Annotated in this window: 54 protein-coding genes (1 of these 54 cut by a window edge); 29 read left to right on the top strand and 25 right to left on the bottom strand. The window is 61.0% G+C overall.

Features of this window, described 5'->3' with window-relative positions; translation table 11 throughout:
• Positions 1-326: the end of a PAS domain S-box protein gene (locus EOB36_RS10310; protein WP_245329922.1), read on the top strand. 1081 nt of this gene lie to the left of the window's left edge; only the last 326 of its 1407 coding nucleotides appear in the window; its start codon lies beyond the left edge, outside the window; it ends in the stop codon at positions 324-326.
• Between the two features lie 60 nt (positions 327-386).
• Here the strand turns inward: EOB36_RS10310 and EOB36_RS34625 are convergent, their stop codons facing one another.
• Positions 387-728: a hypothetical protein gene (locus EOB36_RS34625; RefSeq protein WP_206072970.1), complete on the bottom strand. Its 342-nt coding sequence runs from the start codon at positions 726-728 to the stop codon at positions 387-389.
• A 249-nt stretch (positions 729-977) separates the two neighbouring features.
• Between EOB36_RS34625 and EOB36_RS10300 the strand changes: the two genes are divergently transcribed.
• Positions 978-1214, top strand: a complete 237-nt coding sequence (locus tag EOB36_RS10300) for a hypothetical protein (RefSeq protein WP_127204006.1) — start codon at positions 978-980, stop codon at positions 1212-1214.
• Between the two features lie 277 nt (positions 1215-1491).
• On the top strand, positions 1492-1908 hold the full coding sequence (locus tag EOB36_RS10295; RefSeq protein ID WP_126103074.1) for an HD domain-containing protein: 417 nt from the start codon (positions 1492-1494) through the stop codon (positions 1906-1908).
• Positions 1909-1962: 54 nt separating this feature from the next.
• On the opposite strand, the gene EOB36_RS10290 is transcribed toward EOB36_RS10295, so the two are convergent.
• Complete coding sequence (locus tag EOB36_RS10290) at positions 1963-2373, bottom strand: DUF427 domain-containing protein (protein WP_128284803.1); 411 nt, start codon at positions 2371-2373, stop codon at positions 1963-1965.
• A 240-nt stretch (positions 2374-2613) separates the two neighbouring features.
• Between EOB36_RS10290 and EOB36_RS10285 the strand changes: the two genes are divergently transcribed.
• Positions 2614-3051: a CBS domain-containing protein gene (locus EOB36_RS10285; RefSeq protein WP_128284802.1), complete on the top strand. Its 438-nt coding sequence runs from the start codon at positions 2614-2616 to the stop codon at positions 3049-3051.
• A gap of 105 nt (positions 3052-3156) precedes the next feature.
• On the top strand, positions 3157-4287 hold the full coding sequence (locus tag EOB36_RS10280) for a site-2 protease family protein (RefSeq protein WP_128284801.1): 1131 nt from the start codon (positions 3157-3159) through the stop codon (positions 4285-4287).
• A 91-nt stretch (positions 4288-4378) separates the two neighbouring features.
• Here the strand turns inward: EOB36_RS10280 and EOB36_RS10275 are convergent, their stop codons facing one another.
• On the bottom strand, positions 4379-5035 hold the full coding sequence (locus EOB36_RS10275) for a TerC family protein (protein WP_128284800.1): 657 nt from the start codon (positions 5033-5035) through the stop codon (positions 4379-4381).
• A gap of 397 nt (positions 5036-5432) precedes the next feature.
• Between EOB36_RS10275 and EOB36_RS10270 the strand changes: the two genes are divergently transcribed.
• Positions 5433-6542, top strand: a complete 1110-nt coding sequence (locus tag EOB36_RS10270; RefSeq protein ID WP_245467716.1) for an ionic transporter — start codon at positions 5433-5435, stop codon at positions 6540-6542.
• Positions 6543-6818: 276 nt separating this feature from the next.
• Here the strand turns inward: EOB36_RS10270 and EOB36_RS10265 are convergent, their stop codons facing one another.
• The 4 genes from EOB36_RS10265 to EOB36_RS10250 are packed head-to-tail and all read right to left on the bottom strand — an operon-like array spanning position 6819 to position 10235.
• Positions 6819-7457 (bottom strand): phosphoribosyltransferase family protein, encoded by a 639-nt coding sequence (locus EOB36_RS10265; RefSeq protein ID WP_126103079.1) that lies wholly within the window; start codon positions 7455-7457, stop codon positions 6819-6821.
• 5 nt (positions 7458-7462) lie between these two features.
• Positions 7463-8128 (bottom strand): energy-coupling factor transporter transmembrane component T, encoded by a 666-nt coding sequence (locus tag EOB36_RS10260; RefSeq protein WP_128284799.1) that lies wholly within the window; start codon positions 8126-8128, stop codon positions 7463-7465.
• Positions 8125-9642 (bottom strand): ATP-binding cassette domain-containing protein, encoded by a 1518-nt coding sequence (locus EOB36_RS10255; protein WP_128284798.1) that lies wholly within the window; start codon positions 9640-9642, stop codon positions 8125-8127. The genes EOB36_RS10260 and EOB36_RS10255 overlap by 4 nt, the downstream gene beginning before the upstream one ends.
• 20 nt (positions 9643-9662) lie before the next feature.
• Positions 9663-10235, bottom strand: a complete 573-nt coding sequence (locus EOB36_RS10250; protein WP_095486336.1) for an aminotriazole resistance protein — start codon at positions 10233-10235, stop codon at positions 9663-9665.
• 385 nt (positions 10236-10620) lie between these two features.
• Here EOB36_RS10250 and cyoA point away from each other — a divergent pair, with 385 nt between their 5' ends.
• From cyoA to cyoD, 4 genes are read left to right on the top strand one after another with little or no spacing between them, the layout of a single operon-like run.
• Complete coding sequence (gene cyoA, locus EOB36_RS10245; RefSeq protein WP_128284797.1) at positions 10621-11571, top strand: ubiquinol oxidase subunit II; 951 nt, start codon at positions 10621-10623, stop codon at positions 11569-11571.
• Positions 11572-11574: 3 nt separating this feature from the next.
• On the top strand, positions 11575-13569 hold the full coding sequence (gene cyoB / locus EOB36_RS10240; protein ID WP_128284796.1) for a cytochrome o ubiquinol oxidase subunit I: 1995 nt from the start codon (positions 11575-11577) through the stop codon (positions 13567-13569).
• Complete coding sequence (gene cyoC, locus EOB36_RS10235; protein ID WP_128284795.1) at positions 13566-14249, top strand: cytochrome o ubiquinol oxidase subunit III; 684 nt, start codon at positions 13566-13568, stop codon at positions 14247-14249. Before cyoB ends, cyoC begins: the two co-directional genes overlap by 4 nt.
• Positions 14246-14647 (top strand): cytochrome o ubiquinol oxidase subunit IV, encoded by a 402-nt coding sequence (gene cyoD / locus EOB36_RS10230; RefSeq protein ID WP_095486332.1) that lies wholly within the window; start codon positions 14246-14248, stop codon positions 14645-14647. The genes cyoC and cyoD overlap by 4 nt, the downstream gene beginning before the upstream one ends.
• Positions 14648-14804: 157 nt before the next feature.
• On the opposite strand, the gene EOB36_RS10225 is transcribed toward cyoD, so the two are convergent.
• Complete coding sequence (locus EOB36_RS10225) at positions 14805-16874, bottom strand: NAD(P)-binding protein (RefSeq protein ID WP_127204013.1); 2070 nt, start codon at positions 16872-16874, stop codon at positions 14805-14807.
• 242 nt (positions 16875-17116) lie between these two features.
• Between EOB36_RS10225 and argE the strand changes: the two genes are divergently transcribed.
• Positions 17117-18280: an acetylornithine deacetylase gene (gene argE / locus EOB36_RS10220; protein ID WP_127204014.1), complete on the top strand. Its 1164-nt coding sequence runs from the start codon at positions 17117-17119 to the stop codon at positions 18278-18280.
• 35 nt (positions 18281-18315) lie between these two features.
• On the opposite strand, the gene EOB36_RS10215 is transcribed toward argE, so the two are convergent.
• The 9 genes from EOB36_RS10215 to EOB36_RS10175 form a co-directional block, all read right to left on the bottom strand.
• Positions 18316-19266, bottom strand: a complete 951-nt coding sequence (locus EOB36_RS10215) for a LysR family transcriptional regulator (protein ID WP_095486329.1) — start codon at positions 19264-19266, stop codon at positions 18316-18318.
• A gap of 50 nt (positions 19267-19316) precedes the next feature.
• A complete protein-coding gene (locus EOB36_RS10210) occupies positions 19317-20807 on the bottom strand; it encodes an aldehyde dehydrogenase (RefSeq protein ID WP_095486328.1) in 1491 nt (496 codons plus the stop codon).
• A gap of 27 nt (positions 20808-20834) precedes the next feature.
• Positions 20835-21509, bottom strand: coding sequence for a DUF1028 domain-containing protein (locus EOB36_RS10205; RefSeq protein WP_128284794.1), 675 nt, complete (start codon positions 21507-21509; stop codon positions 20835-20837).
• A gap of 5 nt (positions 21510-21514) precedes the next feature.
• Positions 21515-21955: a RidA family protein gene (locus EOB36_RS10200; protein ID WP_095486326.1), complete on the bottom strand. Its 441-nt coding sequence runs from the start codon at positions 21953-21955 to the stop codon at positions 21515-21517.
• A 56-nt stretch (positions 21956-22011) separates the two neighbouring features.
• Positions 22012-23286, bottom strand: a complete 1275-nt coding sequence (locus EOB36_RS10195) for an NAD(P)/FAD-dependent oxidoreductase (RefSeq protein WP_095486325.1) — start codon at positions 23284-23286, stop codon at positions 22012-22014.
• Between the two features lie 207 nt (positions 23287-23493).
• Entirely contained in the window at positions 23494-24195 is a 702-nt protein-coding gene (locus EOB36_RS10190) for an ABC transporter ATP-binding protein (protein ID WP_095486324.1), read from the bottom strand.
• Entirely contained in the window at positions 24188-24973 is a 786-nt protein-coding gene (locus EOB36_RS10185) for an ABC transporter ATP-binding protein (protein ID WP_245461365.1), read from the bottom strand. The genes EOB36_RS10190 and EOB36_RS10185 overlap by 8 nt, the downstream gene beginning before the upstream one ends.
• The gene (locus EOB36_RS10180) at positions 24970-26145 is read right to left on the bottom strand and encodes a branched-chain amino acid ABC transporter permease (protein ID WP_128284793.1); all 1176 of its coding nucleotides are present in this window, start codon (positions 26143-26145) and stop codon (positions 24970-24972) included. Before EOB36_RS10180 ends, EOB36_RS10185 begins: the two co-directional genes overlap by 4 nt.
• A gap of 1 nt (position 26146) precedes the next feature.
• A complete protein-coding gene (locus tag EOB36_RS10175) occupies positions 26147-27064 on the bottom strand; it encodes a branched-chain amino acid ABC transporter permease (protein WP_095486589.1) in 918 nt (305 codons plus the stop codon).
• Between the two features lie 191 nt (positions 27065-27255).
• Between EOB36_RS10175 and EOB36_RS10170 the strand changes: the two genes are divergently transcribed.
• The 6 genes from EOB36_RS10170 (at position 27256) to EOB36_RS10145 (ending at position 34057) form a co-directional block, all read left to right on the top strand.
• A complete protein-coding gene (locus EOB36_RS10170) occupies positions 27256-28386 on the top strand; it encodes a branched-chain amino acid ABC transporter substrate-binding protein (RefSeq protein WP_095486322.1) in 1131 nt (376 codons plus the stop codon).
• Positions 28387-28478: 92 nt separating this feature from the next.
• Positions 28479-29573, top strand: a complete 1095-nt coding sequence (locus tag EOB36_RS10165; RefSeq protein ID WP_127204015.1) for an ABC transporter ATP-binding protein — start codon at positions 28479-28481, stop codon at positions 29571-29573.
• Positions 29570-30469: an ABC transporter permease gene (locus tag EOB36_RS10160; protein WP_095486320.1), complete on the top strand. Its 900-nt coding sequence runs from the start codon at positions 29570-29572 to the stop codon at positions 30467-30469. The genes EOB36_RS10165 and EOB36_RS10160 overlap by 4 nt, the downstream gene beginning before the upstream one ends.
• Entirely contained in the window at positions 30466-31254 is a 789-nt protein-coding gene (locus tag EOB36_RS10155) for an ABC transporter permease (protein WP_095486319.1), read from the top strand. The genes EOB36_RS10160 and EOB36_RS10155 overlap by 4 nt, the downstream gene beginning before the upstream one ends.
• Before the next feature lie 103 nt (positions 31255-31357).
• The gene (locus tag EOB36_RS10150; RefSeq protein ID WP_095486318.1) at positions 31358-32395 is read left to right on the top strand and encodes an extracellular solute-binding protein; all 1038 of its coding nucleotides are present in this window, start codon (positions 31358-31360) and stop codon (positions 32393-32395) included.
• A gap of 60 nt (positions 32396-32455) precedes the next feature.
• On the top strand, positions 32456-34057 hold the full coding sequence (locus EOB36_RS10145; RefSeq protein WP_128284792.1) for a GMC family oxidoreductase N-terminal domain-containing protein: 1602 nt from the start codon (positions 32456-32458) through the stop codon (positions 34055-34057).
• Between the two features lie 711 nt (positions 34058-34768).
• Here EOB36_RS10145 and EOB36_RS10135 read toward each other — a convergent pair.
• From EOB36_RS10135 to EOB36_RS10110, 6 genes are all read right to left on the bottom strand, one after another.
• Positions 34769-37144, bottom strand: coding sequence for a glycoside hydrolase family 3 C-terminal domain-containing protein (locus EOB36_RS10135; protein ID WP_245329920.1), 2376 nt, complete (start codon positions 37142-37144; stop codon positions 34769-34771).
• A 63-nt stretch (positions 37145-37207) separates the two neighbouring features.
• On the bottom strand, positions 37208-38278 hold the full coding sequence (locus tag EOB36_RS10130; RefSeq protein ID WP_095486315.1) for an ABC transporter ATP-binding protein: 1071 nt from the start codon (positions 38276-38278) through the stop codon (positions 37208-37210).
• Positions 38279-38280: 2 nt separating this feature from the next.
• Positions 38281-39165, bottom strand: a complete 885-nt coding sequence (locus tag EOB36_RS10125) for a carbohydrate ABC transporter permease (protein WP_095486314.1) — start codon at positions 39163-39165, stop codon at positions 38281-38283.
• Positions 39162-40037 (bottom strand): sugar ABC transporter permease, encoded by an 876-nt coding sequence (locus EOB36_RS10120; RefSeq protein ID WP_245465492.1) that lies wholly within the window; start codon positions 40035-40037, stop codon positions 39162-39164. Before EOB36_RS10120 ends, EOB36_RS10125 begins: the two co-directional genes overlap by 4 nt.
• Positions 40038-40135: 98 nt before the next feature.
• Positions 40136-41371: an ABC transporter substrate-binding protein gene (locus EOB36_RS10115; RefSeq protein ID WP_127204017.1), complete on the bottom strand. Its 1236-nt coding sequence runs from the start codon at positions 41369-41371 to the stop codon at positions 40136-40138.
• Positions 41372-41456: 85 nt separating this feature from the next.
• Positions 41457-43823 (bottom strand): glycoside hydrolase family 3 C-terminal domain-containing protein, encoded by a 2367-nt coding sequence (locus tag EOB36_RS10110; RefSeq protein ID WP_128284791.1) that lies wholly within the window; start codon positions 43821-43823, stop codon positions 41457-41459.
• Positions 43824-44012: 189 nt separating this feature from the next.
• Here EOB36_RS10110 and EOB36_RS10105 point away from each other — a divergent pair, with 189 nt between their 5' ends.
• A complete protein-coding gene (locus tag EOB36_RS10105; RefSeq protein WP_206637148.1) occupies positions 44013-45059 on the top strand; it encodes a helix-turn-helix domain-containing protein in 1047 nt (348 codons plus the stop codon).
• A gap of 208 nt (positions 45060-45267) precedes the next feature.
• On the opposite strand, the gene EOB36_RS10100 is transcribed toward EOB36_RS10105, so the two are convergent.
• Positions 45268-45786 carry a transglutaminase-like cysteine peptidase gene (locus EOB36_RS10100; protein WP_245465506.1) on the bottom strand — a complete coding sequence of 173 codons (519 nt, stop codon included), beginning with the start codon at positions 45784-45786 and terminating at the stop codon, positions 45268-45270.
• Here EOB36_RS10100 and EOB36_RS34335 point away from each other — a divergent pair.
• From EOB36_RS34335 to hutC, 9 genes are all read left to right on the top strand, one after another.
• Positions 45779-46150 (top strand): hypothetical protein, encoded by a 372-nt coding sequence (locus tag EOB36_RS34335; RefSeq protein ID WP_164897491.1) that lies wholly within the window; start codon positions 45779-45781, stop codon positions 46148-46150. The genes EOB36_RS10100 and EOB36_RS34335 overlap by 8 nt on opposite strands.
• Positions 46151-46972: 822 nt before the next feature.
• A complete protein-coding gene (locus EOB36_RS10095) occupies positions 46973-47746 on the top strand; it encodes a glucose 1-dehydrogenase (protein ID WP_128284790.1) in 774 nt (257 codons plus the stop codon).
• Between the two features lie 116 nt (positions 47747-47862).
• On the top strand, positions 47863-49008 hold the full coding sequence (locus tag EOB36_RS10090; protein WP_245458085.1) for an ABC transporter ATP-binding protein: 1146 nt from the start codon (positions 47863-47865) through the stop codon (positions 49006-49008).
• Positions 49009-49043: 35 nt separating this feature from the next.
• Positions 49044-50150, top strand: a complete 1107-nt coding sequence (locus tag EOB36_RS10085) for a PotD/PotF family extracellular solute-binding protein (RefSeq protein WP_128284789.1) — start codon at positions 49044-49046, stop codon at positions 50148-50150.
• A gap of 65 nt (positions 50151-50215) precedes the next feature.
• Positions 50216-51160, top strand: a complete 945-nt coding sequence (locus EOB36_RS10080) for an ABC transporter permease (RefSeq protein WP_128284788.1) — start codon at positions 50216-50218, stop codon at positions 51158-51160.
• The gene (locus tag EOB36_RS10075; protein WP_128284787.1) at positions 51157-51957 is read left to right on the top strand and encodes an ABC transporter permease; all 801 of its coding nucleotides are present in this window, start codon (positions 51157-51159) and stop codon (positions 51955-51957) included. Before EOB36_RS10080 ends, EOB36_RS10075 begins: the two co-directional genes overlap by 4 nt.
• A 36-nt stretch (positions 51958-51993) precedes the next feature.
• A complete protein-coding gene (hisD, locus tag EOB36_RS10070) occupies positions 51994-53316 on the top strand; it encodes a histidinol dehydrogenase (RefSeq protein ID WP_128284786.1) in 1323 nt (440 codons plus the stop codon).
• 6 nt (positions 53317-53322) lie between these two features.
• Positions 53323-54327, top strand: a complete 1005-nt coding sequence (locus EOB36_RS10065) for an alcohol dehydrogenase catalytic domain-containing protein (RefSeq protein WP_127204025.1) — start codon at positions 53323-53325, stop codon at positions 54325-54327.
• The gene (gene hutC / locus EOB36_RS10060) at positions 54324-55058 is read left to right on the top strand and encodes a histidine utilization repressor (RefSeq protein WP_127204026.1); all 735 of its coding nucleotides are present in this window, start codon (positions 54324-54326) and stop codon (positions 55056-55058) included. The genes EOB36_RS10065 and hutC overlap by 4 nt, the downstream gene beginning before the upstream one ends.
• Before the next feature lie 80 nt (positions 55059-55138).
• Here hutC and EOB36_RS10055 read toward each other — a convergent pair whose 3' ends face one another.
• Positions 55139-55333 (bottom strand): hypothetical protein, encoded by a 195-nt coding sequence (locus EOB36_RS10055; protein ID WP_127204027.1) that lies wholly within the window; start codon positions 55331-55333, stop codon positions 55139-55141.
• Positions 55334-55662: 329 nt separating this feature from the next.
• Between EOB36_RS10055 and EOB36_RS10050 the strand changes: the two genes are divergently transcribed.
• Both EOB36_RS10050 and EOB36_RS10045 read left to right on the top strand, forming a co-directional pair.
• Positions 55663-56136 carry a hypothetical protein gene (locus EOB36_RS10050; RefSeq protein WP_128284785.1) on the top strand — a complete coding sequence of 158 codons (474 nt, stop codon included), beginning with the start codon at positions 55663-55665 and terminating at the stop codon, positions 56134-56136.
• A gap of 83 nt (positions 56137-56219) precedes the next feature.
• Positions 56220-57223, top strand: a 1004-nt coding sequence (locus tag EOB36_RS10045) for a GAF domain-containing protein (RefSeq protein ID WP_206637147.1), incomplete at its 3' end; no start/stop codon positions are given.

Genomic DNA, 57223 nt, shown 5'->3' with positions numbered 1-57223 from the left:
TCGGCATCGCCTTTCACGAACTCGCCACCAATTCGGCAAAACATGGAGCGCTGTCCTGCAGCGACGGACGTGTCGAAATCGATTGGAATCTGATCCCTGCCGGCGACGGTGCCGAAACCTTTCGACTAGTCTGGCGTGAGTTGGGCGGGCCGATCCTGGACGCTGTCAGGGGTCGCGGTTTCGGATCCGTCGTCCTCGAGCGGGTGGCGCCGCAGGCTTTCAGCGGCAGCGGCCGGCTGGAGTTCCATGAGCAAGGCGTCACCTGGACACTCGAGGCACCGCTGCACTTCGTCCAGGCGTCAGTGGCGGATAACGCGGCCGTTTGAAAGCGCCCGTGAAGCTAAACCCTTCCCCTCCGACTCGACTGTGCTGACGCTCGGCCGGACCTATTGCATTCGATCCGGCTCGCGATGATGGAGCGAAACAGTTCTGCCCTCCAGAACATCGAGGTTGCCCCTCTCGGGCAAAGCATCGCGATTAACTGAAAGCCGATGGACGTTATCTAATTCAAAGACGCTCAGGCTGTCGAATTCCATGGCTGCCCCGTAGAACTGGGCCGCTTGCAGCACCAGGCATTCGATGTCTTCAAGCGCGACGTTTTCTGCGAGGTTTCGCAGCCGCGCGGCCTCAGCCACCGCGGTGACATTGACGATCCCCTTGCACCGGGCGGCTGCCCAAACTTGGCGGTTAACATCGTGACACAAACGAGCCGAATAACCGTCTCTCATGGAGAACCCTCCTTTCAGGAGCGGTTTGTCCCTTGAGATTAGCATCTGCCACATCGGCTCCAAAAACAAGCGAAATCCATAAAATAATTCGTTAATTCAATAAGTTAGCATAGAACGCAGGCTGCACAATCGACTTCTCACAGTAACTGCAAGCCTTTCACGCCGACGGCCCATAAACCGATCTTGACGTTCGGCGAGGCTTTTCCTAATTCTTAGGTAAATACTAACTTTGAGCGGCTGGAGGCAAAAGTGGCCGAACTCGAACGACCCGAACGACTGCAGATCATGCTAACTGCTGACGAATTGGCTGCGTTGGAAAACTGGCGCTTCGAAAGGCGCATGCCAAGCCGGTCGGCGGCCGTGAGAGAGTTGCTGCGGCGCGGTCTCCATGCAGACGGGTTTCTGACGGCAGCACAGGGTGCCAAGTCACAGGATTTTGGAATTCTGCCCAATTCCGGGATTGTCGATGGGCCGTCCGGCGACTAACTGCCCTCAAACACCGCACATCTGCGCCTGCCGCTCAAGTCCAGCAACTATCCCGGTGTTTCCCAAAGATCGGCGACGGCAAGCTACACGGCAGTTTCGGTAACGCGAAGCTGGAAATCCTTCGGCAGTGTGCCGGAGCCCTCCCGCGCTCTGGAACCTCAGGCAATCGTCGCGCGTTCGGTGACACGGCTACGGTGCAACACGCTCGTTTTGAACCACGTCGTGCATCGCAGCAAGGTCGGTTTGCATCATCACATATCCAGCAAGGATCGAAGCAGTGAGCGTGCTTTACCGCGCGGCAAAAATCGCCGAACAGGCTCATGCCGGGCAGACAGACAAGACCGGCCGGCCCTATATCGAACATTGTCGCCGGGTCGTTGACGCCGTCGAAACGCTCGACCAGAAGGCCGTTGCCTATCTTCACGACGTCCTTGAGAAAAGCGACAGTTGGGACCGCGATCGGCTCGAGGCGGCCGGTTTCGGAACCTCCATCGTATCGGCTGTCGATGCCATGACACGCAGGCCGGACGAGGACGAGCTTGCTTTCGTGCGCAGAGCCGCAGCCAACCCTTTGGCACTGCGGGTGAAGCGCGCGGATCTCGTCGACAATTTATGGCAGGCACGGCAGATTGGCGCCTCGACATCGAAGTATGAAGACGGCCTGGGGATCCTCGATCAAGAATTCTCCGAATGACGGAAAGATTGGCGCCTGCGGTGTGACTGACCGATTGGAAATTCAAGCGCCGCTCTACTCGGGGATGTGAGGCGTATGCCGCTTATCCTCGGCAGGGTCGGCATCGATCCGCGCCTTATCGGGATCGAAGGCGCCGTGGCGGGCGATGACCAATGCCGGGGTGTCGGGCGTTTCATAGGCCCACATGAAGTCATCAGCCGCTCCGCCGACCGCGTGAACCCGCCAGTAACTCGCGGTGCCCTTCAACGGGCTGCTCGTTGTGGTGTTCGTCTTCTCCAGAAGGTCGAAATAGATATCGTCGAAAGGGACATAGAAGACAGGATCGTGTCCTTCTTCGTAAAGCACTTTTGCCCGCTCGGTCGACGCAATGATCGCATCGGAGAACCTGACCGTCACGGTTCCATCGAACGGGGTAATCGTAAGCGCGCCGGGATGGCGGGCGGAATTTGCGGCTAAGGGCTGCATTCGACTTCTCCGTTGGCTGCGCTGTCTCTCTGGAACGTCGTATCGCCCATCAGGGTTCCAGTTGGGCCAGTCATTGGCATTTGTCGCCGCCGCGGCAGGGCTTTCCCAGTCCTTCCGGCTGCAGGTGAAAAGCCTGCAGCGGGCCATTCAGATTCAAGGGAACGTTACCGCCGAAGAGTTCGTTTCCTAGAGCAACACCAGAGCCGGCGGCGGGGCTTCGCAAGTAGAAGGGAGATTGCCATGAAAATCGGCAACTGCATGACGAGGAATGTCCAGGTCGCGAACCCCGAACAGTCTATTCGCGAGGTAGCGCAGATTATGGAAAGGCTCGACGCTGGAGTGATGCCCGTGGGCGACCACGACCGGCTGGTCGGGATGATCACCGATCGTGATATCGCGATCCGAGGCGTAGCATTGGGTAAGGGAGCTGACGCCAAGGTGCGTGATGTCATGAGCCCGGAGGTCAAATATTGCTTCGATGACGAAGACGTCGAGCATGTGCTTGAGAACATGGGCGACCTGCAGGTGCGTCGGCTTCCGGTTCTGAACCGCGACAAGAGGCTCGTCGGGATCATCTCTCTTGGCGATCTCGCGACGAACGGCGAAGCGGCAGAAGCGGGAGAGGCTTTAAGCGGCATCTCGAAGCCGGGCGGCGAGCACTCGCAAACTACTCACTGACTGACGCCGCGACACGTCAGTGCCAGCGCCTGATGTTCTGGTACGATTGCAAGCGCGCCCTGCCAAAGCCTATGGGTGAAGGTGGGCCTCTCGGAGTGGATAGATTTGGGTTGGTCTCTGAACCTCGGGACGATCGCCGGCACCACCGTGCGCGTTCACTTTACCTTCCTGCTTCTGCTCGTCTGGATTTGGCTAACGCACTATCGGATCGGCGGCACGCCAGCGGCCTGGGAAGGCGTAGCCTTCATCATTGCCGTCTTTGCCTGCGTGGTCCTGCATGAGTTCGGCCACATCGCCGCCGCACGGTATTTCGGCATCAGCACGCCGGACATCACGCTTTTCCCGATCGGCGGCGTGGCCAGGCTCGAACGCATGCCCGAAGAGCCGGGGCAGGAGTTCGTGATCGCGGTCGCGGGGCCGCTGGTCAATGTCGCTATCGCCGCGCTGATCTTCGCCTTGCTCGGCGGGTCGGCAGGTGTCGAACAGATGGCCGGGATCGAGGATCCGCGTATGAATTTTCTCGCCAGGCTTGCAGGGGTCAATGTCTTCCTGGTCCTTTTCAACATGATTCCAGCCTTCCCGATGGATGGCGGCCGTATCCTGCGCGCCGCCCTCGCCGCCCGCCTTTCCTGGTCGCGCGCGACCCAGATCGCCGCCACGATCGGGCAAGGATTGGCCTTCGTCTTCGGTTTCCTTGGGCTGTTCTACAACCCGTTGCTGATTTTCATCGGCATCTTCGTCTATCTCGCCGCGGCTGCGGAAGCCCAGAACGCACAGATCCGGGAGGTCGCCACAAGCGTCCTTGTCGGGGACGTGATGATCACCGAGTTCGCCCGGCTGGACCGGTCGGCGACGCTCGACGAGGCAATCGAGATGCTGCTCGCGACCACGCAGCACGACTTCCCTGTCATCGACTCCGCCGGTCATCTTGAAGGACTGGTGACACGCAACGACATGATCCGGACATTGAAGGAAAAGGGCCCCGCTGAACCGGTCGCGAGCGCAATGCGCAACGATATCCCGAAAATACATTACCGCAAAAGTCTCGAGGAAAGCCTGCGCCTCATGCAGCAGGCAGATGTGCCTGCCGTTGCCGTCGTGGACAATTCCGACCGACTGGTCGGGCTCATGACACACGAAACCATAGGCGAGATGCTTATGGTCCGCTCAGCCGTTTCAGATGCCTTCCGATTTGGTCGTTTGCGTGGGGGCAAGCCGCGACTTACGCAAATCTGAGCACGAGGGAATTCTTTCTACCGCCGGATCGAGCAAATGCGCCCCAAATCGGCCGGAACAACGTTGTTCCGGCCGGTCCACTTTTTGCGTCTTAAGAGCCCGCGACGTGAGGCAGAAGCTCGAGCGTACCGCGGTAGATCATGTCGCCAGCTACGTAGAGGATGACTACAAGGCCGACATAGGCAATCCAGCGATGCTTCTGAAGCAGATTGGCAATGAAATTTGCTGCAATGCCCATCAGCGCGACGGAGAGGACAAGGCCGAAGATCAGTACGTTCGGATGTTCGCGCGCAGCACCCGCTACCGCCAGAACATTGTCGAGCGACATAGAGACGTCGGCAATGATGATCTGCCAGGTTGCCTGCGCCAGCGTCTTGCGAGAAGCTTTGCCAGCTACGATGCCGTCGTAGTCGACATCACTTTCCGAAAGCGCTTCGATCGCCTGTGTTTCCTGCGCATGGTTTTGCCGGAGTTCGCGCCACATCTTCCAGCAGACCCACAACAGCAATATCCCGCCGGCCAACAGTAAGCCGACGATCTGCAGGAGCTGGGTTGTGGCGGCCGCAAAGCCGATGCGCAGAACGGCCGCTGCGACTATACCGATGACGATCGCGTTTCTGCGCTGCTCTTTGGGTAGCCCGGCCGCGGCAAGGCCGATAACGATGGCATTGTCGCCGGCCAGCACCAGGTCGATCATGATGACCTGCAAGAGAGCGGTCATTGCTTCAGGACTGAAAAATTCTGTCATACGGCACCCTTGCGTTCAGCTAGGGGTGACGAGGCTTGCGAGCATAGCCGTAGAGCAACGCGGACACCGCGTATGACAGGAGAAATGCCGCTACAGCTGAAGAAATCTCAAAGCCAGGCCACCCGGATTGGAATTCCAGTCCGACATCACAGTCCTGATGGACTGCCAGAGGGGCCCGGCCTGGTAGCACCTAGCTATTGCCGGAAGCGTGAAAACTCAAGGCTTAATTGTGATCCGGCCTATGCGGCATCGAGTTCGGCCAATTTCGTTACGCCAAGTCGGTCGAGCACGCGGCCATTGAACGGGCCGGCAGCCGCAAGTAGACTGACACCATGGGCTTCGGTCAGTCTCTGTAATACCCAGTCTGCGACCGTCGATGCGATGAAGGAAATCCGTCTTGGCTGTTCATCGACGACCGATCGGCCAATATCTGTTCCCAATCGGCTCCTTGGGCCTGGCCGCATTAATTCATTTCGGCGGCGCGTCGATCGAGCATTCGCTGCTTTCGATCAAGATCCTGGCGTTGATCGTGGTCGCCATCTTCATCTTCGCGACCGTGTTTGTGGTTTTGCATCATGCAGAAGCCGTCGCACGGCGGCTCGGTGAACCTTACGGCACGCTGCTGTTGACATTTTCGGTCACGGCCATCGAAGCTTCGGTCATCGTTTCGATGATGCTGCACGGCGCGAACAATCCGACGCTGGCACGCGAGTCCGTGTTTTCGACGGTCATGATCGTGTGCACTGGTGTGGTCGGGGTCTGCCTCACCCTGGGTGGGCTGAAGCATCGATATCAGGACATCAAACGACAGGGCACCAACGCTTCCCTTGCCGTTATTATGGCGCTGACGGTTCTTACACTGATCCTTCCAAACTACACCCTTGCAACAAGCCCCGGTGTGTTCTCCGCATCGCAACTCGCATTCGTGAGCGTCCTTTCAGTTCTCCTCTATGGTGCGTTCGTCTTTGCACAGATGGTGCGCCAACGGGGCGATTTTATCGAGGATCTGACGTCCAGAGCCGAACATGAGGAGCATGTATCTGAGGGTGGGAAAGTGACTACCAACGTGCTCCTTTTATTTGTCGGGCTGGCAGGGATCGTTCTTCTGACCGAGCAGGTGGCCGGCAGCATCGAGGATGGGCTCGCGTTTCTTCAAATTACCCAGGCGGACGCAATCGTGGGCTTCTTCGTCGCTGCGCTTGTGCTTATGCCGGAGGCGGCATCGGCCGTTCGGGCTGCGCTTAACAACGAACTTCAGCGAGGGCTGAATGTCGCCCTCGGCTCCGCTTGCGCGACGATCGGCCTAACAATCCCGGCAATCGGGGCAGCGAGCCTGCTCACAGGACGAAGCCTGATGCTTGGTCTGGGTCCGGGGGATACTGTGCTTCTCCTGCTCGCGCTCGCCATCAGCATCGTGAGCTTTGGGACGGGCCGAACAACGATGCTGACGGGGCTCGTTCATCTCGTCGTGTTTGTCGCCTATCTGTTCCTTATCTTCGTGCCTTAGGATGCGGGGCCGTGTCGTGTCGATTTGCACGCACATGGCCTGCAGTTACTGGATCTTCGAGCGCAAGCGATCCGTCGCGAACTCCGTCAACACCACGACGACGGAGATCACGAGAATGACGGTCGAGGCGTTCTTGTATTGGAGAAGATCGAACGGTCTTTCCCGCTCATCTCTTTTCCCGACTTCGAGCAGAGATACGATGTGTGTCAGTCGGTGACTGATGTTTTCCGCACGTATGGCGCTACCGGCAACCGGCTAGTGTACGGGACCGGTTCGCTAGAGAAAGGTTTCTGGAATGGGTCTCCAGCCGTCCTTGCCTAATGCGAATTGCGGGATATGCGCAAGGCTGTGGATCAGTGCCTGGTCCGGCCCAAGCGTTTCTTGCCAATCCCGCGCCTCGGTGAGGATCACACCGATGCCGACCACTTCCGCGCCCGCGCTGCGCGCCAACTCGACCGAGCCCTTCAGGCTTGAGCCGGACGCCACGACATCGTCAACCACCACGACGCGTTTGCCTGCTAGGAACGGTATCGCGCGGCGGTCGAGAAGCAGGCGCTGCTCGCCCTTCGAGGTGATGGAGGAGATGTGCTGGACGAGCGCGTCGCCCAGATGGATCTTTGGCGATTTCTGCAAGATCACGTAGTTATCGAGGCTCAAGGCGCGGCTCACTTCGATGGCGACGGGAATGCCAAGCGTAGCCGCGCCCACGATCACGTCGGGTTTGAGCGGTCGCAGTTTCTCGGCCAACTTGCGGCCGACATGCTCGCCGAACCTTACTCCGAGATCGATGACCATCATCAGCGAGATGGCGAAATCCGGCCTGATCGCGACGATCGGCAAGTCGACCTGCAAGCCGGCGACGTCGACCGGCCAGTTTTGCCCGGTTATCGGCGAAAAGGCGGTTTCCTGGGTCATTTTGTTTATCCTTGATGAGCGAGTCGGGGTTCGACCAGCAGGCCCACATTGCGCCACGTTGTGCGCTTTCGGTTCATGTCGAACCCGTAGATGGAAAGCGAAAGCGAGATGGCGTGCGCCAAGCGGATGGCCTGCACTAGAAGCGGCACACCGCGTGCCAGCGCAAAGCGCAATCGAGTGGGTAGCGAGACGTCGTCGATCTCCATGCCGCGTGCGCGCTGCGCGTCGGCGATGCGCTCGAAATCCTCGCGCAGCATCGGGATGATGCCGAAGGTGAGCGACAGGATCAGAGTGACAATGGGCGGGAGACGAGCTGCACTGGCCGCTGCCAGGATAGAGCCTGGAGTGCTTGTCTCCATGACGAAATAGAATGCCGCGGTCGTCGTGATGAGGCGTGCAGCCATCCCGGCGGCGATCGGCAGGGCATCGGCAGGCGAAAGCCCCTGCAGCAGGAGATTGCCGATCCAACTCACCATGACCAGAAGCACGAGAAGCGCCGCACCCTTGAGATAGCCGCGCAAGCCGGGCACCTGCATCACGCTCAGGAAAACGAGAGAAAGCAGGGCCAGGGGCACGCCAAAGCGCCAGTCCGGCGCAAGCCAAGCCACCAGCATGATCGTGAATGCACCCGTCAATTTCACGAAAAAGTTGAACTCATAGATCCGTTTCATGCCGCTGCTCCGGTCGATAGAGCCGTCGGTGCGGGCCAACCGAGCTGGGAGAACGCGCTCGACGCCCAGGCTTGCTGCGGCGCGCCGTCGAAGACGATCTGCCCTTCGTCCAGTATCAGCGTGCGCGAGGCGACATCTTGGACGAGGTCGAGATCATGCGAGATGAGCATGATCGCGCGCCCCGACGACAGCATGGACCCGATGAACAGGTCCAGCATGCGTCTGCCGTGCAGGTCGCGCGCAAGCAGCGGCTCGTCCAGGATCGCTATCGATGCCTGCGCCGCATCGGCGCAGGCAAGCCCCAGCAATGCCTGCTGCCTCGTCGAAAGCGCGAAGGGGTTGGCTTCGGCCAACCCTTTAATTTCGTATTTCTCTAGCGCGGCATGCGCCTCCCTCCTTACTAAATCGTCGGCTGCCGCGCCTGCGGTCATGGAGAAAATGACTTCCTCGAGCACAGTCATGTTGAACAGGATGCGGCGCATGTTCTGCGGAAGATACGCGATCGCGCGGGCGCGGCGCGCAACGGTCCAGCCGTCGGCCGGTTCGCCGCCAATACGGATCGATCCTGCGGCGAGCTTCGCCAAGCCGAGGATCGACTGGAACAGCGTCGTCTTGCCTGCGCCGTTGCGCCCTATCAGCGCCACGTGCTCCCCGGCGCGAATCTGGAGCGAGACATCACGCAATACCGGGACGCCGTCGGGGCGCGCAAGCCGGGTGCGGATGCCGGAAACCGAAAGCAGCACGTCGCCGGCAGGAAAGGACGGAGTGCAGGTCGTCCGATGATTGGGCGGCAGGATGCCCGCCTCCAGCCATGGCTCTTGCTGTGTCATTATCGTGCGCGCGGCGACGGCCTCCGAAAGCCTGCCCGACACGAGCAGGCGCACATTTTCAGCGACAGATTTGAATGCACCCGGATCCTGCTCGGCGACAAGCAACGAGGGCACCTCGTCGGCAAGCTTCGCGAGAATTCGAACCAGCCGTGCACGGGCAGCTGGATCGAGCCCTGTCGTGGGCTCGTCGAGCACAAGCAGCACAGGCGTAGCCGCAAGGGCAGCTGCGATTGCCACCATCCGCCGTTCCCCGCCGGAGAGAGTGAGTACTCGCCTCCCCCGCAGCGGATTGAGTTCAAGCTCATCGAGCAGAATCTGCAGCCTGCGGCGGATAAGTTTCTTTTCCACGCCCCGGTTTTCCAGCGGGAACGCGATCAGGTCCTCGACACCGAGGTCCCAAAGCTGGTCCTCGACATTCTGAGTGACGATGCCGATCTTGGTAAAAAGGGCATCCTTCGACAAGGTCAACAGCGGCTGGCCATCGAATGAAACCGAGCCGGAGAAGTGGCGAGGGGCAACGAGGCGGGGGATGATCCCTCCCGCCACGTTGAGCAACGTGGTCTTGGCCCCGCCTGCCGCCCCGCACACGAGCAGGCGCTCGCCACGTGCAATGGTCATCGTGGCTTCGGTGACTGCCATCGGCGCATCGCCGAAGCCCACCGTCACATCGTTCAGTTCAAGCACTTTTCAAATCTTACCTGCGCTCAAAAGCGCGTGAAACCGGCCGGATGCGCGCTCTTGAGTATCTTCAGCGCTGGGACAACAAGAAGCGGCGTGCCTATGATCATCGGCACGATGTCCGACAGGCCCAGATACATCACCGCCCACCAGAAGGGGAAAATGCCGAGATAAGCGAGACTGGCCGAGACCGCGACGACCATCACAAGGCCAACGATGAGGCACACTGCCGCAATTTTGATCAGCGTGTTGCGATCGAATTTCGTCCTTGCTGGGTCGAATATCAGCCCGGGCAAGAGGCCGGTGAGGCCTACCATGATGCCGTCGACGATGAGCGAATGAGCGGGGATGAAGGTACCGGCCAGCAGCGACCAGACTATGGTGCCGAGATAGCCGCAGATGAAACCGCTCTTCCAGCCGAGCAGAATGCCCACCAGCGGGGGCAGAAAGGCGAAGATGCGCCACTGGATGACGCCGGGAACGAGTTGGATCGGGTTCGCATAGGCCCAGAGCACTCCGGTCGCCGCTGCAGCGACGATCGAAAGCACGATCGGGAAGAGGGTATTGCCCTCAGGATGAGTTGCAGTTGCTTCTTGCATGACGAAATTCCCCTGATGTGTCTCCCGTAATTGATAAGCAAGTTATATGCCGACCTTGGCGGGCACATCGGACTGGGCCGCGGTTGCCGCTTCTCACGGACTGCACACCAACTCCGCCAAACGTTGCCTTTGCCTCGCGTAAATGCCCGGGAACAAATTCGGTCCCTGAATGTTCGGCTTTCCGCGGACCGGCGGCTTATCCGTTCCGCACCTAAAACCAGAGAGACAGGAAATTCTTCGACGTATACGGTCTTTCTCACTGCAAGTTGAAGCCGTTGCTGAGGGAGCTGATTTCGCGTCGATGCGCATAGTTTCGGCCCGTGGCCGGTGGCCACGAACGAACCGGAGCCGGGTGACTATGTGATCACCTACCATAGGGACGAACATGAAGCGGGCTGGCTCGTCAGGCCTTACCATTCTCTTGTTGGGCACGGCCGAGCTCGCCGGCTGCGCAGGCGGCGTGCTCGACCCACAAGGGCCGGTCGGCGCCGGCAATCGGACAATCCTGCTCAACTCGCTGGCCGTCATGTTGGTGATCGTCGTCCCGACCATCGTCGCCGCGCTATGGTTTGCATGGTGGTTTCGCGCTTCCAACATCCGCGCCAAATACCATCCAGGATTCACCTATTCAGGCCGGATAGAGCTCATCGTCTGGTCAATTCCGACGCTGACGATCCTTTTTCTTGGGGGTCTGATTTATTACGGATCCCATCAGCTCGACCCTCGCAAGCCTCTATCGTCGACCAATTCGCCGCTTGAGGTGCAAGTCGTCGCGCTCGACTGGAAATGGCTGTTCATCTACCCCGACCAGCAAATCGCGAGCGTCAACGAACTGGTCATGCCTGCAGGGACGCCGGTGCGGTTCCGCCTGACCTCGGCGAGCGTAATGAACACATTTTTCGTTCCGCAGCTCGGGAGCATGATTTACGCGATGAACGGCATGGAAAGCGAGCTCAACCTCCTGGCCGACAAGCCTGGCGTCCTTTATGGCCAGTCGGCCCACTACAGCGGCGACGGTTTCTCGGACATGAATTTTCGGGTGCGGATCGTGCCGCCCGAAGCGTTCGCCCAGTGGACGGCGGGCCTCCGTGGCGGCGGCCAGACCCTGAATGCGGGGGCGTACCGCGAACTCGCCCGACAAAGCCAGGACGTGGCGCCGTTTGCGTTCTCGCATGTTCAGCCAGGGCTGTTTGATGCCGTGGTGCGTCAATACCTGCCGCCAGCACCCGGCCCAAACGAAGGCCGCGGCGGCAATCCACGGGTCCACCCCGATCCTTTGGGTCCGGCCACTCCGGCGGACCCGAATGCCAGACATGAACGACACGGAGGCGGTTGAACCATGCTGGGAAAGCTCGACTGGTCCGCGATTCCCTTAGATGAGCCGATCCCCCTCATCGCCGCTCTCGTCGTCTTCCTTGCGGCTATCGGCGTGTTGGCCTGGATCACCGTCAAAGGCTTCTGGCCCTACCTGTGGCGCGAGTGGATCACCTCGGTGGACCACAAGCGGATCGGCGTCATGTACGTACTTTTGGCGGTGCTTATGCTGCTGCGCGGTTTCATCGACGCGATCATGATGCGCACCCAGCAGATCGCCGCCATACATGGGCCAGGCTATCTGCCGCCCGACCACTATGACCAGATATTTTCCGCGCACGGCACCATCATGATCTTCTTCGGCGCAATGCCGTTCATGATCGGCCTCATGAATCTCGTGGTGCCGTTGCAACTCGGCGTGCGCGATGTGGCCTTTCCGACGCTCAATTCCGTCAGCTTCTGGCTGACTGCGTCGGGTGCACTGCTTGTCAACATTTCACTGGTGATTGGCGAATTCGCCCGCACCGGGTGGCTCCCCTACGCGCCGCTATCGGAGCTCGACTACTCCCCGGGCGTCGGCGTCGATTACTATCTCTGGGCGATCCAGATCTCGGGCGTCGGCACGCTGATGACCGGCGTCAATCTGGTTACCACGATTCTGAAGATGCGCGCTCCGGGCATGGGCTATCTGCGCATGCCCATGTTCTGCTGGACCTCGCTCGCCGCCAACCTCCTCATAGTCGCAGCGTTTCCCATCCTGACGGCAACTTTGGCGATGCTCACGCTCGATCGTTATCTAGGGTTCCACTTCTTCACGAACGAGGCTGGCGGCAACCCTATGATGTTCGTGAACCTCATCTGGGCCTGGGGCCATCCGGAGGTCTATATCCTCGTGCTGCCCGCCTTCGGCATCTTTTCGGAAGTGTTCTCCACCTTCTCGTCAAAGCCGCTATTCGGTTATCGTTCGATGGTGGCCGCTACGCTCTTCATCTGTATCGTCTCGTTCATGGTGTGGCTGCATCACTTCTTCACCATGGGCGCCGGCGCAGATGTGAATGCCGCCTTCGGCATCGCCACCTCGATCATTGCAGTCGGCACGGGCGTGAAGATCTACAACTGGCTCTTCACCATGTATGGCGGACGCATCCGCTTCGACACGCCGATGCTGTGGGCCATCGGCTTCATCACCACCTTCACCGTCGGCGGCATGACCGGCGTGCTGCTGGCCGTTCCGCCTGCCGATTTCATGCTGCACAACTCGATGTTCCTGGTCGCGCATTTCCACAATGTCATCATCGCGGGCGTGCTGTTTGGGGCTTTCGCAGGCTTCACCTATTGGTTCCCGAAGGCGTTCGGCTTCCGGCTGCATGAGGGCTGGGGCAAGGCAGCGTTCTGGTTCACGCTGCTGGGGTTCATTCTCGTCTTCCTGCCACTGTATATCGTCGGCCTGCAGGGCATGACGCGCCGCCTTCAGCACATCGAAATCGACCCTTGGGTGCCTTGGCTGATCGTTGCGGCCTGCGGTATTCTTGTGATGATCCTTGGAGCGGCCTGTCAGATCACACAGCTTGTTGTATCGATCAGGCACCGTGATGAGTTGCGCGACAAAACCGGCGATCCATGGGACGGCCGCTCGCTGGAGTGGTCCACATCGTCTCCGCCGCCAAGCTTCAATTTTGCCAGACTTCCGCATGTGGGAGGCGAGGAAGCCTACTGGACCATGAAGCAGCGCAGGATCGAAATGCAAGATTCGGGCGAGGAGCCGGCCTATGAACCGATCGAGATGCCGAAGAACAGTCCTACCGGATTCGTCGCCGCCTTCTTCGCGACCCTCGTTGGATTCGCGCTCATATGGCACATCTGGTGGCTAGCCATTGTCGGTCTTGTCGGCGCCTACGCCACCTTCGTGGTCTTTGCCTGGCGTGACGTCGCCGAATATGAGGTGTCCGCCGAAGAGCTCGAGCGCATTGAACGCGCCGGTCAGCCTGCTTGGTCTAAGCACGGGGAGGAACTCGCATGAGCGCGGTTTCGGGAGCGCTGCCAGGCGCCATTTCGCCTGGCAGGCCAGATCCACATCGGCTCGGCCACGGCTCCGGCCATAGTCATGGTGCGACGGGGCACGGCGAAGGTGGACCGGCTTCGAAATTCGTGACCGTCGCCTACGGCTTCTGGATTTTCCTGCTGTCCGACATCATCATGTTCTCGGCCTTCTTCGCGGCCTACGCCGTGCTGGCGAAGGAGATCGCCGGGGGCCCGTCCGGCCGCGATCTGTTCGAGCTCCCCAGGGTCGCGATCCAGACCGGGCTGCTTCTCACCTCCAGCTTCACTTGCGGTCTGGGAAGTCTTGCCAGCCACCGGCGCGATATGGTCTGGACACAGATCTGGCTGCTTGGGACAGGGATCCTGGGCGCCGCATTTCTTGTCCTCGAGGTGCAGGAATTCGCCGGAATGATCGAGGAAGGTGCCGGTCCTTCGCGCAGCGCCTTCCTTTCTGCCTTCTTTGCGCTGGTTGGATGCCATGGCCTGCACGTGGGAATGGGCCTGCTCTGGCTGGGCACGATGATCGCGCAGCTTTGGGTGAAGGGTTTTCGCGCCGACATCTTGCGTCGCCTTCAGTGTTTCAACCTGTTCTGGCATGCGCTGGACATCATCTGGATCGCGATCTTCACTCTCGTGTATCTTCTGGGAGCCAGCGCATGAGCGATCGTGACCACCGCCCCGAAGAATTCGCCGACCTTGACGATTCCGCGCCTGGCGAAGAGCGCATCAACGAGCAGGAGGTGGCCGGCGGCCTGCTGGGCTACGTGACAGGGTTTGGCCTGGCCATCCTGCTGACCATCGCCTCTTTCGTCGCGGCGCAGAGCGGTCTCATCTACCAGCCGGCGATCATCTCCGCGCTCGTTGTGCTCGCCATTGCGCAGATGGGCGTGCACCTCGTCTTTTTCATTCATCTCACCACAGGCCCGGACAACACGAACAACGTCCTGGCGCTGGCCTTCGGCGTATTCATTGTCGTGCTTGTCGTGCTCGGTTCCGTCTGGATCATGACGCACCTCAATCACAACATGATGCCGATGAACGGAATCCAAATGCAGTAGTGCAGCAAACGAGAACTGGGCTATCTGCCTTCTCCGTCTGGGCGCCTGGCTATCTCCAAAGGTTCGGGGCGCCGATACATCCTCGCGAATTTGTGGCTCGTCGAATGCTGAGCAACAGAAGCATGAACGGCTTCAAATCTATCTATTTCTTCTCAAACTATTCCGCGGCCAATGCCGTGATCTCGCGACGGAAGGGCAGTGCGTCGCCAATATCGGCTTCATCCAGCTCGCGAGCAAAGCGGTGCCCCGCATAAGTTGCCCACGCGATCGGCCCCGGCGCCTCGGCATCGCCGATGACCTTGATCGAGCGAATGCCGTTATCGGCCCATTCGTCCCTCCGCGCCTTCAAGCCCTGCCAGACGCCATCGTCCTGTTGGCGCGACGTCACCAGCACCACAGCGTCTGCGGCGATGTCACGTCGGTTGCCAGTATATGCACAGGCGGTGGCAACACCTCCCGGCACAATGCGCGTCACGATCCGGTTCAACACGATCTCAACGCCGAGGTCAGCCAGCCGGCGATGGATGGCGCCCTGCTCCAGCGTGTTGCGGGTCCAGTCGGATACATAGGCGGATGGCGTCACCAGCGTCACCTTCGCGCCCTGGCGCGCCATAAGCTCCGCCAGAACGCCACCCATGTAGTAGTGGTCGTCGTCGAACAGCACGACATTGCCGGTCGGCACATTGCCGCCCATCAGATCGTCCGGCGTGTAGACCGGCATGGCCGGATCGATCGGCATCGGCACGACATGCGCGCGCGCCACGCCGTCGCTGCGCCATGTCGAGCCGGTGGCGATGGCAACGTTTTGAAAGCCGAAGGCCAATATGTCCTCGGCAGACAACCGGCTTTCGAAATAGACGTCGACATTCGACATTTGGCTGAGCTGATACTGGCGATAGTCACGCACGCGGCCCCATGCGGAGAGGCCAGGCAAGCGGCACTCGCGCGCCACGCGGCCGCCGAGTTCGGTGCCGGCTTCGGCAACGGCCACCTGATAGCCACGCAGGCCGAGTGCGCGAGCGGCCTCCAGCCCGGCAGGGCCGGCGCCGACGATCAGCACGCTCTCGCTGTCGCCCTTGGCCTGCATGCGCTCCGGATGCCAGCCCTTACGCCACTCCTCCATGAACGTTGGATTTTGCGTGCACCGCGAGATGGACATCGTCATGTCGCCGGTAATGCAGATGTTGCAGCCGATGCATTCGCGAATATCCTCGATCCGCCCCTCCTCCACCTTCTTCGGCAGGAAGGGATCGGCAATCGATGGCCGCGCGCAGCCGATGAAATCAAGCGTGCCGGACCTGATCATCTTCACCATCACATCGGGCGACGTGAAGCGACCGACACCGACGACCGGCTTCGAGGTCAGCTTCTTGATGCCGGACACGAGGCTCTCCTGCGCGGCCTCCTCCTTGAACCGCGACGGCCCGGAGCAGTCCTCCCAGGCGCCATGAGCCAGATCCCAGAGATCGGGCAGGTCGGCGTGCATCTCGATCATGTCACGCACTTCGGAATTGGCGAAGCCAAGCTCGCCGATCATCTCGTCCAGCGACAGCCGCAGCGTCAGGCCGCAGGTGTCGCCGATGGCATCCCGGCCCTCTTCGATCAGCTCACGCATCAGCCGCGAGCGGTTTTCCAGCGAGCCGCCATATTCGTCGCTGCGCTGGTTGGTGGCGGTAGACAGGAAGTGCTGGATGATGCCGAAGCCATGCGCGCCGTAGAGACAAACCAGGTCGAAGCCCGCCCGCCTGGCACGCTTGAAGGCATTGCGGTGCCAGCGGCGCAGGTCGCGGATATCTTGCTTGTCCATGGCGCGCGCCTGAACCGGATCGTTGGTGAAGGTCCGGATGGGCAGGGCCGACGGTCCGCGTGGCACTTCCTTGGTGTAGAGGTTCGGGCCGTTGATGCCTGAATAGGCCAGCTGGATGCCGGCCAGCGCGCCATGCTGATGCATGGCGCTGGCCATCTTGGCCAGTGCTGGGATATCGGCGTCGTCCCACAGCCTGAGCTCGATGAAGGGCGTGATCTCCGAGGTATGGTGCATCTCGGTCTGCTCGGTGAAGATGACGCCCCAGCCGCCTTCCGACTTGATGCGGCGCATCTCGGCGGCGGCGGAAGGATCGCGGTAGCCGCCGCCATTGCAATGCGGAACCTGATAGAAGCGGTTCTTGGCGGTCACTGGACCGATCTTCATGGGCTCGAACAGAATGTCGTAGCGTGGATCGCGCATGGAACTTTCCTCGAGCCGTGGCGCAAGCCGGTCTGCCAAGCGCCATTGGGTTGATGCCGAGAGACTACTCATAAGTTGAGGCAGGCGCCGGAAAACTACAGATTTCTTCCGTGCCGATTAGGACCCGCCTAATCGGCACGGCCTGGATTAGCATCCGGTGAATCCCGGCTGAGCCAAATGCGACTTCAAGGCCGTGGCCACGCGATGCTAGATAGCTCGCACGGGCAACGAGATTTAGACGCATGGACAGCATCCGGATCCTTGAAAAGCTGATCGCATTCCCGACGGTGAGCCGTGACCCGAATCTCGACCTCATCGGCTACGTAGCGGACCTGCTGGACGCACATGGCATTGCCTGCCAGATCATTCAAAGCGGGGATGGCCATAAAGCCAACCTCTTTGCCACCATCGGACCGGCCGGGACTTCCGGCATCATGCTGTCCGGCCACACCGACGTCGTTCCCATCGACGGCCAGAACTGGACGCTGCCGCCCTTCGAGATGAGCGAGCGCGACGGCAAGCTTTACGGACGCGGGGCGGCCGACATGAAGGGCTTCGTCGCCTGCGCGCTCGCTGCATGTGTCACGGCTTCGAAAATGACACTGCAGACCCCGTTGCACCTGGCACTCTCCTACGACGAGGAGATCGGCTGCATCGGCGTGCGCAGCCTGATCGACATGCTGCGAGGAGCCCCGCAACGGCCGTTGCTATGCATCGTCGGCGAGCCGACCGGCATGAAGGTGGCGACGGGTCACAAGGGCAAGCTTGCCGCACGCGCCATCTGCAAGGGACGCGAAGGCCATTCGGCGCTGGCTCCACTGGCGCTCAACGCCATCCATCTCGGCTGCGACTTCGTCGCCGCCTTGCGCCGGGAGCAGGACCGGCTGGCGCGTGATGGCGCCCGCGATGGCGACTACGACATTCCCTACACAACCGTCCACGTCGGCAAGATGAACGCCGGCGTGGCGCTGAACATCGTGCCGAACCTCTGTCAGATCGACTTCGAGATCCGCAATATTGCAGCCGACAACCCTCAGGAGATCCTCGACGGTCTGCGCGCGGAGGCAGCGCGCATTGCCGTCGAAGCTTCGGCCATCGCGCCCGAGGCGGCGATCGACATCGACATCACCAACACCTATCCCGGCCTGGATACGGCGCTCAGTTCGCAAGCCGTCGCTTTCGTCAAATCGCTGACCGGCGCCAACGACACCATCAAGGTTGCCTTCGGCACGGAAGGTGGCCTGTTCAGCAGCGATCTCGGCACGCCGACGGTCGTATGCGGACCGGGGTCGATGGCGCAAGGGCACAAGCCGGACGAATTCGTCAGCGTCGAGCAGATGCGCCGCTGCGACAACATGCTGGACGAATTGCTGCGGCGGCTTGCCGACGACCAACTTCGAGCTTAGCAACAGAGCAGTTCGGATTTGATTGGGTAGCTGATCTAGCCAATCGACTGGTGTTCCACCGCCCGCCCGGCGCCGAATACGCCTTGCTCAACCACAAAATGCCGGCAGTGATCGATGAACGCCTGGACGGTTTGCGTGCGATGTTCGGAGTTGGGCAAGGCGACGCCCATGGTCAGAGGTCGCAGGTCACCATCCAGCGGCACAAAGACAAGTGGCTTGCCGTCCGGCGCCAGGGTGTTGAGCGGCCGCATATTGGCGATGCCGTAGCCGAAGCCATTGGCCACCATGGTGCGCATAACCGCAATGTCGCCTGTGCGCTCGGCGATGTTCGGTCGGATTCCCCGCTGGTGGAACGCCGACAGGAAATATTCGCGACTGAAAGGCAGGTCGAGCAACACCATCGGCTCGTCGGCCAATTCTTCCGTCGTGATCGACGCCTTTCCCGCAAAGCGGTGCCCCGCTGGCAGCATGACATAGGCCGGCACCAGGATCAGCGGCTCGAAGGTCATGTCCTGCGACAGTTCGAGATCGTATGTCAGGGCAAGGTCGATTTCGCCGCGCTGCAGCATCTCGAGCAGCTGCCCTTGATTGCGCTCGAACTGCCGCACACGCACATCAGGATAGGCGCGCTCGAACTTCATGCGCAGAGCCGGCAGAACGATCTGCGCGAACGTCAGCAAGCATCCTACTGCCAGCGGGCCGCGCACCTTTTCTGCAATGTCGCCAGCGACGTCATGCAAGGCGTCGGCGTCGTTGAGCAGGCGGGCGGCTTCCTTCAGGAAGACGCGACCGCCGGCGGTGAGCGACAGGCCGTGCGAATGCTTGCGAACAAAAAGCTGGACGCCGAACTCAGTTTCCAGCTGCGCGATGGAGGCCGAAATCGATGGCGGCGACACGTTGACCTGTTCGGCCGCCTTCGCAATGGAGCCCGCCTCGCCAACGGCGACGAAATATTCCAACTGTCTGAGCGTAAAGCGTAGCGGCATGGCTGGCTATGTTGCCGGTTTAGGTGCTTCGATCAAGCCTTTGCCATCCATCAGTATTTGATCCACGTCGTCTTGAGCGCGGTGTACTTGTCGAGCGCATGCAGCGACAGGTCGCGGCCGAAGCCGGATTGCTTGAAGCCACCGAACGGCGTCATCGGGCTCAGCGCATCGACCGTGTTGACGGAAACCGTGCCGGCATGGAGCCGGCCGGCGATGCGGTGTGCACGCGACATGCTGTCGGTCCACAGCGATGCGGCCAGCCCGTATGGACTGTCATTGGCCATACGGATCGCCTCCGCCTCGTCGTCGAAGGCGATGACAGAAAGCACCGGCCCGAATATCTCGTCCCGCGCAATCGGATCGGTATGCGCGACATCGTCGAAGATGGTGGGCTGGATAAAGCTGCCGCGCCCGTTGACCGTGACCAGATCGCCGCCCGCAACCAAGCGCGCGGTTTTCTTGCCGGCCTCGACAAACCGCATGACATTGGCCGCGTGACGGGCATCGACCATTGCGCCCATTTTCGAAGCCGGATCGAGTGGATCGCCGGGCTGCGTGGCCGCCGCGCGCTGCACGAGCCTTTCCACAAGAGCGTCCTTGATGCCGCGCTGCACGAGCAACCGTGAATTGGCGGAGCAGACTTCGCCCTGGTTGAAGAAGATACCAAAGGCCGCCATATCGGCCGCTGCGTCGAGGTCGCTGCAATCGGCAAAGACGAGGTTGGGGCTCTTGCCGCCGGTTTCCAGCCAGACCTGCTTCATGTTCGACTGACCGGAGTACTGCAGGAACATCTTGCCCACGGCAGTCGAGCCGGTGAAGGCAAGGCAATCCACATCCATGTGGCGGCCAAGCGCCTGGCCGGCGGTTTCGCCAAGGCCGGGCACCACGTTGAGCACGCCAGCCGGCAGGCCCGCTTCAACAGCCAGTTCCGCCAGCCGCAGGGCCGACAAGGGCGACTGCTCGGCCGGTTTCAGCACGACCGAATTGCCCGCCGCCAGCGCCGGCGCGCACTTCCAGGTCGCCATGTCGAGTGGAAAATTCCACGGCACCACTGCGCCGATCACGCCAAGCGGCTCGCGCCGCACCAACACCAGATCGCCTTCACCGGTCGGCGCCACTTCGTCATAGATCTTGTCTATGGCCTCGCCATACCATTGGAAGATCGCTGCCGAGCCGGGAACGTCGACCGAGGCCGCATCCTTGACGAGTTTGCCCATGTCGAGCGATTCAAGCAGGGCCAGTTCATGCAGGTTTTCGCGCAGCAATTGCGCCAGCCGCAACAACACCTCCTTGCGGTGCGCCGGACTGGTCCGTGACCAGACGCCGGCGTTGAAGCTGCGCCGGGCCGCGGCAACAGCCAGATCGATGTCTTCTTCGCCACAGGACGCCACTTCGGCCAAGACTTCGCCGGTTGCCGGATTGACGCTGGCGAAGGTTCGGCCAGAACGCGCCACAACCGCCTTGCCGTCGATGAACGCCTTGTCGCAAAAACGGATCGCGGATGCTTTGCCGATCCAGTCCTTGTGGCTGAGTTCGCTCATCGCAGATGTTCCGTGGCTGTCTCTTGACTATTCATCGCCGGGCACGCCGTAGCTCGGCGCATCGGATGGATTTATCGCGCGGGTCACATAGGCATCGAGCTGTGGCTTGTAGAGTTCCCACAGCGTCGCCAGTTGCTCGATCGGGCAGTCGTCGGTCCAGTCGCAGCGCAGGTCGGCGACCGGCCACGCAACCTCGCGCACCAGCTTCATTCCGGCGGAATGGATCGGGCCTGCCTCGCCACCTGCTTTCAGCGCGGCGCGCATGGTCGCGATGAGGCGGTCGCCCAGATGCCCTTCCGACACCAGAAAGGCCTCGACCATGGCTTGCGGCACTCCGTCATGGGCCAGCATGTTTCCGCCGCAAGCAACATTTTCCGCGCGCGCTTCCGCCCAGATGCCAAGCGCCCTGGGGCCTGAATGAATTGCGGTCGTCCCAGTGGCATCGACAGCCAGCACCTGCCGGTATTCGCTATAGGCGCCGGTGCGCTTCAATATGGCGACCGCCTCGGCCGCCGAAGCGCCGCGCGCCAGCAGTTCGAGGCCTCGCAGACCAAGCGTCGGATCGGTGACGTTCTGGCTTGCAATGGCGCCGACACCTGCCTGCGCGTAGGCGCAGCGCGCTGCTACCGCCGGCGACGAGGATGACACCGCGACCCCGAACATGCCGGTGCGGCTGCACCGCGCGACAATGGAGTATGTCATCGCCGTTAATCCGGGATGATCGAAGTGCGATCATCCGGAATGACGGCGGTGCCGTCGATCTCGACCAGCCAGTCCGGCCGCGCCAGGGCCTGCACGACAAGGCCGGTTGAGACGGGATGCACGCCTTTGATGTATTCGCCCATGGTGCGGTAGACCGCCTCGCGATGGCGCACGTCGGTGATGTAGACCACCACCTTGACCAGGTGTTCCATGGTGCCGCCGCACTCCTCGATCAGTTGGCGAATGTTCTGCATGACCTTGTGCGTCTGCTCGACGGGATCGTGGCTATCGATGTTCTTGGCCGTGTCGAGGTCCTGCGGACACTGGCCACGCAGATAGACGGTTCTGCCGCCCCGCGTAACAACCGCCTGACACAGATCGTTGTCGAGTTTTTGCTCGGGATAGGTGTCTTTCGTGTTGAACTTGCGAATTCGGGTATGCGCCATCTTGGTCTCCGTCAGATCAGGCTCGAGGTCAGGACATCCGTTTCAGTTGCCGTTGGCTACGCCACCTTGGTGTCGCGCTTCGCGGACGCATGGTAGGCTAGGTATTTGCGCTGCGTGGAAATATGGTCCGCCACATGCTGGGCGTCATGCCAGACGCCCCAGATGAAGCTGGATCCCCTGCGCGATTGCCACGGCAGGCCCAGGAAATAGATTCCGGGCTCGGTCGACACACCGCGCTGATGCCTCGGCTTGCCCTTTTCGTCGAACACATCGACTTTCAGCCAGTTGTAATCGACGGTGAATCCCGTTGCCCAGATGATCGAACCTATTCCTGCTTCTGCCAAGTTGAGATCGAGAATCGGATCGGTCACGCATTGCGGGTCCGACCCGATCTTGCGGGCCTCGGGCTCTTCGGGAAGGTCAAGGCCGTTTCGGGCAACATAGGCGTCGGCCTCGTCCAGCACCGACATATAGTTCGCATCGCCGCGAGCGATATTCCTGGCCAGATCGGGCGCGAAGGTCATGATACCGTCCCTGTACAATTCCGTCCGGCCAACCAGCGTCATCCCTTGCGCGGCAAGGCGCCGGAAGTCGATCGTTTGGCCGCCACGCGCACCGCTCACCGCGATGGTGACATGTTCCGTGCCGGGCGCCGGCGCCTGGGCGTCCCACTTGCCCAAAACCCCCAGCCACCAGCAGAAGTCACGCTCGCGATAGGCCCGCGGCGGGCGATCATGCGGCCCGACCGAGAGGTAGACGCGCCTTCCCGCACACAAGAGTTCGTCCGCGATCTGCACCCCCGAGGATCCCGAACCGACCACCAGCACCGCACCGTCGGGCAGTTGGCCGGGATTACGATAGGCGCTGGAATGGATCTGCATGAGCCCGGCATCTGCGGGAACGATGGCCGGGACAACGGGATGTTGGAAAGCGCCGGTGGCGGCAACCAAATTGCTGGCCTCGATCACGCCATCCGAGGTTTCGACCTGGAAACCGGGGCGGCCGACGAGCCTGCGGACTTTTTTTACCTCCACGCCGCAGCGGATAGGGGCTGCGATCATTTCCGCGTAAGCGGCAAAATAGTCCGCAACCTTCTCCTTCGGGACAAAGGCATCGGGATGGGTATCAGGAAACTCCATGCCCGGAAAACGATCGTGCCAAGCGGGACCATTGGCAACCAAGGAGTCCCATCTTTCGGAGCGCCAGCGTTCGGCGATGCGGCGGCGCTCGAGGACGAGATGAGGCACGCCGCACTTGCTCAGATGCTCGCTCATAGCCAATCCCGCCTGGCCGCCGCCAACAACGAGCGTGTCTACTTTTTCAACTGACATTTCAGCGGCCCTTTCTGGCTCTCCCCGAGAATTTCTGCGGATGCGACGGAGGTCTGATCGTTGGTTTACTGGAGGGACCGGGCAGCGAAAATTACGATTTCATGTGGCACTGGTTAGCTTGTCCCTAAATGCCGGGAAGCATGGCCGAAGATGTGGACCGCAGGGCACGGATCATCGCCATTGAGACGGACGAAAGGACGGCGGGATTCAGAGATAAAGGCTTCTGGCCGCCTTGGACGAGAGCAGCTCCTTTGCCGGTCCTTCCTGGGCGACTTTGCCCTTGACCAGGACATAGCCGCGATCGGCGATGCCCAGCCCCATTTCCGCGTTCTGTTCGATCAACAGGATGGTCGTGCCGCGGCGATGGATCTCCCGGGTGATCTCGAAATACTCGCCGATGAGCTTGGGCGACAAGCCGAGCGACGGTTCGTCCATGATCACCAGCCTGGGTTCGCCGATCAGCGCGCGCGCCAGCGCGACCATCGCCTGTTCGCCGCCGGACAGAGTGCCGGCCACCTGGCGCAAACGCTCCTGGATGCGCGGAAACAGGTTACCCATTTTGTCCAGTTGCGCCTCGAAATTGGACCCCCGGCCGGACACCGCGTCGTAGCCCAGACGCAGGTTCTCGATCACGCTCAGGCTGGGAAACAGCCGGCGCCCTTCCGGAACAAGGCCGACACCGAGCGACGCCAGGTTTTCCGTCCCAAGCGTCGCCATGTCCCTGCCCATCACCTCGACCTTGCCGCGCTGGGCGCGCACAACGCCGCACACGGTCATGAAGGTTGTCGTCTTGCCGGCGCCGTTCGGCCCGAGCAGGCAGACCAGTTCGCCGGGATGCACGCTCATCGCCACGCCGCGCAGCATCGGCACCGCCCCGTAGCTGGTATCGACACCCTTCAGCTCAAGCATGGGCGACCGCCTTCCCGAGATAGGCCTCCTGGACGCGCGGATCGGCGCGCACCGCCGCAAAGTCGCCTTCGGCGATCTTGCTGCCATAGTCGATACAGGTGACGTGCTGCGGGAAAGCCTCGACCACCCGCATGTCGTGCTCGATCAGGATCACCGACAGCTCGGGGTTTTCCGCGCGCAACCGCACGATGTCGGCCACCAATGCGTCGGTTTCCGTATCGTCCATGCCGACCGACGGCTCGTCGAGCAGCAAAAGCTTGGGCTGCGAGGCCAGCGCGCGGGCGATCTCCAGCCGGCGCCGGTCGGCCTGCGCTAGCGTTCCCGCTGGCCGATAACGCTGTTCGAACAGACCGCCGGATCCGAGCTTGAGCAGGATTTCGGCCTTTTCCACGCAGGCCGCCATCTCGCGGCGCGACGCGCCCGGCCGGAACAGCGCATCCAGCACGCCGGTCTTCGTGCGGGTGTGCATCCCGATGATGACGTTGTCGAGGACGCTGAGGTCCGAGAACAGCCGCGACGACTGAAATGTGCGGGCGATGCCACGATCGACGACTTCATAGGACGGGCGGCTGGTGATCTCGGCGCCGTTGAACGTCACCCGGCCGGAGGTCGGCCGGTAGACGCCAGTCACGACGTTGAACAGCGTCGACTTGCCGGCGCCATTCGGGCCGATGACGGCGAGCACCGCGCCCTTGTCGATCGAAAGGCTGACATCGTTGAGCGCGACCAACCCGCCGAAGCGCATCGTCAAATTCTCGACTTTGAGAAGCGCGCTCACAGATCGCCCCCGTATCGCCGCATGCGTTGCGGGAACAACCCCTGCGGCCGGATCATCAGGAAGCCGATGATGACGACGCCGAAGAACAGCAGGCGGTAGTCGGCGAAGGCGCGCAGTTTCTCGGGCAGGATGGTCAGCATGAACGCACCGACGATGACGCCGAAAATGTTGTCCATGCCGCCGACGATGACCATGGTCATGATGGTGACGGAGACGAGGAAGGTGAAATTGTCGGGGGAAATGTAGGACACGTAGAAGGCGTAGATCGTGCCGGCAAAGGCGGCCAGGAAGGCATCGACCGCGAACGCCAACACCTTGAACCACGCCACATTGATGCCTTGCGCCTTGGCGGCGATCTCGTCGGCGCGCAGTGCGTTCCAGGCCAGCCCGATGCGCGAGCCATGCAACCGATGCGCCGTGACGATGGCGACGACGACCAGCGCCGCCGCCAGATAATAGAAGTTCGCCTGGCTCGGCAGCTTCCAACCGAAGATCACCAGCGGGTCGGCGAAGGAATGCCCGAACAGGCTGGGCGCAGGAATGCCGACCAGTCCGTTGGGCCCGCCGGTCCAGCTGAAGTTGTTCAGCAACTGCTGGACCACGACGCCAAAGGCGATGGTGACCAGCGCCAGATAGGTGTCACGCGTGCGCATCGAAGGAATGCCGATGATGAAACCGAACAGTGTTGCAGCCAGCGCCGCGACCGGCAGTGTCAGCCAGAAACTGATACCGAAGTTGATCGCCAGCAACGCCGACACATAGGCCCCGATGCCGTAGGAAGCGCCGGTGGCGAAGTTCGGAATGTTGGCACTGCCGAGCTGGAAATTGAGCGCCAGCGCGAGCACGGCATAGAGCTGGGCGACAATCAGCAGATGCAGCATATAGGTATTCGAGCCGACGACGAATGGAAAAGCCACAACGATGACCGCCGCGGTAGCCATCGCCACAAGGGGAGCACGGGCAAAGCTGGCCAACGCGTAGTCGCCGATCCACGGCAGCCTCTCCAACAGGTAGAAGCCGAAGCCGAGCAAAGCCAGCAGGCCGACCACCTGCCAGCCGCCGTCAACCTTCAAAATGAGGTAGAGAAACGCTGCCCCGCAAAGTTGCGAGGCGATGGCGAAGACTGCGGCCGCCACCTTGCCCGGCGCAGCAAGTGAAGCGCTACCCTGCATGCTAGACTTTCTCCATGACGGTGCGCCCAAGCAGGCCGGCCGGGCGGAAGATGAGCACGGCGATGACGAGCAGGAAGACGAACACCAATCGATAGGAAGCACCATCGGGCACAAATGTCTGCGCAAGCACCTCGATGCCAGCGATGATCAGTCCGCCCAGTATGGCGCCCGGCATCGAGCCGAGGCCGCCGATTACCGCAGCGGAAAAGCCGAGCAGGCCGGCCATGACACCGAAGTCGAACCGTGTCACGCCGGCATAGCTCGCGAACAAAAGGCCGGCAGTGGCGCCGATCGCTGAGGCGATGAAGAAAGTTGCACGAAAGACGCGTGCATCACGGATGCCCATCATCCGCGCCACGATCCGGTCCTCCGAGGCCGCCCGGATGCGCAGGCCGAGCGGGGTCAAGCGCAGGAAGACGAACAGCATGACCACCAACGCGACGGTCAGCACAACCACGAGCAGCGCGAACCAGCTGATGGCAACGCCGGAGACTTCGAAAGCCATGCCCGACACCAGGCGCGGGAAGGCATGCGGGTTTGATCCCTGTGGATAGAGATGACGGATCAGTTCGCGGATGACGATACCCAGTGCCACCGTCGCCACCAGCGCCATCATGGCAGGGGCGTCGCGAAAGCGCCTGATAACCAGCTTGTCCAGCAAGACGCCTATCAATCCGACGGCGAACATGGCTGCCGGAACCGAAATCACCAGCCAAGCGGGGCTCGAGGCCCCAACTGCCGTCGCTAACGCCTGGGCGAGCGCCAGCGAGATGAACGGCGCCGTCGTTGCGACGTCGCCGTGAGAGAAATGAATGACGTTGAGGACACCGAAGATCAGGCTGAATCCTATAGCCAGCAAGGCATAGATGCAGCCAAGGGTTATCCAGTTCACCAGCTGCTGGACAAGCAGTTCCGTCATCGTGCTCGCCTCCATCGGGAGCAGACGGGTATCAACCGCCATGCCGTGCGGACAGAACGAATCTCCGAACTCACGAGTCACAATTTCCGAATTTCATCACCGAATACGCGCCAATACACTGATGATCAGCCGACGATCACGATCGGCCGGGTCGCTACGACGGCGGCAGATAATTCTATTGAGGTGGAACCATGCAAAACAGGCGCAGCGCGCTTATCCGCGTATCGTCAATTCTGGCTGGGTCTCTGTTCGCCATTGCACTGGGCGCCGCCCAGGCTCAGGCCGACCAGATCAAACTCGGCTTCATTGGACCGCTCTCCGGCGGAAACGCCCAGCAGGGTCTGGGCGCCCGCAACGGTTTCCTGCTCGCGATCGAGCAAGCCAATGCCAGCGGTTATCCGCACCAGGTGGAAGGCATCGTCCTCGATGATGCCTCCGATCCGGCCGTCGGCGTTTCAGCGGCCCAAAAGCTGGTCAACGATCCGTCGGTGATTGCCGCGACCGGACATTGGAACAGCTCGGTCGCGCTGGCGACGATCCCGGTCTTCAATCGCGCGCAGATGCCGTTCATCATTTGGGGCGCGGTCAGCCCGAAGATCACCGAGCAGAATTTCGCGAACGTGACCCGCGTGACGCCAACGCTGGTCAACGAAAACAAGCCGCTGGCCGAAGCCATTGCCAAACAAGGCAAGGTCAAGAAGATCGCGATCATCTCCGACACGACCGACTACGGCGCGGCCAACACCAAGTGGTTCGGCGATTTCTTCAAGGCTGCTGGCGGAGAGATCGTCTCGTCGGACGCAGCCGCGGTCGGCACCACCGATTTCCGTGCCATGCTGACCACGGCGAAGGCGGCGGCGCCTGATGCTGTCTACTTCGGTGGCGTTGTCACCGAAGCAGCGCTTGTGCGCAGCCAGATGGCCGACCTTGGAATAGGCAGTCTGCCCATGTACGGAATTTCGGGCATATACGATCCGAAGTTCATCGAGATCGCAGCCGCAGCCGCCGAGGGCACGATTGCGGGAACCCCGGCCGTACAGTCGAACCCGAAGCTCGACGAATTCAGTAAGGCCTATGAAACCAAGGGCTACACCGATCCTGCCGGTTCCTACGCCAAATATGCCTATGAGGCCACGCAGATGCTGCTCGATGTCATCAAGGAAAAGGGCATCGACGACAAGGAGGCCCTGAGCAAAGCCATTCGTGACATCCATCACAACGGCATTCTGGGAGAAGTCTCGTTCGACGCGAACGGACAAACAAACATGGCCATCGACGTCGACATGTTCGTCGTCCGCAACGGCAAATGGGAGAAGATGTAGCCTCTGATCGACGCCGCGCCCACCCTTGGTGGCGCGGCGTTGAAAATCCTTCATCGCCCGAGCTCGCAAAGACTTACCGGAGCGCCCAGACCATGAATGACGAGGCCTGCCTGCGCGCACCTCGAAAGGCTGTCGAGATCAAGGGCGTGTCCAAGGTATTCGGCACCTATCAGGCGTTGAAGCCCGTTTCCTTCGACATCTACGACAATGAGTTCTTTACGCTGCTTGGCCCGAGCGGCTGCGGCAAGACCACGCTGTTGCGCATGATCGCCGGCTTCGAGCAGCCAACGACGGGGCAAATTTTCCTGCACGGATCAAATATACAGGGACTGCCGCCGCATAAGCGGCGGGTCAACACCGTGTTCCAGAGCTACGCCCTGTTTCCGCACATGAGCGTTGAACAGAACATCGGCTTCGGGCTTGAAAACCTGGGTTGGTCAAAGGACCGCCGCGATGCGCGCGTCGCTGACATGCTTCGTCTGGTCCATATGGAGGCATTTGCCGGGCGCAAGCCGCAGCAATTGTCGGGCGGCCAGCGCCAGCGCGTCGCGCTCGCCCGCGCATTGGCGCCCGAACCGGAAGTCCTTTTGCTCGACGAACCCCTCTCGGCACTCGACCTGAAGCTACGCCAGGCTATGCGCGACGAGCTGCGCATCCTGCAGCGCAAGACCGGTATCACCTTCGTCTTCGTCACCCATGACCAGGAAGAAGCTCTCGACCTGTCGGATCGCATCTGCGTTCTCGGCGATGGCGAAATCCAGCAGCTTGGCACGCCTGCCGCGATCTACGAGGAGCCGTCAAACCGCTTCGTCGCCGACTTCATCGGCGAGACCAATTTCCTCGACGCCGAGGTGATTGCCGTCGACGGCGAGCAGGCGACCGTGACAACGCAGCTCGGCATGACCTTGACGGCTTCTCACAAGAAAGCAGTCGCCGGCCAGAAGGCCTTCATGTCGATACGCCCGGAGAAAATCAGCCTGCCTGCCCAGGACAACCCGATAGCTGTCGATGGCACGATCATGGGCACCAATTATCTCGGCGGCTACACATACTATCTCGTTGAAACGGGCGGCATCAGGCTGCGCATTTCCAAGCGCAACAGTGTCAGCCGCGGCCAGATGTTCGAGATCGGGCAGTCGGTGAAAGTCGGCTTTGCCGCCGAATCCGTGCGGATCCTCGGTGCATGACGCGGCATATCAAGAGCCCGGGCTGGAACGTGCTGGGGCTTTTGCCGACGCATCTGATCATGTTCCTCACATTGATCATACCGGTCGGCATCATCGTTCTCGTCTCGTTCTCTACCCGTGGACCGTATGGTGGTTTCGAATATGTTTTCACCACCGCACCCTACAAGCAGATACTGTTCAATGAAGGCTGGGCGGGCGAGCTCGAATTTAATCCACAATATCTGATCGTCGTTGCGAGAACTCTCCTGCTTTCGGCCGGGACGACGCTGATCTGCTTGGTCCTCAGCTTCCCGGTCGCCCATTTCATCTCGTTGCAAAAGCCGTCGCTCAAGGTCGCTCTGATCTATCTCGTAACCTTGCCGTTCTGGGTCTCGATGATCGTGCGCGTCTACTCCTGGATCATCATTCTCGGCAATGAAGGCGTGATCGAAAAGACGTTGCGCGCGCTCGGGTTGATCGATGATATGGACAGTTTGCTGTTCGGTGACACCGCCATGCTGATCGGCCTCGTTTACAGCTACATCCCGCTGATGATTTTGCCGATTTTCGCCTCCATCGAGAAACTCGACCCGGCGCTTATCGAGGCATCGCACGATCTTTACGGAAGCCGCCTCATCACGCTACACCGTGTCATCCTGCCTCTCTGTCAGCCGGGAATGCTGGCTGGCGCTATTCTGGTCTTCGTTCCGTGCCTCGGCGCAGTGCTGGAGCCGACGCTGCTCGGCGGCGGCAAGTCGATGATGATGGGAAATCTGATCCAACTGCAATTCGGCGCGGCGCGCAATTGGCCGTTGGGCGCTGCCATATCCATCGTTCTGATGACGGCAGTTCTGATATTCCTTGTTGCCAGAGGATTGCGGGCCGTACGGAGGGAAACGACGGAGCTCGCACTATGACAAACGGTTCCGATGTCAGGCGCTACCCCGGTTTCGGGCTCTTCAGCCTGCTTTTCTTCGTCTATCTCTATCTGCCCATATCGGTGGTGGTATTCTACTCGTTCAACGCCAATCGCATCGTTTCCAATTGGGGCGGTTTTTCGCTTCATTGGTATACGGCGGCGCTATCCAACTCAGCGCTGGTTTCCGCCGTGAAGGTGTCACTCATCGTCGCCGTCATCGCTACCACGATCTCGACAATCGTGGCTCTAATGGCCGCATTGGTAATCGTGCGCGGAAGGGACGTTCGTTTCCGCGGCCTTTCCGAGACAGTCGTCAATCTGCCTCTGCTGCTGCCGGAAATTGTCGTTGCCGTTGCCACGCTGATCCTGTTTTCCCAGATCGGCCTCGCGAATGGCATCGTAAAGCTGATCATCGCGCATACGACTTTCTGCATCCCGTTCGCATTCCTGCCCATACGTGCCCGCCTGCAGGGCATGGATGCTGATCTGGAAGAAGCCGCGCGCGATCTTTACGCGTCGGCATGGATCGCTTTCCGACGCGTAACTCTGCCGCTCATTCTACCGGGAGTGCTCAGCGGCGCGATGCTTGCGTTCGTCATCTCGATGGACGATTTCATCACCAGCAATCTCTTGAATTCCGGCGGCGCGACCACTCTGCCCGTTTACGTCTTCTCGCTGATCAAGCAAGGCGTGTCGCCGCAGCTCAACGCAATATCGACATTGATAATGCTGGCCTCTATCGCGCTGGCGACGGTCGCTTTTCTGCTGCAGCGGCAGAGATAGCGAAGCAAGTTTTTACCTAACCACCACATCGGCGAATTCAAATTTATTGCTGGCGCATGTGGGCTATCGTTGCCTTGGAGAACAAGAAATTAAGGGGAACGACATGTTCAAAAATCCGCGTGTCACATCACTCGTCGTCGCCAGCGCGCTAGGACTGGCCTTCAGCGTCTCGGCTCATGCTGAAGGCAAGCTTTCGATCTACGCTTGGGCCGACTCCATCGCTCCGGACGTCGTCGCAAAATTCGAAAAGGAAACGGGTATCGACGTCACCGTCGATGCATTCTCGTCTAATGAGGATCTGCTGACGAAGCTCCAGGCAGGCTCCTCCGGCTACGACATCGTGACGCCCTCGCAGCATTTCGTGAAGATCATGATCGACAGCGGACTGCTCGAGGACATTGGCGCCAGCTCCATGGCTGCCTACCAGCAAATCCTGCCGGAATGGCAGAAGCCATGGTGGGATCCGACCGGCAATCATTCGATCCCGCTTGCCTTCGGCAACGCCGGCTACACCGTCAACCGCGACGTCTACAAGGGTCCGGTCGATAGTTGGAAGACCTATTTTGAGCCGCCGGTCGAACTGCGAGGTAAAATCGCCAGCCTTGCGCAACCTGACGAAGTCGTTTCGGCTGCGCAGAACTATCTCGGCATCAAATATTGCAGCGAAGATCCTCAGGAAATGAAGCGCGTTCTGGATCTCTTGCAAGCGCAGAAGCCTTACGTCGCTGCCTACTCCAGCGACAATATTGAGAACCGGATCGGTGGCGGCGAGGTTGGCGCCCACTTCTGGTGGGACGGCAATACCATGCGCGTTCGCCGCAACGACAAGGCCAACGTTGAGTACGCGATGCCTAAGGAAGGCCTGGTCGGCTGGCTGGATTCCTATGTCGTGCCGAAGGGTGCGGCCAATATCGACAATGCCAAGAAGTTCATCGACTTTATGGCTGAGATCGACAACGCGACGGACGAGTATAATTATTACGGCCATTCCTCCCCGGTGAAGATCGACGAGACGAAAGCGCTCTACTCCAAGGAAAACGCTCCCGAGCTTTTCCCAACCGTTCCGGTGAAAATGGGCGAAGCGTGTTCGCCTGCAGCCCAGGAACTTGTCACGAAAGTCTGGACGCAACTCCTCCAGTAAGGTCGGCGGGCCGGTTACCAAGATTTCCGGCCCGTTCCATTTTCTTTGAAGGCGCGGTGAATGTCGGCCGATACTTATGATTATGTCGTGGTTGGCGCAGGTTCGGCAGGCTGCGTCCTCGCCAATCGCCTGAGCGCGAACCCATCCGTGCGGGTCTGCCTCGTCGAGGGCGGCGGAAGCGACAACAGCGTGCGGGTGAGAGTGCCGGCGGGAATCCTCTCGCTCTACGGCAATCCGAATTATGACTATTGCTTTGTCGGCGTGCCTCAGCCGCACCTCGATAACCGCAGGATTCCGGTCAATCGTGGCAAGGCGCTGGGCGGTTCGAGCTCGATCAACTCGATGGTCTATATCAGGGGCGCCGCCCAAGATTATGACGAGTGGTCGCGGCTCGGCTGCACAGGTTGGGCGTATAGCGACGTGCTTCCCGTCTTCAAGAAGCTCGAGCGCAATCTGCTTGGCCAAAACCCCCAGTACCACGGCACAAGCGGAGAGCTGCTGGTCGACAGCCCACGCGATCCGAACGTGCTTTCAAAGATGTTCGTCAAAGCCGGGAACAATTCAGGCCTCCCTGTCAACAACGATTTCAATGCCGAAAGCCAGTTCGGCCTCGGGATATACAATGTCACGCAAGATCGCGGTCAGCGCTTCAGCAGTTTCACCGCTTTCGTGCGCCCGGTGCTCGATCGCAAAAATCTCACCGTTCTGAGCGAATGCGAGGTTATCGACCTCAAAATAACGGAGGCGCGTGCAGCGGGCGTAAGGGTGCGGCACCGGGGCGAGCAGAAGACGCTATCTGCTAACCGCGAGATCGTGCTCTCGGCCGGCGCGATCAACTCACCGAAGATTTTGCTAGCTTCCGGGATCGGCCCGGCGGCCGAGCTCCGAGAGATCGGCATAGATCCGATCCTTAATCTGGCGGGAGTGGGCAAGAACCTGCAGGACCATGTGGACGGCATGATCACAGTCCGCTCCTCAAGCACCAAGACGCTGGGCCTGTCGCTGCTGAATCTCCCCCGCATGTTAGCAGCGCCTTTTCAGTATTTCGTCGGCCGAAAGGGCATGCTCAGCACGAACTATGTCGAGGCCGGCGGCTTTGCCAAGACGAAGTACGCAGATGGCATTCCCGACATTCAGTTCCACTTTGTGCCCGGCTATCGCAGCCATCGCGGCAGACTGCTGGAGTATGGGCATGGGTACGCAATTCACACCTGCGTCCTTAGGCCCAAAAGCGTTGGCGAACTCAAATTGTCCGGCCATGCATCGAGCCGGGATGTCTTGATCGATCACCGGTTCTTCTCCGACGAGGAGGACGCCAAGGTGCTGGTCGAAGGCATCAAGATTGCGCGTCAAATCTTTGCCGCACCCGAGTTCGACGAGATCAGAGGCAGGGAGATGCTGCCGGGCAAGGATGTGCGTAGCGACGACGAAATCCTGGCCTATCTGCGCGCCGAAGCGCTGACCGTTTATCACCCAGTGGGAACCTGCAAGATGGGGACGGATGCGATGGCTGTCGTCGATCCGGCAACGCTCAAGGTGCGCGGCATCGCAGGCTTGCGGGTCGCGGATGCGTCTGTCATGCCGAAGTTGATCGGCGGCAACACCAATGCGCCCAGTATGATGATCGGACAGAGAGCTTCAGACATGATCTTGGGCCAGTAAACGCCGCTTTTGGTCTCGGCGTTAGAAAATACACGCATCGGACTTGGCGCCTGCCGCGCCGCGCAGGTGCTAGCGTGCGCACAATGCGTGGTCCCCATGCTGAACGGCAAAGCTGCCGACAGTAGTTGCGTATCTTGTTCTGGGGGGTGGTAAGAGTCAGAATTAGCGCGTATTAATAAGTTAGGGTTAACAAAGGCTTTCTCGGTGATGCTGTTTCAAATCACCTCTATCGCAGTCGAACTCGCGGTCTCCTACGTCACGATTGCACTCACCTATCTGGCGGCTGTGTACGCGATTTGCTCCCGCTACGGGTGAGCGCGGCCCACCAGACGCGGCAGAGGGTCCCGTTGCAACGCTGCCGGGAATCGTGCCGTCGAGCGGAATCGGCACAAATATCAGCCGGACACTAAAGCGCGTCGCGTTTGAACGGATTCATGCGACGCGCTTTAAGTTCTTGTTTTTATGCATGTCGTTATCGCAAAACCGCTGCGCACTTTTGCGCGACATGCATTAGGCAGCCAGGATTCATGATGCCCAGCGGATCGAAGGCGGCCTTGATCGCCGCAACAGCCTTCCGCTCTTCCGGCGCCAGCCATTCCCAGTAGACCGCACGTCCGCCCGACTCCGACGATCCACCTTTTCAGCGGCGCACTGACCAATAGAGATCAAAGACGATTGGGTCGTTGCGGCAGGGGAGCACCCGTGCAGAGCTTACGCGGCTTGATAGTCCCGCTCATCTGTCTCGCCATTGATCTCGCAGAGCAGTCTTTCGATGTCGGCTTTCGGAAAACTGCGGCGAAGCCGGCGGTCGAAGGTCGTGAATATGCCGAAAAAGGAATTGGCGCAGTGCTCCAGCATCGTATCCGCCTCCTGCGCTGAGATGCCGAGCTGGCCTTGCAGAAAGGCGACGAATTTTCGACGTGCGATCGGATTTCGAAGCACGAAGACCGGCTGTGTGTCCCATTCGATGGGCCGATGTTCCGAGATGGAAGAAATGGTTCGCAGAGGCGCCACCAGCCGGATATCCCTCGATGACGAACCGACCTCGATCCCGATCGTATCGCCATCGAGCGTCCAGTCTCCGCGCGCCGGGTCGAAGGCGCAGAGATCCTGCGCTGTCAACTCGATGCTGACCCTGCGGCTTTCGCCGGAGCGCAGAGCAACCTTGCAGAAGCCCTTCAGTTCGCGGATTGGCCGTTTGAGGCGGGGCTTGCCGTAACGGGCGTAGAGTTGGCAGATTTCCTTGCCTTCCACCGCTCCGGTGTTGGTAACGGTAAAGCTCGCGGAAACGCGTTCACCACGCCGGATTTCCGACCGGTCCAGCGAGAGATCGGAGTAGGCGAACTCGGTAAAACTCAATCCGAAGCCGAACGAAAAAAGCGGCTCGATGTCGCGGGCATCGTACCACCGATAGCCGACATGGATGCCTTCGCTGTAAAGGTGGCGCCCATTCTCGCCCGGATAGGTGAGATAGGCCGGCATGTCCTCCATTCGTTTCGGGAAGGTCGTGGTAAGCTTGCCGCACGGGTTAACCCGGCCGAACAGGATATCGGCGAGGCCGCCGCCCATGGCCTGACCGGAAAAGAAGGTTTCGACCACGGCCTGCACCTTGTCGATCCACGGCATGACAACGGCGTCGGGGCTGGCAATGACGACAACCAGATTTGGATTGGCGGCGGCAAGCCGTTCGATCAATTCGTCATGGCCGTGGGCGAGATCGAGCGTGCGGCGGTCGGAGCCCTCGCCGTCATAGCCGCTCTCGACATTGACGAACACGATCACGACGTCGGCCCCGGCGGCACCCGTCTCGGCTTCAACAATCAGCGTCTCGCGGTCCTCGGCGATCCCGCTCGTGCCCCGGAAGATTTCGATCTGGATATCGGCGCCGGCGAGTTTGCGGATTTCGTCCAACGGCACGTCCACCGAGGTCGGTGGCGTCGTGGCGCAGCCGGAGCCCTGGATAACGGGGGTGCGGGCTCCCTCGCCCACGATCGCAATACGCTTCACCTTCGCTGGCGAAATCGGCAGGAGTGCGCCCTCGTTTTTCAGCAGAACGATGGATTCGGCCGCCATCCGGCGGGCCAGCGAATGATGCTCGGCACGATCGAAAACCCGCCCCCGGGCTTCCCCGCGCTTGGCGCGCCGGATCAGACCGAGCATGCGTGCACAGGCCTTGTCGAGCACGGCGCGGTCTATCCTGCCCGCCTTGATCGCCTCCTGCAGGTCGGCCTTGCGCGTTTCGCTTTCCGGCATGTCGAGGTCGTTGCCGGCCGCCAGCGAGGCGGGTCGATCCTTGATGCCGTGCCAATCGGAGACAACCACGCCGTCATAACCCCACTCCCCTCGCAACACCTCGTCGAGGAGCCAAGGGTTCTCGGCAGCTTGGACGCCGTTCAAGCGATTGTAGGAACTCATGACAGTCCAGGGATTGCTTTTGGCGATCGCGCGCTCGAAGCCGCCGAAATATATTTCCCGCAGCGCGCGTTCCTCGACCACGGAATCCATGGTCGTTCGCTCGACTTCGGAATTGTTGCAGGCGAAATGCTTTAACGACGCGCCGACGCCGTTCTCCTGCAGACCGCCGATGACGCCCGCCGCGAAATCCCCTGTAAGGATCGGGTCTTCGGAATAATATTCGTAGGAACGGCCGCCGAGCGGGGTGCGACGGATATTGATCCCCGGTCCGAGCAGCAGATGAACGCCAAATTCCTGGCATTCGCGTGCGAGAGCCTCGCCCAACCCACGCGCAAGGTCTGTGTCCCACGAACAGGCGATGCTGCATCCGTTTGGAAAGCAGGTCGCGGGTCTGACCTGTCCCCAGGCAATCTGCACGTCATCGGCCTTCTGGTCGACGACGGAGAGAAACGCCGCGAAATCCTGGCCCCCGGCTTCATCCTGATCGATCTGCGGGATGGAGTAACGCACTCCGTAGGTGCCGTCGGTCATGACGATCTGCGGGATGCCCAGACGCTCGATCGCCGCCGTCTTCCACATGCGGTGGCCCGAAACAAGCGACACCTTCTCCGCATCCGTCATCTCTTCGATCAGCGCATCGAACGCGCCATCCATCAGCTTTTCATACGACAACCGAAGTCTCCATGGATGCCTCGGCGGCGTTTGTGCCGCCGGTTGATTGAGTTCTCGTGTTCCTCACAGCCGCCGTTCGGTCGACGCTGAAAAGAAGGAAGCCTTCGCCATGTCGAACCGAAGGCCGACCTCCTTGCGCATCGAGCGGGCGGCATCGACGCCGAGCCTGACGCTCATGCGTTTGCCCAGGCAGTCGAACCAGCCGAGGGCATCGGCGCCCAGAAGTTCGGTGAAGGCGAGCTTGGCGGGAATGCTGTCAGGCGAACCCGGCTCGACGACGTCGATGTCCTCGCACCGAATGCCGAGCACCGCCTCGCCCGCGGTTGACGGATCTTCGAAAGGATAGGCGGAAGAGCCGATGCTGCGCTGGCCGACCAGAAAGCGCCCCGCGCCGTCCAGGCTGCCCTCAAGAAGATTCATGGCAGGCGATCCCACGAAGCCGGCGACGAAGAGGCTTGCCGGCTTCTCGTAGATCGACTGCGGAGGAGCGAACTGCTCGACCCTGCCCTTGTGCATCACGGCCACGCGATCGGCCATTGTCATGGCTTCGATCTGGTCATGCGTCACATAGATCATGGTGGACTTCAGCGTCTCGTGCAGTTGCTTGAGCTCGACGCGCGTCTCGGCGCGCAGCTTGGCATCGAGGTTCGACAGCGGCTCATCGAAAAGGCAGATGCTGGATGAGCGCACGAGCGCTCGGCCGATCGCGACCCGCTGGCGCTGACCGCCTGACAACTGGCCCGGCTTGCGGTCGAGCAGCGCCTCGATTTGCAGGAGCTTCGCCACCCAGTCTACCTTTTGCACGATCGTCGGCTTGGGCGTGCCAGCGACTTCCATGCCGAAGGAGAGATTGCGCCGCACGGTCATGGCAGGGAAAAGCGCATAGGATTGAAACACCATCGCCAGTCCCCGCTGGCTTGGCTCCAGGCCGCTGACATCGACTGCGTCGATCACGATCTGGCCGGACTCGCAATCGTCAAGTCCGGCGATCACGTTGAGCAGGGTCGACTTTCCGCACCCCGAGGGACCTAAAATGACAATGAATTCGCCGGGAGCGATCTCCATGTCGACCGAATCCAGGACGGTCAGACCGGCGAAGGATTTCCTGATTTTCCGGATGGATACACTGGACATGGCTAACCCTTCACAGCACCGGCGGCGATGCCGCGCACGAAATAGCGGCCGGAGAGGAAATAGACGATGAGCGTCGGAATGGCGGTGATGACCGCGGCGGCCATGTTGACATTGGGCGAGGCCGAACCCCGAGCATTGTTGACGATGTTGGTGAGCTGAACCGTCATCGGCAAATTGTCGTTGCCGGCGAAGATCAGCCCGAGCAGATAATCGTTCCATATGCCGGTGAATTGCAGGATCGCCACGACGACCAGGATGTTGGTCGACAGCGGGAGAATGACGGACCGGAACGTCCTGAGAAAACTGGCGCCTTCCATGCGCGCGGCCCGGCTGATCTCCTCCGGCACGCCAACGTAGAAGTTTCGGAACAGCAGCGTCGTATAAGGCAAGCCGTAGACGACATGGACAAGAATGATACCGCTATAGGTGCGGAACAGACTGAGGCTGCTCAGGATCTTCACCGTCGGATAGAGCATCGCCTGATAGGGGATGAATAGGCCGACCATGACGAGAAGCATGATCAGGTTGGCGTGGCGTGACTTCCACTGCGCCAGCGCATAGCCGTTGAGCGCGCCTGCCAGCGTCGAGATCACGACGGCTGGAACGGTGATCTTGATCGAGTTCCACAGGCCTGGGCGCACCCCGCCGCATTCGAGCCCGGTGCAAGCACTTTTCCATGCCGTCAGCCACGCATCGAAAGTCGGCTTGACGGGGAGAGCGAGAAGATTGCCCTGGCGGATTTCCTCCATCGGCTTCAGCGAGTTGCTGATCACCAGCAGCAGCGGCAGGAGAAAGAAGGCGGCCGAAGCGAAGAGAAACGCATAGAGACCGAGACGCGCCGCGCGTGGGCCGAACACGGAGCGTTCGCCAGGAAGGCTTCGCGTCACGTGCGCCTCCTGAACTCACTGTAGAAATAAGGTGCCAACAGCAAGAGCGAGAGGACCAGCATCGCGATCGAGGCGGCGGAAGCCAGGCCGAGATTGACCCGTGCGAAATAATAGTCGACAGCGAACTTCGCCGGCATTTCCGTGGCAATGCCGGGCCCTCCCTTGGTCATGGCGATGACAAGGTCGTAGCCTCGAATAACGTCCGACATCAAAAGCACGACGCAGGAAGCCACGACCGGCCGCATACCGGGAAAAATGACTTGCAGATAGGCACGCCAGAGGGGAATGCCCTCCATGCGGATCGCCTTCCAGAGGTCTTCGTCCACGCCGCGCAAGCCGGCGAGAATGATGACCATGATCAACCCGGCCGAATGCCAGATGCCGGCAATCACCAGCGTGTAGATCGCCCGGTCGGGATCGGTGAGCCAGTCGAAGCTGAAATTCTCCCAACCCATGCCGCGCACAAGCCCCTGCAAGCCGTTCACAGGGTCGAGCACCCAACGCCAGGAAAGACCGGTGACGATCAGCGATACGGCGAGCGGATAGAGGAATATGGTTCGAAACAGCGACTCGGCCCTGATGCGGCGGTCGGCGAAAACGGCAAGCAGCGTGCCGAAGGCGAGCGTGCCAACGATGTAGAGCACGCCGAAAATCACCATGTTCAGGCAAGACACCAGCCAGCGGTGGTTCGTGAAGAGCTTGATATATTGGTCGAAGCCCACGAAATTGTAATTGGGCATCAGCGTCGACCGCGTCAGGGACATGTAGCCGGTCCAGAAGATCGATCCGTAGAAAAACACCGCCACGATGCCGAAGAAGAAGACGACCGTCATGTCCGGCCTGAACGTCTGCCGATGCAACCAGGTTCTCATGAAACCGCTTTCAGGATCATAGGTGCGTCATGCCGAGCGACCCGCGAGTGCAAGGGTTGGCAACCAGCCAGCGATGCCGCCAGCCGGTTGCGTGATTCTTACTCGCTCTGCAGAATGTTGCTAAAGCTCTCGACGGCCGCTTGCGTGGTCATGGACTTGTCGGTCCAAAACTGCCCGGCCAGATCCGTCACCTGGCCGTTAAGGTCGCCTGCGAGCGCATCATAGGCTGCCTGGACCGCGGCGCCCGGCGTGGCAAGCGCCTTGGATCCGATTTGCGCGCAGGTGTCGAGCTTGGACGTATCCACATCCGTCCGCGACGGGACAGAGCCTTTGACCTCGGCGATCTTTTCCTGGACAGCGGGCTCCATGATCGAGTCCGCGAGCAGCGTCTGGCCCTTGATCCGGTCGTCGTCGGTGTTTACCGGGAATGCAAACACATCGATCAGGATCGCGTATCCTGGCTTTTCGGCCGGCGTCAGTAAGCACCCGAAGTCCTTGCCCGCGACCTTGCCGGCAGCGAGGAACTCGCCCCGTGCCCAGTCGCCCATGAACTGGAAACCGGCCTTGTCCGTCACGACGAGGTTCGTCGTGTCGTTCCAGGAGCGGCCGGGGCTCGCCGGATCCGCATAGGTCGATACCTTGCGAAAGATATCGAAAGCCTGGGTCAGGACAGGCGATTTGAGCGCTTCGGGGGATCGCTTGACGATCAGTTCATTCCAGTACTCGGGACCGCCGAGAGCGAGAAACGCGCTGTAGAGTATGCCGACTTGCTGCCAGGGTTCGCCGCCGGTGGCGATGCCAATGCCGCCCGACGCCTTGATCTTGTCGGCAGCCGCGAAAAGCTCGTCGAAGGTCTTCGGTTCGCTGATTTTGAGTTTCTCCAGAACGGGCTTGGAATACCAGACCCAGTTCTGCGCATGCACCCCGACGGGCAAGGCAACAAGGTGGCCGTCGACATTGAGCTTGTCCCACACAATCGGCGCCATCACCTTTTGCCAACCGCCCTTGGCGGCGAGATCGTCGAAATCTCGAAGCTGACCGGAGCTGGCAAGGTCGCGCAGCGCCGAGCTTGGCGTCATCAGGATCGCCGATGGCGGCTGGCCGCCGGCAATCCGGCTGGTTGCCGCCGCAAGCGCCGCGTCGAAATCGGCCGACGGGCTGTCGATCCATTTTCCGCCGCGCTGCTTGAAGCTGTCGGCGATCGTGTTCATCGCCTTGGATTCACTCGAACTCGTCCAGTAGTGCTGCACGTCGACGGTCTGGGCGAGCACGGGACTAGAGGCAGCGAACGCGCCCAGGATGCTCATCGTGGACAATAGGTGGCGAAATTTCATGGCAGTTCCCCTTGGTTGGCATTGATTGCAGGTCTCTGTTCCCGAGACGCTCGGTCCGGCAACGCGCGAGGCGGCGCCCGGGTGTCTATGCAGCCTTGGTGAGCATCATCCCCATCTCCTTGTTGAGGCTTTCGAGGAATGCGGCCATTTCGGCCTTGGAGATTGTCTCGCCCGCGACCCAGGCGACGGTCTTGTGGATTCCGAGGAAGGAGCCGGCGCAGTATTCGAGCATCTTGTCGGCTTCCTGATCGCTGAGATCGAGCCGCTGCTTGAGAAAGGCGCGGAAGCGCTGGCGGGCGAATTCGTGCTCGAAGACCAGGAAGGGCTGGCTTTCGACATTGAGGACGGTGGAGGCCAGTGCCGCAGCTTCGACCTCGACCGTCCGCTCCAGACGGATGTCGCGAGAGGACGCGCCGACCTCGAAGGTCAGGCTGCCAGCATCGAGCAGCCACCGGCGATACTGCGGGTCGTAGTATCGCAAATCGCGGCTCTCGATCTTGATCTCGACGCGCTTGGTTTCGCCCGGCTCGAGAGAGACTTTCGCGAAGCCCTTGAGTTCACGGATCGGGCGGATCAGCCGCGGTTGGTGCGGGCGCGCATAAACCTGCGCGATTTCCTTGCCGGCCACACTACCGGTATTGGTGATATCGAACGCGAGCGTGATCGAGCTCGACGCATCAATCCGATCGACATCGACCGACAGGTTGGAATATTCGAAGCTGGTGTAGCTCAGCCCGAAACCGAAAGGAAACAGCGGCGTGAGCTTGCGCTTGTCGTAGAAGCGATAGCCAACGTGGATGCCCTCCGAATAAATGTGGCGATTGCCCTCGCCGGGATAGGTGAGGTAGCCCGGTATGTCCTCGACCTGGACGGGGAATGTCACGGTCAGCTTGCCGCACGGATTGCGGCTGCCGAACAGAACATCGGCGATCGCGCTGCCAGCACCTTGCCCGCCGAAGAAAGCCGCAAGTACGGCTGCAACATGATCGGCCCAGGGCATGACCACGGCGTCCGGCGTCGCGAGAATGACCACGACTTTACTTTTACGTGCGGATAGTCGCTCGATCAGGGCGTCCTGGCCGTCATGCAGATTGAGATGCTTGCGGTCAGAGCCCTCGCCGTCATAACCGACCTCGGTGTTGGCGAAAAACAGGACAGCGTCGGCGGCGTCGACCGCCGCAAGCGCCACCGCCTCGGAGCTGCCACCGGCCTCGAAATCCGCGACCGTGTGATAGTCGATGTCCACGCCGAGTGCGCGTTTGCGGATTTCCTCCAGCGGGATGTCGACCTCGGTCGGCCTCGTCGTGGCGCAACCAGAACCCTGGATGACCGGTTCCACGGCGGCGGCTCCAACGACCGTGATCCTTTTGAGCTTCTCGGGGAGCAAGGGAAGGCTGGCGTTCTCGTTTTTCAGGAGCACGATCGACTCGGCCGCCATGCGCCGGGACAAGGCATGATGCTTTTGGAAGTCGGCCTCGGCATTCGGCTTCACACCGTTTCGGGCCAGACGCACAAGCTTCAAGATGCGCAGGCAAGAGCGATCAAGCGTCTCCATTGACACCTGGCCGTCTTCGACCGCTGTCAGAAGTTCCTGCTTGCGGGCGCCGCTTTCGGGCATGTCGAGGTCGTTGCCCGCATTCATCGAAGCAGGCCGGTCCTTGATGCCGTGCCAGTCGGACACCACGACGCCATCATATCCCCACTCGTCGCGCAGCACTTCGGTCAGCAGCCAGTGATCTTCGGCGGTTTGAACATCGTTGAGCCGGTTATAGGAGCTCATGACGGTCCAGGGATCGCTCTTGCGGATCGCCCGTTCGAAGCCGGCGAGATAGATCTCGCGCAGGGCACGTTCCTCGACGACCGAGCTCATCGTCGTGCGCTGGACCTCGGAATTGTTGCACGCGAAATGCTTGAGCGAGGCCCCCACCCCGTTGCGCTGAAGGCCGCTGATGACCGCGGCGGCAATATCACCCGTCAGCAGAGGATCCTCTGCGTAATATTCATAGCTTCGCCCTGCCAGCGGCGTACGCCGGATATTGACACCTGGGCCGAGCAATATGTTGACGCCGAACGCCTGGCATTCGGCAGCGAGCGCTTCGCCAAGTTCATATGCGAGATTGAGATCCCACGAACAGGCCAACGACGAACCATTCGGAAAGCATGTTGCTGGACGGGTGGAGCCGAATGCACTGTCGACCCCTGTCGAGAGATCGGTGTTGACGACACTCAGGAATGAGGCGAGCTGGTTGTCTGCGTCATGCGCTCCGTCGATCTGTTCGATCGAATAGCGAACACCGTATGTGCCATCCGTCATCAGCAGTTCGGGAATGTTAAGACGGTAGTTGGCGACCGTCCGCCAGAGGCCGTGGCCGCTGACCATCGCGACCTTTTCCTCGATGCTCATCTGCGCCAGCAGACCAGTCAGCTCCTTGTCGGAAATATTCCAGGTCATCGTCATTCCATATGCTGTTGCGGACGCGCGCCGGTCATCCCTGGTGGTTCGCCTCACCATTGCGGCATCGCCGCTGCGCCAAGAGATGATCTATTGATGACACGAGGCCACGGCTCTCTTCTAGCCGCGAAACTTGCGCTGGAACTACGACAGTTTTTGATGTCTAGTAAGCAGGTTGGCCTGGGAACCATGATGAATATCGCTTATCTCAAAACCGACGGCGAACTGCAAATCCGCGACAGTAGCTTCGAGGATCATGCGCCTGCGGAGGATTTTCACTGCCGTGCCTTCATGCATGGCCGTGCCAATGTGCCCTATCATTGGCATCGTGAAATGGAGATACTTTTCGTGCTGCGAGGCAGCTTCCGCCTAGTCGTTGACGAGCAGGCTTGCGAGATGAAGCAGGATGATGTGATCATCATAAATAGCGACGTCCCGCACAATTCGACTTCGATTTCGCGCGATGCTCTGATCTGCGGCGCGCATCTCGATGTTGGATATTTCGAGCGCATGGGCCTGCCCGGTTTTGCATCCCGGCATTACCTTTGCCGCTCCTTCCTCCATAGCCGTCCGTTCATGAATCGGATCGCGCCGATAAAGGCTTTCATGGCCCGGCTGATCCTTGATCAGACGAGTCGCCCCGAGGAGGTCATAGTTCGGCAGACTGTTGCCAATCTTCTTGCCTGTTTCATCTATCGGCAGATCCCGCATCTGAAAGCAGATAGCGATGCAGCGCCCCTGCGGTCCGACAGTCGAGACCGAATCCTGAGGATTATGGGTGCAGTCGAAGGGCAATTAGACAATCAGCGACTGAGTGCGATTGCCGCGGCTGAGGGACTGACGCTGAGCCACCTTTCCCGCCTGTTCAAGCGCCATTTGGGCATTGGTTACCGCGACTATTGCCAAAGCCTGCGCTTGGACACCGCAGCGGACGAACTCCACCGGACAGATCATACTGTTGGTGTGATCATGGAGCGAAACGGTTTCGGCAATCCTGCTGTGTTCTACAATAAGTTCAGGGGCCGTTTCGGGTGCAGCCCCGCAGAGTTTCGACGCGCACGCCATCTGCCGGGGGTACAAAGCGTACTCACGGAAGAAGATACCGTGGAGGCACAAAGGATTCTCCTCCGCTATGCAGCCGATCTTGGCAAGGCCGCCGAAATTGCGGTTGGCATCAATGTAGCGGGACGCAAACAAATCGCGCTTCGTGCGCCGCATAGTGCAAGTTTGGATTGAATTCCCATCTCCGCTTGTACGAGTTGTGGCATGAGGTCTGCGCCGGTCGACTGCAGCGCCCATCGCCTGAAACCCGAGCCATGCTAGCGAGCGGAGGCCGTCTAGGCCTGTCACGCAAATCGCGTTTCACACGACCTCTGTCCAACTCTGCTATTCTCGGACATGGCATGGGAGGTGCCAAGTGTAGTCCAGGCGCGATTCTCAAGGCTTAGTCGACTGCCCCGACCAGGACATCGGGGTGTTCAAGTATCGCAACCCAGCGCCCTGTGTCTGTGGACGATTGCCTTTTTAGAAATCTATATCCAGTTTCCGACCAAAGCTTCACATCGTCGTTGAGGTTGTCGAGCACATAGTCGCCTTTGTCGGTCTTGACCGTCAGCACCGCGTGCCCCTCGCCGTCCTTCTTTTTGACGACAGTGATCAGAAGGTTCGAGAGCGATACGCCCGCCAAATTGAGCATCTGGCGCTTAAGCAGGACGTAGTCCTCGCAGTCGCCGACCGCGCTGTCAGGATAGGACCAGAATTCCATCGTTCCGTGAACGGCAAGATCGCTCGCAGGCTTGATCGATCTGTTCACGAGCTTGGTGACGGACGCGAGCTTGTCTTCCATTCCTCTGCTCATAAGGATTGGCGGAGCCTTGCCTGATCGTATTCTGCATTCTGCGGCCTGCCGTCGGCAGAATTCGATATAGCCGACCGGGACGGAGGTCCGCTGCCCGATGGCCATGGCACCATGCACCGCATCGGCCGAAGCTTGCTCGATCGGCGTCGCGGACATCATCAAGCCCATCAGGAGGCCGGCACACAGCCATGCCCGCGGTATCACCAATCCCATTCGCCCCGCCAAAGGTAACGACCCGAAACACTATTTAATATTGCGTTACCATCTTTTCATGAGCACATCAACGCAGCCGACGCGCGGCTTAAAGCCGCGATCGCGAGCCACCAGCGGCCTGACGCTGGGCGCCGCGCGGTCAACGCTGGAGAACTTCCACAGCCACTGGAAGGTCATGACCTTCGCGTGTTGTCGCATGGCCGCATCGGCGAAGTTCGGTCATAGGCGGCCCAAACGCGGACAAGCGACCGAATAAAAATTGTAGCCAAATTTATCGAAGCGACGGAAATCCGGGGAGCCACGAGGCTCTCGCATACATTCGGTTACATTTCGATGGAGCTCGGGCAAACCTCTGCGACAGGCGTAGCGTAAATTCAATCGTGAGCAGGAAGTCTCGTCATGGTGACGAGACAGAAAGCCGACCGCGGTTTCGCAAGCAGGAGTCAATACGGCACCGCGCGCGAGGCGCCGATTGGCAAGTCTGCTCATTCTAAGAAAGGAAAAATACGATGAACAAGCTTGTAACAGTCTTGGCCCTCCTCGCCTTGTCGACAGGGGTCTCTCTCGCTGCCAATCAAAACCCAGACCGCGACCCGACCCGCGGATTCGCTACCGGTGTCGACAACAGCGAAATGACCGTAGATACCAATCATGCGGCTTCCTTGCCTCTGTCTGTGGTAGCCCCGAAAGAAGAACAGCCACAGTCCGGCAAGGCTCTTAAGCGTCGTGCACCATGGGCGGGCCGCTAACATACTGAACTTGTCTCCCGCCATTTTCCGAATGGCGATCCAACAAATGTCCAATCACCCGCCGTGCAACGAGGGTGGTTGGACAGGCGGCGCAAGAAAATCGTGCCGCGATCGAAGACTGGCTTTCTCCCCTGCAGGACGGTCGGCTGACATTGTTGCCCGACCCTTGAATTCCTTCCACTCTCCGTGAGCACTGGCGAAGGAAGATCCAGCGCTGCGCCATTTTGCTGGCGACCGCCCCGGCAGTAGCGCAAGATGTATAGACAACCGGCCGCAACTGGTGTTCGTTTCCCGCATGCAATTTTCGCAAATGCAGGAACCGTGACGCCATGGACGCCGGCCGCTTGTTCGATCTGACGGGAAAAAAGGCACTGGTGACGGGCGCCAGCCGCGGCATCGGCCAGGCGATGGCGGAGGCACTCTGCGCGGCTGGTGCCGACGTCGCGGTGACCGCTCGCGACGAAACATCGCTTCGTGAGACGGCGGACCGAATTGGCGCATTCGGGCGCAGGTCGCTTTGCCGGTCTCTCGACGTGCTCGACACCGATCGCATCCGCGTGGTGGTCGACGAGGTTGCGGAAGCCTTTGGCGGGCTCGACATTCTGGTCAACAACGCCGGCTATGAGCAAGTGCAGCCCTCGCTCGACGTTGACGAGGCGGTGTGGGATCGCATCGTATCGACCAACCTGAAGGGCGCCTTCTTCTGCGCGCAGGCTGCGGCGCGACGGATGGCTGCCGACAAGAGCGGCGGCGCGATCATCAATCTTTGCTCGCTGACCTCCTATGTCGGTATTCCGACCGCCGTACCTTACGGCTCATCCAAGTCTGGCCTTCTAGGCATGACGCGCGCCCTCGCCGCGGAATGGGCATCGCTCGGTATTCGCGTCAACGCCATCGCTCCGGGTTATTTCCATACGGCGATGACGGATGTCTTCTATGAGGATCCCGACTGGCAGACGGCGATGCTGGCCAAGATCCCGCAGCGGCGCTTCGGCACGATGCAGGATTTGGCCGGGGCCGTGGTGTTCCTGGCGAGCGGGGCATCGGCCTATATCACCGGGCATTGCATCCCCGTCGACGGAGGCTATCTCGCATCTATCTGAGCGATATAGGTGCGGTGCAAAAAGGATCGTGTAGACCCGACTTGTATATGGTTGTATATACCACCTAATACGCTGATCGTTCTTGCATGCGACCGGCGACAAAAAGGGGAACCACAATGCAGGAGGCTTTCCGGGCCATAGCTTCACACGAAGCAGAAGGCGGCAGGGAAATCGCAGTCGCGGTCCGCAACGTCGGGATGGACTTCGATGGGGTTCATGCCGTCAAGAATGCGTCCTTCGATCTGCCGAAGGGCCGGTTTCTCACCATTCTGGGACCTTCAGGGTCCGGCAAGACAACCCTCCTGCGAATGATCGCCGGGTTCCAGACCCCGAGCAGCGGCGAGATCTTCATCAATGGCGAAGCGGTGAGCGCAGTACCACCGCACAAGCGGTCGATCGGCATGGTCTTTCAGAGGCTTGCGTTGTTTCCACATATGACGGCGGCCGAGAATGTCGCCTTCCCGCTGAAGATGCGCCGGCGCGACGCACGCACCATTCCCGAACGCGTCGAGCGATATCTCGCGCTGGTCCGGCTCGGGGGCTATGGCGGTAGGCGCATTCACGAACTTTCCGGCGGGCAGCAGCAGCGCGTCGCGATCGCGCGTGCGCTGGTGTTCGAGCCCGACCTGCTGCTTCTCGACGAGCCGCTGGCTGCGCTCGACCGAAAACTGCGTGAGGAAATGCAACTCGAATTCCGTCGCATCCAGCGCGAACTCGGCGTCACCACGATCAACGTCACCCACGACCAGCGCGAGGCGTTGGTGGTTTCCGACGACATTGTCGTCATGGATCAGGGCGAGATCCAGCAGAAGGCGCAACCGATCCAGACCTACCGCCAGCCCCGCAACGCCTTCGTCGCCAACTTCATCGGCGTCACCAACTTCATTGCCGGTACGGTACGGTCCGTCTCTGAAGCCGGCGACGTCTCCATCCTTCGGGGTGATCTGATGCTTGCCGGCAAGGTCGGCGATCCGGTCAATCCACCTGCGGAGGGTGGCAATGCATCGGGAGCAATCCGCGCCGAACAGATCCGTCTCGCCGGCGATGCTGCTCAGCTGTCGAAGCTCGATTGCCTGCTGGCTGGGACTGTGACCGACACGATCTTCGAAGGCGAGCGCATGGTCTACGAGGTAGCCTGCGCCGCGATTGGCGACGAGATCATTCGCGTTTTCGACCATGATGCCGCCGCGCACACGCAGTTCGACATAGGCGAAAGCGTGTTCCTGGGGTGGAACGCCAGGGATATGCTTGTTTTTCGATAGAACCGGAAACCGGTCAAACCCAGAGGAGAATGCAGATGAAGCGTTTCAAGCCGACATTATCCCATCTTTCCCGCAGAACCTTCCTTCAGGCCACTGCCGCGCTTGGCGGCGCCTCAGCGCTCGGCCTGCGCGGCGCCTATGCGCAGGAACCGGAAAAGCCGGCGGAGATCATCGTGCGCGCCTGGGGCGGCAGCTGGGTGGATAGCCTGAAGGCCGGCGTGTCCGACAGCTTCACCAAAATGACGGGGATTGCCGTCCGTCACGACCTGACCGAAGACAACGAGATCCAGCCCAAGGTCTGGGCCGCCGTTGCGCAGAACCGGGTCCCGCCGATCCACATCAACTGGGACACCACCACCAATGCCACGAAGTCAGCATTGCGCGGCGTGACCGAAGACCTCTCCGACCTGCCGAACCTCGCCAATGTGACGGACCTTGCCAAGCCGGCCGGCCTGGAAGGCTTCCCGATCGTCAATACCTACGGCTATGTCTATGTGCTTGCCTATCGGCCTGCGGCATTCCCGGACGGACCGCCCAAGTCCTGGAAAGATCTGCTCGACCCGAAGTTCAAGGGCCGGCTTGCCTTCTACAATGACGGCATCGGCTTCCATTTCCCGGCGCAGGTCGCCGGTGGTGGCAAGCTGGCGGACATCCCCGGCAATATGCAGCCGGCCTGGGATTTCATCACCAAGATGAAGGCGCAGCAACCGCTGCTCGGCGAGGATCCCGACTTCACCACCTGGTTCCAGAACGGTGAGATCGACGCTGCCTGCACCATTTCGACCAACGCCCGGGAGGCCCGCAAGAACGGTGTGAAAATCGAATGGGTCGTGCCGGAAGAGGGTGCGAAGTTCGACACGGACGGTTTGTGGATTCCAAAAGGCCTGCCGGAAAACGAACTCTACTGGGCCAAGCAGTACATCAACCATGCGCTGACCAAGGAAGCGCAGCAGGTCTGGTTGGATGGCCTCGGCTTGCCGGGCGTGGTGCCGGGCCTCACACCACCGAAAGATCTGGTGGGCGATCCGTCCTATCCGACCACCGAAGCGGATTTCAAGCGCCTCATCCGCATCTCGTCGAAGATCCAGGTCGAGAATGAGAGCGAGTGGTTTTCCAAGTTCAAGGCGATCATGCAGGGTTGACGCCAGATTGGCCGGTGCCCTCGTGCGGCACCGGCTCCTTCACGACGTCGGATACGGATTTTTTCATGCGGGCAGCCAGGACAGCCTATCCCCTGAAATGGCGCATCATGGATGCGCTGGAAGGCATTGCCGCCGCCGTCTGGCCGGCGCGGTTCCGGCGCGCTACGCCCTATCTGATGCTGCTTCCGGCGGTGTTGCTCGTCGGACTGCTCGTGCTTGGTCTCATCCAGATCGCAGATGCGAGCCTGCGCACGCTCGACACCACCACCTTCCAGTTCTCGGAGGACTATTCCATCGCCAATTTCCGGCGGGCGCTGACGGAGCCGCTGTTCCTCGTTGTCGCGCAGCGCAGCCTCATCGCCGCCCTGATCGTCACGGCGGTGACGCTCGTCTTCGCCTTTCCCTATGCGTATCTGATGGTGCGCACGCGTTCGCCAGGATTGCGCAAGTTCCTGCTGATTGCATTGTTCCTGCCCTTCTTCATCGGACAGGTGGTGCGTGCTTATGGCTGGCTGATCATCCTTGGCAACCAGGGCATGGTCAACGAGGCGCTTGGTCTTGTCGGGATCGCGCCGATGCGGCTCATCTATAACTATCCCGCCGTGCTGTTCGGCCTCGTCCAATACATGCTGCCCTTCGCCGTGCTGATGCTCGCGCCAGCACTCACAGCCATTCCCGAAGAGCTGGAGGCGGCCGCTGGATCGCTCGGCGCCAACTGGGTTCGCACATTCATCCATGTCGTGTTGCCGCTCGCTCGTCCGGGCTTCATCGGCGCCGGCTTGGTGGTGCTGACGCTTTCGCTCACCGATTTTGCAGTCCCCGCGATCCTTGGCGGCGGCTCGCAGGACTTCATCGCCAACGCCATCTACGACCAGTTCTTCCGAACGTCCGACCAGGGCCTCGGCGCGACGCTGGCGCTTATGCTGGTCGCGCTCGGGTCAATCCTTGTCGGCCTCGTGTTCGCGCTGTTCGGAGCGGGAACGCTCGCCATGGGGAGGTCCCGGGCGTGAGCGGCTCGCGCAGCAAATCGATTGTCCTGTGGACCCTGGTGACGATCGCCCTGGTGACGCTTTCGGCGCCGACGGTCGTGGTGCTCGGCGCTTCCTTCACCGGCGGCAACATCATCACGTTTCCGCCGGACGGGCTGTCGCTGCGGTGGTACGCGCGTATCTCGCAGGCCTCCGACCTGCGCGATGCTTTCCTGCGCACGCTCCAAGTCGCGACGGTCTGCACGCTCGTTGCCATTCCCGTGGGCACGCTCGCCGGCATCGCGCTGGCGAAATATGCGGTGCGTTTCGAGAAGACGATGCAGATCTATCTGCTGCTGCCCTTCACCATCCCGCTGATCGGATCGGGCATCGGCCTCATGCTGGTCTTCGGCAAGGCCGGCATTCTCGGCCAGCTTTGGCCGGTCGGCATCGCCTGCTGCGTCATCAATCTTCCGTTCATGATCTGGGCGGTCACGGCGAGTGCCACCGGACTTGACCCGGACCTGGAACTGGCCGCTGCCAATTGCGGCGCGCCGCCGCTCCAGGTGTTCTTCTCCGTCACCTTGCCGGCGGTGATGCCGGGGGTGATCACCGGCTCGCTGCTGATGTTCATCCTGGCGCTCAATGAGTTCCTGGTCAGCCTGCTGCTCGTCGATGCGCGCATCGTGACGCTGCCGGTGCTGATCTACAATTCCATCCGCTCGATCATCACGCCGGACCTTGCCGCGATCTCCGTGGTCTTCATCGCCTGCTCGGCTGTCGCCATCTTCCTGCTCGACAGGCTGGTCGGGCTCGACATCTTCCTGAAATCGAAATGAGGAATGCCGGCCCGCCGGGGCCGCAAAGGAAATCCTATGCCAAACGTATCATTCCATGACTTGAGCCAGCTCGACGCCGCTGGTCGTGCGGCATTAATGCGGCGCTCCGAGACCGATCTCTCCAGCTTTATGGAGAAGGCCGCACCGATCATCGAGGCAGTGCGAACAGAAGGCGACGCAGCGCTCGTTCGCTTCGCCCGCGACTTGGACAAGGCAGATCTCGATGCCGCGCGGCTCAAGGTCAGCCCCGCCGAGCTCGATGCCGCCTTCGGCATGGTGGATGAGGACGTGGTCGCCGCCATCCGCTTCGGCATCGACAATATCCGGCATTTTCACGAAGAGCAGAAGCCGGAAGCGATGTGGCTTAAGGAAATGCGGCCCGGCGCCTATGCCGGGGACCGCTTCACACCGATCCGCTCGGTGGCGCTCTATGTCCCGCGCGGCAAGGGCGCGTTCCCCTCGGTCACAATGATGACCGCAGTGCCGGCCGTGGTGGCGGGTGTCCCGGAGCTTGCCATCGTCACGCCGCCAGCGCCCGATGGTTCGGTGGACGCAGCAACGCTGGTTGCGGCGCGCCTCGCCGGCGTCGAAACGATCTACAAATGCGGTGGCGCGCAGGCGGTTGCCGCGGTTGCCTATGGCACTGAGACGATCAGGCCCGCACTCAAGATCGTCGGTCCAGGCAGCCCCTGGGTCGTTGCGGCCAAGCGGCTGCTTGCAGGGGTCATCGATCCAGGCCTTCCCGCCGGTCCGTCGGAGGCGATCATCCTCGCCGACGACAGCGTGCATGGCGGACTGGCCGCGCTCGACCTCCTCATCGAGGCTGAGCACGGACCGGACTCATCGGCCTATCTGGTGACCCACAGCCGCCGCGTGGCGGAGGAGGCATTGGCCGCGCTGCCCGAGCACTGGGCGCGCATGACCGAGCAGCGGGTGGCGTTCTCCACCGCGGTGCTGACCGGCGCCTGTGGCGGCATCGTGCTGACAGGGTCGATCGAGGAGAGCTACCGCTTCATCAACGACTACGCGCCGGAGCATCTGGAGATCCTCTCCACCGACCCCTTCGCGCACCTTGGCCACATCACCGAAGCTGCCGAGATCCTTATGGGGCCGCACACGCCGGTCTCGATCGGCAATTTCGGGCTGGGCCCCAACGCCGTCCTGCCGACCAGCCGCTGGGCACGTACCTGCGGACCGCTCTCGGTCACGGATTTCGTCAAGCGCTCTTCCATCGGCTACGTGACGGCCGCGGCCTATCCCGAATTCGCACGTCATGCCCGCACACTTGCTCGCTATGAAGGCTTCTCCTCGCATGAGCACGCCGTCTCCGACGTGCGCGATCGATATCTGGTGCGGTAACGGACGATGAAGGCGGCCAGACTCCATGCGGCAGGCGATTTGCGGGTTGAGGACGTGCCATCTCCCGGCGAACCAGCGCCTGGCTGGGTGCGGCTCAGGGTGACGGCCGCCGGCATTTGCGGCTCCGATCTCCACAATTTCCGCACCGGTCAGTGGATCAGCCGCGCGCCGAGCGTCGCCGGGCATGAGTTCGCCGGCGAAGTGACCGCCGTGGGCGCCGGCGTGTCCGAGTTGGCCCTCGGAGACCGAGTCGTCGCCGATTCGCGTTTCTGGTGCGGCGAGTGTCCTGCTTGTCGGGCCGGCCTGCATAATGTCTGTGCCAGACTGGGCTTTGTAGGCGAGGTCTGCGATGGCGGCTTCGCGGAAGAGACGGAGCTGCCGGCGCGGCTGCTCCTGCGCCATGACCCCGCGCTCGATCCCGCAATTGCCGCCATGACGGAGCCGCTGGCGGTCGCCCTGCACGCAGTGCGGCGTCTGTCGGCGCCGGCCGGGGCGCCGGTGCTTATCGCTGGTTGCGGCCCGATCGGCGGGCTGGCGGCGCTGCTCCTGTCGCGGCCCGGCGAGAGACCGGTCCTCGTCGCCGACCGCAATGCGGCGCGTGCGGAACTTGTGGCGGAGGTGAGCGGCGCGACCGTCGTCGACCTGGACGCCCTACCCCACGATCCCAACCTGCGTCATGCCGTCGATGCGACGGGAAGCGTGGCGGTGATGGCGCGGCTGCTCGATCTTTTGGCCGGCGGCGGCACGCTGGCGCTGGTCGGCATTTCGCATGGCCGCCTCGACCTCGATCCCAACCTCCTGGTCGAGCGCGAGATCGCGCTGGTTGGCTGCCACGCCTTCGCCGACGAGCTTGCGCCGGCCGTCGCCATGCTTGGCGAGCTCGCCCCCGCGCTGTCGCGTTTCGTGGCCGAGGAGATCGCGATCGGCGAAATTCCCGCCGCCTACCAGCGCCTGATCGCAGGCGCGAGCGGCGGCCTGAAGACCATCGTCCGAATGGAGAGAGGACGATGATCAAGCTTCCCGAAACCGCCGGGCCGCTCTACGAAAAGGTCAAGGACTACGTGCTCGGCAACATCGGCAGCGGCAAATGGCCGAAGGACCGGAGGCTGCCTTCCGAAAACGAGCTGGTCAGCACACTCGGCGTCTCGCGCATGACCGTGCATCGGGCGCTGAGAGAACTGACCTCGGAAGGCCACCTCCTGCGCATCCAGGGCGTAGGCACCTTCGTGGCGCCGCCGAAACCACAATCCGCGCTCATCGAAATCAGGAACATCGCCGGCGAGATCGCCGCGCGCGGCGGCCGTCACAGGGCCGAGGTCGTCGTGCTTGAGAAGATCCGCAACCCGGCGCTGGAGCTCATCGTCGCCTTCGAGTTCATGCGCCGCAGACCGGTCGCCCATTCGATCATCGTGCATTTCGAGGACGATGTGCCCGTCCAGCTCGAGGAGCGCTTCGTCAATCCGGCTCTCGCACCGGACTACCACCGGCAAGATTTTGCTGCGACCACCACCTACGATTATCTGCAGCGGGCGACGCCGCTGACGGAGGTGGAGCACGTGATCTCGGCGATCGCCGCCGACGAGGCGGCCGCCGGCCGCTTGATGATCCGGCCCGGCGACCCCTGTCTTCTCCTGCATCGGCGCACCTGGTCAGGCGCGGCGGTCGCCACTGTCAACAAGCTCACTTATGTCGGCAGCCGCTATTCGCTGGGCAGCCGCTACACGCCCTCGCCCGCTGCATGAGCAGGAACACGCAGCGAAGCAGGGCGGGCGACGCCTCGTATCAAATATGCTCGATCCAATGGCGACGTTCTGATGCGTCGTTATTGAATTTTCGCGTCGCGGGTCACCTTGACGTCGTTCACCCCCTTTAGGGCATTGCGATTTCCTGTCCCTGCAGCGGCGCGGGAGACCTGTTCCGCATGGCCGAAACGCCGCAATTTCAGATACGCATAGGCGCGCAACACCATCAGGCCGGTGCGCTCAGGCGCAATGCGCGACCGTTCATCCAATGCCATCAGCGTCTCGACATATCGCCCCTGATCGAAAGCGCTTGTTGCCTGGCTTCCAGCAGCGCAGTTCGTACTTCGACACTGCGATCTCATGATCCAAAGGTGCCTGCGAGGACACCGCGCCGCTGGTCGCGGCCGTTCGGCTTTGTCGCAAACTAGAGCGCTTTTTCATGGTGTTGCTGCGCACGATTGTAGCAGCCACCTGCTACCAACAACACGAACTTTGGCGCTATCTAATATGAATGGCGGATCTGACTGAGGCGGTGTAGGCTTGGCCTAACAAGAAGAAGAATGAGCCGTATCAACGGCAACGCTGAGCGAATCTGGGAGGATTCATGGTCGAAATCATCTCCAAGCGGGATGGCCCGCGGCGCGAGGACCTACAAGTCAAAAGACTGATCGAGCAGAACCGTTCGACTATCGTTCGCCTTGCCGACCAGATCAGCGGCGGCGGCTATTCGGCTTCCAGGAAGCCACGCCAGCAACCGAAGACGAAAGGCCTGATCATCCATGTTGGCGGCAGCACGGCACCCGTGGCCGAAGCCAGGCCATCCATCCAGGTTACCATGAACGGCCGGGTGATCTCAAAGGACCAGAGCACAGGCCGCCAGCTTCACCATATCGGCGACATCCGCAATCGGGGTGACGACCAGATCTTCGTCCTGGCGACGAAGCAAAATGGCTTCTTCTCGCCGGTCGACGAAACCGTAGCGGAGGCCCTTGCCGACCTGGACGGCTCCCGCCTCGCCGCCGCCTATACCGAAGAACAGCTTGCCTTCGACATCGGCGCGAAACTCGGCATCAACTGACGGGCAGACGCTTGGACGTGTGCACGTCCAATGCATGACAGCATACAGCAATGGCATGCCTCAAAGGTTCTTGTGATGACGGAATGAAACGCGAGATAGGCCCCAATCACATGAAGATCAATGCTCTTCCGGCGCGTACGTCGCTGGCCACTGGGCAAATGGTTCTGGGCAACATCGACTATGACGAGCGCGCCACCATGCGCGCCTGGGAAAGTTTTCTGGCTGACGAACCCAAATGTGCCCGCGATCCGGTCCACCCAAGCCACGTCCGCTCCCTCATTCACGATTCCTGGTATCGCAGCGCCACCGGCGGCATCAACGCTCAAGGCATTGAAGCGCCACTGAGCAGTGATCGCGACGAGATCGAATATCTGACCCGAGCCAATGCAGAACTGCTTTCGGCGGCGCGGCGGTCGTTCGCCTCGCTTGGCCAGTTGCTGGACGGGACCGGCGCGATGCTGGTTCTGGCCGACAGCGACGGCGTGCTGATCGACGCTATCGGCGACAAGAAGACGCTGCATGACGGCATGGATATCCACCTCGCCATCGGCGGCAAATGGAACGAGGATGCCGTCGGGACGAACGGCATTGGTACGGCGTTGTGGACGGGTGAGCCGACTTTCGTGCATGCGGCCGAGCATTTCTGCGCCGGCATCAAATCCTGGACCTGCGCCGGCGCGCCGATTCGCGACCCGCTGGACGGCAAGATCATCGGTGTGGTCGACCTGTCAGGCTATTCGCCGATCTTCAGGCCACACAACACCGCGCTCGTCGCCGCCACAGCCCGGCAGATCGAAAAGGCGTTGGCCGAACAGCAGCAGGAACAGCGCACGCGCCTGCTCGAAGCTTTCATTTCATCGGCTCCCAGCTACCGCCGAAAGGACGGGCTGGTAATCGTCGACCATCGCGGCCGTGCCATCTTCTGCAACAATGTGCCTGACGGCGAGACCACCGAGATGATGGACGGCCCGATGGAGCCAGGCCGTGGCCGCTGGCTGATGAACCTTCCGTCCTCCGGCTCCGAGGCCGACCTTGCCAGGGCGCTGCCGGCCCACCTGCGATCCTGCCACATCACGCCGCTCAAGCT

The organism is Mesorhizobium sp. M6A.T.Cr.TU.017.01.1.1 (genome assembly GCF_004023115.1).
Classification (GTDB): Bacteria; Pseudomonadota; Alphaproteobacteria; order Rhizobiales; family Rhizobiaceae; genus Mesorhizobium; species Mesorhizobium mediterraneum.
Note: the sequence above shows the minus strand (reverse complement) of the source record. Positions and strands in the feature narration are given on the sequence as shown.

Excerpts from the sequence above, each read along its gene's own strand:
- EOB36_RS10250 (WP_095486336.1), bottom strand. The coding sequence starts at position 10,235 with ATGCAAGAAGCAACTGCAACTCATCCTGAGGGCAATACCCTCTTCCCG.
- EOB36_RS34625 (WP_206072970.1), bottom strand. The coding sequence starts at position 728 with ATGAGAGACGGTTATTCGGCTCGTTTGTGTCACGATGTTAACCGCCAA.
- EOB36_RS10190 (WP_095486324.1), bottom strand. The coding sequence starts at position 24,195 with ATGCTTGAGCTGAAGGGTGTCGATACCAGCTACGGGGCGGTGCCGATG.
- EOB36_RS10260 (WP_128284799.1), bottom strand. The coding sequence starts at position 8,128 with ATGAAACGGATCTATGAGTTCAACTTTTTCGTGAAATTGACGGGTGCA.
- cyoD (WP_095486332.1), top strand. The coding sequence starts at position 14,246 with ATGAGCGATCGTGACCACCGCCCCGAAGAATTCGCCGACCTTGACGAT.
- EOB36_RS10180 (WP_128284793.1), bottom strand. The coding sequence starts at position 26,145 with ATGCAGGGTAGCGCTTCACTTGCTGCGCCGGGCAAGGTGGCGGCCGCA.
- EOB36_RS10170 (WP_095486322.1), top strand. The coding sequence starts at position 27,256 with ATGCAAAACAGGCGCAGCGCGCTTATCCGCGTATCGTCAATTCTGGCT.
- EOB36_RS10095 (WP_128284790.1), top strand. The coding sequence starts at position 46,973 with ATGGACGCCGGCCGCTTGTTCGATCTGACGGGAAAAAAGGCACTGGTG.
- EOB36_RS10175 (WP_095486589.1), bottom strand. The coding sequence starts at position 27,064 with ATGACGGAACTGCTTGTCCAGCAGCTGGTGAACTGGATAACCCTTGGC.
- EOB36_RS10155 (WP_095486319.1), top strand. The coding sequence starts at position 30,466 with ATGACAAACGGTTCCGATGTCAGGCGCTACCCCGGTTTCGGGCTCTTC.
- cyoC (WP_128284795.1), top strand. The coding sequence starts at position 13,566 with ATGAGCGCGGTTTCGGGAGCGCTGCCAGGCGCCATTTCGCCTGGCAGG.
- EOB36_RS10130 (WP_095486315.1), bottom strand. The coding sequence starts at position 38,278 with ATGTCCAGTGTATCCATCCGGAAAATCAGGAAATCCTTCGCCGGTCTG.
- EOB36_RS10110 (WP_128284791.1), bottom strand. The coding sequence starts at position 43,823 with ATGACCTGGAATATTTCCGACAAGGAGCTGACTGGTCTGCTGGCGCAG.
- EOB36_RS10105 (WP_206637148.1), top strand. The coding sequence starts at position 44,013 with ATGATGAATATCGCTTATCTCAAAACCGACGGCGAACTGCAAATCCGC.
- EOB36_RS10150 (WP_095486318.1), top strand. The coding sequence starts at position 31,358 with ATGTTCAAAAATCCGCGTGTCACATCACTCGTCGTCGCCAGCGCGCTA.
- EOB36_RS10090 (WP_245458085.1), top strand. The coding sequence starts at position 47,863 with ATGCAGGAGGCTTTCCGGGCCATAGCTTCACACGAAGCAGAAGGCGGC.
- EOB36_RS10085 (WP_128284789.1), top strand. The coding sequence starts at position 49,044 with ATGAAGCGTTTCAAGCCGACATTATCCCATCTTTCCCGCAGAACCTTC.
- EOB36_RS10050 (WP_128284785.1), top strand. The coding sequence starts at position 55,663 with ATGGTCGAAATCATCTCCAAGCGGGATGGCCCGCGGCGCGAGGACCTA.
- EOB36_RS10265 (WP_126103079.1), bottom strand. The coding sequence starts at position 7,457 with ATGACCCAGGAAACCGCCTTTTCGCCGATAACCGGGCAAAACTGGCCG.
- EOB36_RS10165 (WP_127204015.1), top strand. The coding sequence starts at position 28,479 with ATGAATGACGAGGCCTGCCTGCGCGCACCTCGAAAGGCTGTCGAGATC.
- EOB36_RS10225 (WP_127204013.1), bottom strand. The coding sequence starts at position 16,874 with ATGCGCGATCCACGCTACGACATTCTGTTCGAGCCCATGAAGATCGGT.
- EOB36_RS10115 (WP_127204017.1), bottom strand. The coding sequence starts at position 41,371 with ATGAAATTTCGCCACCTATTGTCCACGATGAGCATCCTGGGCGCGTTC.
- EOB36_RS10065 (WP_127204025.1), top strand. The coding sequence starts at position 53,323 with ATGAAGGCGGCCAGACTCCATGCGGCAGGCGATTTGCGGGTTGAGGAC.
- argE (WP_127204014.1), top strand. The coding sequence starts at position 17,117 with ATGGACAGCATCCGGATCCTTGAAAAGCTGATCGCATTCCCGACGGTG.
- EOB36_RS10100 (WP_245465506.1), bottom strand. The coding sequence starts at position 45,786 with ATGGCCATCGGGCAGCGGACCTCCGTCCCGGTCGGCTATATCGAATTC.
- EOB36_RS34335 (WP_164897491.1), top strand. The coding sequence starts at position 45,779 with ATGGCCATGGCACCATGCACCGCATCGGCCGAAGCTTGCTCGATCGGC.
- EOB36_RS10080 (WP_128284788.1), top strand. The coding sequence starts at position 50,216 with ATGCGGGCAGCCAGGACAGCCTATCCCCTGAAATGGCGCATCATGGAT.
- EOB36_RS10205 (WP_128284794.1), bottom strand. The coding sequence starts at position 21,509 with ATGACATACTCCATTGTCGCGCGGTGCAGCCGCACCGGCATGTTCGGG.
- cyoB (WP_128284796.1), top strand. The coding sequence starts at position 11,575 with ATGCTGGGAAAGCTCGACTGGTCCGCGATTCCCTTAGATGAGCCGATC.
- hisD (WP_128284786.1), top strand. The coding sequence starts at position 51,994 with ATGCCAAACGTATCATTCCATGACTTGAGCCAGCTCGACGCCGCTGGT.
- hutC (WP_127204026.1), top strand. The coding sequence starts at position 54,324 with ATGATCAAGCTTCCCGAAACCGCCGGGCCGCTCTACGAAAAGGTCAAG.
- EOB36_RS10210 (WP_095486328.1), bottom strand. The coding sequence starts at position 20,807 with ATGAGCGAACTCAGCCACAAGGACTGGATCGGCAAAGCATCCGCGATC.
- EOB36_RS10290 (WP_128284803.1), bottom strand. The coding sequence starts at position 2,373 with ATGCAGCCCTTAGCCGCAAATTCCGCCCGCCATCCCGGCGCGCTTACG.
- EOB36_RS10285 (WP_128284802.1), top strand. The coding sequence starts at position 2,614 with ATGAAAATCGGCAACTGCATGACGAGGAATGTCCAGGTCGCGAACCCC.
- EOB36_RS10055 (WP_127204027.1), bottom strand. The coding sequence starts at position 55,333 with ATGGCATTGGATGAACGGTCGCGCATTGCGCCTGAGCGCACCGGCCTG.
- EOB36_RS10160 (WP_095486320.1), top strand. The coding sequence starts at position 29,570 with ATGACGCGGCATATCAAGAGCCCGGGCTGGAACGTGCTGGGGCTTTTG.
- EOB36_RS10200 (WP_095486326.1), bottom strand. The coding sequence starts at position 21,955 with ATGGCGCATACCCGAATTCGCAAGTTCAACACGAAAGACACCTATCCC.
- EOB36_RS10215 (WP_095486329.1), bottom strand. The coding sequence starts at position 19,266 with ATGCCGCTACGCTTTACGCTCAGACAGTTGGAATATTTCGTCGCCGTT.
- EOB36_RS10275 (WP_128284800.1), bottom strand. The coding sequence starts at position 5,035 with ATGACAGAATTTTTCAGTCCTGAAGCAATGACCGCTCTCTTGCAGGTC.
- EOB36_RS10195 (WP_095486325.1), bottom strand. The coding sequence starts at position 23,286 with ATGTCAGTTGAAAAAGTAGACACGCTCGTTGTTGGCGGCGGCCAGGCG.
- EOB36_RS10120 (WP_245465492.1), bottom strand. The coding sequence starts at position 40,037 with ATGAGAACCTGGTTGCATCGGCAGACGTTCAGGCCGGACATGACGGTC.
- cyoA (WP_128284797.1), top strand. The coding sequence starts at position 10,621 with ATGAAGCGGGCTGGCTCGTCAGGCCTTACCATTCTCTTGTTGGGCACG.
- EOB36_RS10145 (WP_128284792.1), top strand. The coding sequence starts at position 32,456 with ATGTCGGCCGATACTTATGATTATGTCGTGGTTGGCGCAGGTTCGGCA.